The sequence below is a fragment of the Leptolyngbya sp. AS-A5 genome (genome assembly GCF_039962495.1).
Classification (GTDB): Bacteria; Cyanobacteriota; Cyanobacteriia; order Leptolyngbyales; family Leptolyngbyaceae; genus Leptolyngbya.
Genome location: NZ_JAMPLL010000026.1, coordinates 1 through 49288 on the forward strand (window position 1 = coordinate 1; position 49288 = coordinate 49288).

Genomic DNA, 49288 nt, shown 5'->3' on the forward strand with positions numbered 1-49288 from the left:
CGTTCTGTAAATTAATGTAACAGTATCGTTACAAATAGTCAACAAAATCAGATTTTTCTGATATAGAGATTCGTTCTCCCTGTGATAAGCGTTGCTGACCTGTCTTGAGAGAGTATTTTCCTGATTTGTAATCTGTTCCTTGCAATCGCCCTTCACCGCTAGGGCACTTTGACAGCAGTTTTGTACCACTTCATGCTATCGATTTATGAGCAATCCAATCAGGGCGAAAAAACGCGGGCACGTTCCGTGAGTCGGAGGCAACGCGCATTCTGAAAATTCTCACCGAAACCAATGGACTCACTTGCAACGAATTGGTTGAACGCTCCGGTCTCACCTATGAGCAAGTCAGACGACAAACCCGAAACCTCAGCATCTCAGGCGCGATCGAGTCTCGTTTGGTCGATCAAGAGCGGCGTTATTTCATCAAACAAGTGAAGGTGAATTCCTCGACGGCAATTTTCCTATTGGCACTACTCATGGTCTGGATGCCAGTTCTGACTGCTCCAGTTGGTGAGGATGATGTTAGGAATAATCGGCAGAATCTGACAAGTTCTTGATAGATAAGCCGAATTCGGTAGTCCTAAACAGGTAAGGATGCGTTGTAGGGATGAATGAAGTACCAGATCGCTCCAACATGATTGTCCACTTTCTTCGAGAACGACAAGGTTTTTCGCACCAGACGCGAGATTCTTTGGCGCAGGGTGCAGTTGAATCGTTCAATCCGGTTGGTCAAACCACTCTCCTTGCCAACTGCCCGATGCCGTTTACTGGGTAAGACTGCTGCATAAGCTGCCCAGAAGTCGGTATAGCAGATGGCACATTGCCGGTAGACTGGAGGCAAGGATTGCCACAAGGCTTTGGCTCCCGCTTCTGAACGGTTTCCGTTATGCACCCCACAATTTCCCGTGTCTTTGCATCTATCGCTAACCACACCCACTGCTTGTTCCCTTTGTGGTCAACGAACGACCACAACTCATCGCCTGGATCGTTAATCGCCCCTTTTTTTAGCGCTCACGCTCACTCGTCGAGGCACAGCAGCGTATTTGGTGTTCACGTAGCGTTGCAGCCATAGTTCAGAAACCCCGGTGCCTCTCGCAATTCCTGCCAATGACAAACGCTCTAACAGCAGCTTATCAATCAAGTCTTTGGTCGCCTGGTCAATCAGTTTGTTCTGCGGGTCTTGCACAAACTGTCGTCCACAGTTCCGACAGCGATAGTTCTGTTTGCCGGTATGGATTCTGCCATTTTTGACCGTGTGTTTTGACTCGCAAGTGGGACAAGAAAGCATGACTGCGACACCAGGAAACCCTAAACATCGGCTTTCATTCTATCCTTACTTGTTTAGGACTACCCGATCGCAGATGGCACGAATTAAATTAATGGTGCTTGGGGCGAGAGAGGAGTGATGCCGGAAGTAGGGACTATAAGACATATTCAAATTCGCACTCTCAAAAAGTCCACTGCATCGGAATGAGGCTACTTATTGGTGGGTTGCATTGGCTATCTGCATCCGATGAGTGGGCTGATTAGACTACTTTACAAACTTCATCAAAATGGTGTTGGGCAGGAGACTACTACGTCGTCAACCTGAACCCATGAATCTTTTCCATTGCCCCAAAGACCAACATAGAAAAGAACTTTACTGTTTGAACCGGAGTTGAAGTTGAAGGTATAGCGATTGTAGCCTCTGTTTTGAGGATTGGGAGAACCTGCACCAACTAACTTAACCTCATTAATTACAGTGCCTACACTACCATCTCTGTTGAGGCGGCGTACCGACATATAACCATCAGTTAGAGTGTTGGATTTTCTCAACCATGCAGCTACAGTACATTCACTGTTTGGTTCAACGTTGACGCAGTTGTTAACGGCATTCCATCCTGACGTATTACGCACCCATCCGTTACCCTTTCCACTGTGTTCAAGACCCTTACCATAATCAAGTCCAGCACCACCAGCAAACCACCAGCTCTCTCTTGGGCTTTCAAAGTCAAACCCAGTTTGACGAATTCCTGCAAGTGCAACTGTTGGAATAGTAACAGTAACTGCACATAGTAATCCAAGCAGCACCTTTAATGTTATGGATGGTTTCATTATTGGCTCTTCATTATTGGCTCCATGTGAACTAAAGCAATCAAGACCTGAATAGCTCTATTTTGGGAGTTTAAGTCAACTTCTGACATTACCCACACAGGTACTTTCCTTCTAAGTAACACATAAAATAGTACAGAACCAGAAAGTCAAAACCGATTAAGGAGCGATCGCACCATCACCCTCGCAACCTCCCACTTCAACCGATGAATGATCCAACCAAATTGAACCCTCTCCCATCCTCGCAAATTTGGATCACTCCACACCGATCGCCAAAATTGCTATCCCAACGGTAAAAGCTGCGTTCCCAATCATTGCTCGGTGAACGGCTGCAGCTTATGTTGATGAACTGCCTGCAATCTGACTTTCTGAAGCAGCGATCACAAAGTTATCCGCGCCAGATGCAACACGATCACATCAGGACAGTACACCACTCACCCCCCAGCCGCCGTTAACCGTTGCCCCCATTCTCGATCGCCCAACGAAAGCAAATCTTCTCGAAACCCGCCAACAGAATCTAATCGCAGTTATGATTTAAGACACAGGCAATGTAACCAATCGATGTCAGCCAGATCCTACATGATTCGCTCTATGCAGCCCGAAGAAGTCCAGCTTGCGATCAAGTGGGCAGCCGTAGAAGGCTGGAATCCGGGCTTACATGACGCAGACTGCTTTTTTGCTGCGGACTCAACAGGTTTTTTAGTCGGATTACTCGACGATGAGCCGATTGCAACAATCTCGGCAACAAAGTACGGCAATTCTTTTGGGTTTATTGGCTTCTACATTGTGAAACCAGAGTATCGAAATCAAGGCTTCGGGATTCAGATTTGGAATGAAGCCCTAGAGCGATTGCAGGGTCGAACAGTTGGGCTAGATGGTGTCGTAGCACAACAACAGAACTACCAACGCTCAGGGTTCCAGCTTGCACATCGAAATATTCGCTATGGCGGAATCGGTGGAGGCAGCGTTTTACAGGATTCAAACCTAGTTGAATTGTCTCAAGTGCCATTTGATCAGGTCATTGCTTACGATCACGCTTTCTTTCCCGACGATCGCAGCGCTTTCTTACAACGATGGATTACTCAACCGGAAAGCGTTGCTCTTGGATATTGGCGGGATGCACAGCTTGAGGGCTACGGTGTGTTGAGAAAGTGCCGTTCTGGGTACAAGGTTGGTCCATTGTTTGCTGATGACTGCGGGATTGCAGAAATATTGTTCTTAGCATTGAAAGCAAAGACAGCGATCGGTGCACCAATTTACCTGGATGTACCTGAGATCAATCAGGCGGCAGTCAGTTTAGCGGAACAGCAGGGAATGACACCTGTATTCGAGACAGCCCGGATGTATTCGGGTGAGGCTCCTGTATTTCCAAGCGATCGCTGGTTTGGAGTCACGTCATTTGAACTTGGCTGAAGGTTTGAATCATTCCAACAGATAAAAAAGAAGCCAAAGCCCTCATGATACTAACTTTAAAAATTTCCTAGAATTGTCCGTGAACTGTTTGCTATCAATCATTTCTGGGTTATTTCTGCGGATTAATACCTAAGGCTTTACAACTGCGATTACTGATTTCCCCATTTTGGAGTGTTGTTTTGCATAGCCTTGCTTTATCTAGGTCTAATAGCTTGCGTCTTTAAGGTTTGCTCTTACCAAATTAGTGCGGCTCAAATTTGCTCCCGTCAAATCAGCTTCGCTCAAGTCCGCTTTTGCCAGTTTGGCTTCACTCAAGTCTGCTTCTATCAGTTTAGCCTTACTCAAATTTGCTCCTCTCAGATCAGCTTTACCTAGGTGTGCTTCGCCTAGCAGCGATCCACTCAAGGTTGCTCCACGCAGCAAAGCCTTACTTAAGTTTGCTCCACTCAGAGCAACATGGCTCAAATCTACTTCGTTGAGATAAGCATTTTGCAGTATGCCTACTCCCTTTTCAGGAGTTAGAAGATCTAAGGAGCGTAAAGACCCAATGAGCAACTTCTGTCTCTCTGTATCTAATCCTCGTAAGGCAGTGGCGGTTCGGGCTTGAGCAAGGATGATTGCTCAACTGGCTCATTCTGAAAGCAACCCGGCAGCGATTCGCGCGAGGGGCAACGATACAGCGATCTTAACTATCACCCCCGCGATCGCCCACCTCATCCGATGAATTACCGAGACAAGAGCAATTTCCCTGGATCGAATCGCAGTTAGACTCTTTCCCTTGAGCCTCAAAAGTTGATGGCTCTTAGTAAAGATTGAATTCGTTGTTCTAACCTTTAAACGTTTATTGCTAAACTTTCTGCACTGGACAGTGGAGCGTGCCGCTAATGAACATCTCAATTCGGCTCCTTCAAGAAAATGAGCTACCCACAGCAGACCATATTTTCCGACTCGCCTTTGGCACTTTTATCGGATTGCCTCAGCCCACCGATTTTGGGGGTGATGCAAACTATATTCAGCCACGCTGGAGAATTGACTCGACAGCGGCATTTGCGGCCGAAATGGATGGGAAACTGGTCGGTTCCAATATCGCTGCTTGTTGGGGGAGTGTCGGTACATTTGGTCCGCTCAGTGTTCACCCTGACTTTTGGGGCCAAGAGATTGCTCAACGTCTCATCGAACCTGTGATCACTCAATTTGCTGAGTGGGAGACACAACAGGCTAGATTATTTACCTTTCCCAATAGCCCAAAGCATCATGCTCTTTACCAGAAGTTTGGGTTTTACCCCCGCTTTCTGACCTTCATTATGGCAAAACCCATTCAGATCGTTCAGCAAGACTTACCAGGAGTAAAGTACTCTGAACTGGGTTCACAGCAGCAATCTGATTGTCTCAAGGAGTGCGCCAAACTCACGGATGCGATTTATTCAGGGCTAGATTTATCGCGTGAGATTGAAGCGGTTCATACTCAAAATCTAGGTGATACTGTTTTGCTGTGGGATGAAACAGGTCTAACAGGATTCGCGATTTGTCATTGTGGTGCAGGCAGCGAAGCAGGCCGCGATGTCTGCTATGTCAAGTTTGGAGCAGTGCGCCCAGGAGCGAAAGCTGGAGAACAGTTTGAACATTTACTGACGCTATGTGAAGTATACGGAGCGACTCAAAAAATGCTACGTCTCATGGCTGGCGTGAATACGAGCCACGAGGCAGCTTATAGCAGAATGATTGCTCGACAGTTTCGCGCTGAGATCGTCGGAGTTGTAATGCACAAGCCAAACGAACCTGGATACAATCGACCAGATGTTTTTGTACTAGACGATTGGCGCTAATGAAGATGGGTGTAGTGATTAAGCGAAAGTAAGAATTTCTACTTTTTGGATGGTGGCTGAAAGAACATCTTTTAGTGGGCTGATCGACATTTAGATTGATAGCCTATTCCTTTTGTCCGTAGGAGTTGCCATGGCTAGCTTATGCAAACCGAAAGTCGATCAGCTTACGCTTTAATCATCAGTTTATAAGGTAAAAGCTTTTAATATTCTTTGGAGAATTTTCGTTCTGCTCTTCATTTTCTGGATTGCAGGATTCGCGCTTCACATTGCAGGTGGATTGATTGATCTATTGTTAGTTCTAGCGATCTCTATAGCAATCTACAATTTCGCAATGAGTCGTGATGCGCGTCAATAGAACTGCACTACGTCTAGATGCTTCTGTACTTATAGTATTTCAGCACGGACGGAACTGGAAGCATCTTCCTCTTGAAATGAGTAGAAGGACTCGATTCAGCAAAGAGACTCGTCACAATTGAGTTTTGCTGAGATAAACTCCTTGCTTGACCTCACCATTGGGAAGCGATCGCACTTACAAGCAGACCACTGATCAAAATGATACTCAACACCTTGAGAATTTGGCGGCTCCGTTGCTCCTGACTCCAGATCTCCTGATAAGACAATTCCTGATTCTGGAGCAGAAAGAATGCTGGAGGACTCATTCCAGGAAAGAGCCGACTGATCCCAAAGTGGAGAAAAAACCGCAGCATCCACAATCGTCCCCGCAAGCGATTCTGATTATATTGCCAAGGGGCTGCGGTCTGAGCAAGTCGAACCACTGCCTCTACATCCATTGCTCGAATCGCTTCATAATGTGGAAGTGCCTGTAATAAATCATTTTGACTTTGCCACAGACTGTCATTCAAAACAGCCACATCTTCCAACGCAGCGTTCACCCCTTGTCCAATATCTGGGGGAAAACAATGAATTGCATCTCCTAACAGCACAACGCCAGCCCGGATCGCTTCCGATGATTCTTGCCTCAATAGATAGTGCAATCCAGAGCAAAACTGAGGAATTGGAAAAACGCCACCGTCACTTTTAGCAAACCGATCGGCTTCTTCGAGCGAGATGATTTGACGAATGGGCAGTTGTGGGAAGTCTTGCTCTAAAAACTGGAGGACTTGCTCACCCGTTTTCAAGTTCCAAATTTGATGATCTGGATGGGTAATGATATTCACAGTACGCGGCGCGGTTTCATCTTTGAGGGGCAAAAGACCGAGCGTGAGAAACCGAGTGCGACCCTGCCACATTCCACGAATGGCATAAGCCCTTGTAGAAACAGCATGGTCTTGATGTTGAGCATCAAGCGGAAAGTTCGGTGGAAGGCTCAACACTTTGTATCGCAATCTAGAACTAGGAGAAGAAAATTGCTGCATCTCAAATCGGTCAGTACCATCCCACTGCTTCAACGTAGTGCGGACAATCGATCGAATCCCATCACAGCCGACTAAAAGGAATGGTTCAAATCGCTCAACCTCGCCATCCGATTGTTGAGCGACCACTTCCAGCGTTTTGATGCCTTTCTCCGTACTGATTTGATTGATTTCTGTGCATTGAGTGTCGAAGCGAACAGTAATGTGATCTTGCCAGTTGCGTTCGATTTCTTCGTAGAGCAATTGGACAAATACTCTTCGAGGAATCCAATACGCCGTTTTTCGGTTGGAATTAACGATCGGCAATTTTGAGGTTTTGCGCTTACCGTTGGGCTGGATGCGGGTGATGTAGAACGCTGTATTGGGAACACCAAACGGTATTATCAACTTAACCACGTACGTTCAAAACTAAGCACAGTAATCCTTGAACATTCAAGCCTTGCTCAAGGTTACACAGCAGCTTTCACGCAAGCGATTTCTCGCCAATTCGGGTTTGTACACTGTTCTGTGTCAAAGGTTCAAAAGTTTGATCTAATAAACCCTTGAACCAAAACGACAATACTTATGACATTCCAACCTGAATTGCTCGATGAATTGCTGAAGAATTACAAAAACCCTGAAGATTTAGTGGGAGAAGGAGGAATTCTCAAACAATTGACCGCAGCGCTAGTTGAACGGTGTTTGAACGCAGAAATCGACCATCATTTGGAAGAAGAACGGACTGAGCCAGTTGAGGAGAACACACCGCGCAACCGCCGAAATGGCTACAGTCAGAAGACAATTAAGGGCGAATTTGGCGAGACAGAAATTGACATTCCGCGAGACCGCAATGGCGCGTTTGAGCCCATCATCGTGCCGAAAGGACAAACGCGATTTGACGGATTTGATGGCAAGATTTTGTCACTCTACGCACGCGGCATGAGTGTGCGTGACATTCAGGCTCAACTTCAAGATTTGTATGGCATGGAAGTGTCGGCAGGATTGATTTCCAAAGTCACCGATGCCGTCGAAGAAGAACGCAAACTATGGCAGAGTCGCGGACTCGACCGAGTTTACCCAATTGTCTACTTTGATGCGATTGTCGTCAAAGTCCGGCAAGACGGGCGGGTGATCAACAAAGCGATTCACTTATGGCAGTTAATCTGTCGGGCAACAAAGAGCTTTTAGGCATGTGGATGACCCAAAACGAATCTGCAAGTTTTGGTTGTCGATTCTGACTGAGCTTCAGAATCGCGGCTTGAAAGACATCTTCATCGCCTGCTGTGATGGATTGACCGGATTTGCCGATGCCATCGAAGCCGTGTTTCCCAAAACCCAGGTACAACTGTGCATTGTTCACATGGTCAGAAACTCACTCGCCTACGTCTCGTACAAAGACCGCAAAGGTGTGGCTGCCGATTTGCGACTGATTTACACGTCAGCGACTGAAGCTGAAGCCGAACAGCAAATGTTACCAATTGCTGAGAAGTGGGACAAGCAGTATCCAATTATCAGCCGCTCCTGGATGAATCACTGGACGAGAGTGATTCCGTTCTTTGCGTTCCCCAATGAAATTCGCCGCGCCATCTACACCACGAATGCTATCGAGTCGCTCAACATGACGTTAAGAGAAGTGATCAAGAACCATCGAGCCTTTCCGACCGATGAATCCGCGCTCAAAGTTGTTTATCTTGCAATGCACAACATTGCCAAAAAGTGGACAATGCCAATCTCAAATTGGAAACCTGCTCTCAATCGTTTTGCAATTGAATTTGGCGGTGCCTTCGGCTAAGCGAAGCTTCCCGTTTTCCTGCTTAATTTTGATCCTTGACACAATTTAGTTGTCATACCCCGTGCTTAATTTTAACTACTCCCAGTTAAGTTGACAGTATCATCGCATTTGTAAAAGATTGTGGAAACTTTGCTGTCATCAATTTGCAAACTCGTATGTACCCCCGCGTTCTAATGCTCGCTGATAAGCTGGACGACTGTGAATGCGATCGTAAAACTCGATTAACTTCAGGCGGCTTCTGTCCAAACCTGCTCTTGCTACTGCTGCCTCGATCGGAAAACTCATCTGAACATCTGCCCCCGTAAGGTCAGCTCCGGCAAACCATAAGCTTTTTTCAAGTTCTGCTTCCAAGTAGTCAAGGTGCTGCGTTAGTTGAGGTTGAATGAATGCCTGCTTAACGCGACTTGTAATCAAACGTGCAACGGGTTTAATAAAAAACGGCATCGATTGCTGCTCAATGCGGTCGAAAATCAGCTTCAACAATAGTAGTGGCATAGCTGACCCTTCGGCATAATGCAGCCAGTAGGTGTACCGCAAGCGATCGGCTGTATTGGGTGGAGGAATCAATCGTCCTTCACCATATCGATCAATCAAGTATTCAATAATAGCACCCGATTCTGCTAAAATTTGGTCTCCGTCAGTAATCACAGGAGATTTTCCCAGAGGATGTACCTGACGTAGAGAGGCTGGTGCTAACAGAGTTTCAGGGTCTCGTTGGTAGTGCTTGATGTCATACTCTAATCCGAGTTCCTCTAGCAGCCACAACACTCGCTGAGAGCGAGAATTATTTAAGTGATGAACGACCAGCATGAGACAAGTTAAGGTGCTACAGCCTGATTAAATTAGTTTATTCTCTATGCTTACTCCTCTACCTAATGCAGGAGGCATCTCGTTTATGCTTCGTTGCTGCCCCGCCCCTGAATGAACGTGAGTTCGATGAATTCTCTCGCTCCAATTCAGTCCCACCCCAGAATAAAATTAGGGAATAACACAGTGCCTTGTAGTCCCTCTAGAGGGACTACAAGGCAGATCATGACTCATCTTCAGTCCCCAGAGCGCGGACTTTGTTCAATTAGCCCCGAATTCCATTCCGGGGCGGGTAAACAACGAAGCAAGAGAATCTATCGAACTTACGGTTACACAGCAACCTCATGAGACACTGGAGTTTGATTCGGGGATCGAACTTTGCTCAGCAAGTTCTGCAACGTTTCGCCTTCAATCACTTCGGTTTCAAGCAGTTGAGTCGCGATCGTTTCCAGCAAGTCTTGATTTAACCGCAGAATTGCTAGTGCGCTTTCATGTGCCGTTTCTACAATTTCCTTGACTTCGATATCGATCGCTTTCGCCGTATCCTCACTCACCATCCGCCGAGGATTGGACGAGTCACCCAAGAACATTGCTTGTTGTCCTTGCTGATACGCTAATGGTCCTAATACCTTACTCATGCCGTAAGTCGTCACCATCCGTTCGGCAAGGTCGGTTGCACGCTGTAGATCGTTCGATGCACCCGTGGTAATGCTGCCAAAAATCACTTCTTCTGCCGATCGTCCGCCTAACAATGTCGCGATTTGACTTCGCAGCTCAGTTTCATTCAGCAAAAAGCGATCCTCGGTCGGAAGCTGCAACGTATAGCCTAAAGCCGCCATGCCACGAGGCACGATAGAGATTTTTTCAACTCGTCCATTTCCCGTCGTTAAGGCTCCCACTAAAGCATGACCGACTTCGTGATATGCCACAATCTTCTTCTCTGTTTCGTTGAGTACCCGACTCTTCTTCTCAAGTCCGGCAACGACACGCTCGATCGCTTCCGCAAAATCTTCTTGGGCAACTGTCAGACGCTGATTTCGAGCGGCTAATAGTGCGGCTTCATTGACCAAATTAGCAAGATCAGCTCCAGCAAACCCAGGGGTGCGAGTGGCGATCGCCTTCAAATTTACATCCGCACCGAGCTTTACTTTCTGAGCATGAATTCTCAGAATCGCATCGCGACCAGAAAGATCTGGACGATCGACTAAAACTTGTCGATCAAATCGACCCGGACGCAATAGTGCCTGATCTAAAACTTCGGGACGGTTCGTTGCAGCTAATACAATCACGGTTGCATCTGTTGCCGCAAATCCATCCATTTCGGTGAGTAATTGATTCAGCGTCTGTTCACGCTCATCGTTGCCTCCATACATTCCGTTACTGCTGCGAGATCTGCCGATCGCATCGAGTTCATCAATAAACACAATACAAGGAGCCTGCTTTTTCGCTTGATCAAACAAATCCCGAACTCGTGAAGAACCAACACCGACAAATAGTTCAACAAATTCAGATCCCGAAATACTGAAGAATGGAACTCCTGCTTCTCCCGCGACCGCTTTCGCAAGTAATGTCTTTCCAGTTCCAGGGGGACCGACTAACAATACGCCTTTCGGAATCTTTGCGCCAATTGCGGTATAGCGTGCTGGAGTCTTGAGAAAATCTACAATCTCGACTAACTCAGTTTTTGCTTCTTCAACTCCGGCAACATCGGCAAACGTAATTTTCTCAGCCTCTCCTTCGACATAGACCTTCGCTTTACTCTTACCGATCGATAATGCTCCTTGCGGACTATTTGCGCCTCGTGCCAGAAAGAACTGCCAAATCGCCACAAAAATCAGCGGCGGAATCACCCAACCGAGTAGGCTAGTAAACCAACCATTTCTCGAGGGTGGCGTTGCCGCAAACTCGACCCCTTTTGTTTCTAAAAGTTTAGGTAACTCTAAGTCAAAGATCGGAGTCGTAGAAAACACTTGCTCTGGAGTGCCGTCTTCTGTTTTCACTTGATATCGAATCTGATTTTGACCGATTGAAACTTGACTCACCTCTCCTTCTTGCACTTGATGAATAAACAAGCTGTAAGGAACAGCCGGAACCTGAGCGCCAAACAAATTTGGCAGAAACAAATTCACAAGCAAGAACGCGCCCGATACAGCTAATAGAATGTTTGAGATTAAGCGCGATCGAGGCGGTGTTGGTTTTTCTTTAATTGCCATGGAGGAATCACTAGGTTGTTTAACCAACGGTAGAGTTTTAATCTTTAGGTTACAAGTCAACTAAAGAAAGACTCGATCTCACTCATCTGCTAAACCGTCTCTAAATGCATGCATAATCGTAAGACGCTGACGACTCTTTTAAATCTCTTTCTTAATGGCATCGAGATCAATCTATCGATCAACAACATCAATCAAGCGATCTATGACCAATGTTAAAGATCATGTTTGAGTTAATATGTAACTTACGTAGAACTTATAGAACCCATTTGGGATCCCTTCTTGACACATAAGGTAAGCAGGAAGCCCGTTTCGAGAAATTCGTAAATCTAGCAGAAAAATCATAGTTCAAAGACTATCCGAATCATGAAACCGAGAAGTTATCGACCTTGCGAACACAGTAAAAGATCCCAAATGGGTTCTGTAGAACAACTTACATCTACTTCCACACTGCGCTCAAGCATGGGCTCACAATCATTCTGAAATCTAGTCATGGATGCTGCCATCGGGCATTATCGTTCTACTTAACCCCGCTTTGTCCATATTGGCTCCGTCAAGTGTTGCTCCCGTTAGATTTGCTTCGCTTAGATGTGCTCCACTCAGGTCTGCCTCACTCAAATCTGCCTCACTCAAATCTGCTCCCGTCAAATTTGCGCCCCGGAAATCGGCCCCGCTTAGATCTGCCTTACTCAAGTCTGCTTTCCGCAAATTTGATCCACCTAGCTTCGCTTCACTGAGGTCTGCACCACTTAAATCTGCATGGATCAAATTTGCCCCGCTTAGATCTGCCCCGCTCAGGTCTGCGTGCATCAAACAAACTTGAATCATTTCGGCATCGGCTAAATTTGCTTGATTTAGTCTTGCTTGGTTAAGATGAGCCTCAGTTAGGTCAGCCCCGCGTAGATCGGCACCCACTAACTCAGCTCCAATTAGCTTTGCCCCAACCAGCTTTGCCTCTGTCAAGCAGGCTTGAACAAGCTTGACATGGCTAAAATCTCGTTGTCCTGTTGCATAGAGCTCTACAATTTCTTGAGCATTCATATCTTCCGTCCTGGCTTAACCATTAGTGAGAGTTGGCTCCAATTTCCATTCCTGCCTTAGAAGCCCTAAATACATCGTTTTCTGAACTAGCATAAGCCGATACTGCACAATCAGAAATGCTTGAGCTTGCTCACGGGGCATCTGACGAACTTGATCGGTGAAATCCCTGAGACTGAATTCTTGCTCTAGCGTGAGTTCGATCGATGGATTCATACTGACCTCTGATAACCCTAGTTAAGATAAAAACTGTGAGCCAACTGACTAGGCAACGTGAAGTCGTAGTTCTGGAGTGATTGAATGGATAGAAAACTCTCACCTGGTTACGTGAAGACAAAGGTGAGAGCTGAAAGTAATTCAGCTACTATGACTGAATCTCTGGATGTTTACTCCTCAACATTTGCTTACGCAGGGATAAGTACCGTATCGATGATGTGAATGACACCATTGTCTGCCGCCACATCGGGGGCTGTTACCTGAGAGTCATTGATCTTAACTCCGTTCGAGGCATCAATTTTTACGTCTGAACCTTGAACTGTTTTCGCTGACTGCAGCTTAGTCACATCAGCCGCCATGACTTTACCAGAAACGACATGATACGTGAGGATTTTCTTGAGTTGCGGAATGTCTTTTAGCAATCCATCTACAGTACCTTCTGGCAATTTGGCAAACGCCTCATCCGTGGGTGCAAACACTGTGAAGGGACCTTTACCTTTGAGAGTCTCGACTAGATCCGCAGCTTTAAGAGCAGCAGCCAGAGTATTGAAAGAACCAGCTTTAACAGCAGTATCAACAATATCAGCCATGAATTTCACCTTTTATTTGTTACTTGCTAACGCTAATTGCGCCAACAATTACAGTCTGTCAGCCTGGTGTTTGAGTTCGTGTTTGAATTGTTGCTTGAGCTATCTTTCACGACTTATGACTTAGCGCGCAATGGATGAGTCCCTCTAGCGATAGAACTAATTGCTCAATCAATTCAATCAAATAATTCTTCTACTGTTTGACGAAATGCAATCAGAGCATGAGTTGATTGATATTGCTTCAGATCTTCTAGTAATTGGTCAGAAATTTCTGAGGTGACGATCGTTTTGAGTTCAGTGTTGGTGTTGTACCCTGCGATGTCTCCCATTCTTTTACCATGACTTCCGCCACCCTATGCTGATCGTATAACCAGACACTCCTAGTTTTGAAAGCAGACGGATTAGCCTCTCCTGCAAAACAGCTTCACCGATGATTGTGACCAAAACACCTTGAGCTAAAGAAGCAGACATATTATTTTTCTCCAATGTTTTAACTGAGGCAGCCAACTTCGGAAATTCTTGACCCTTGTGTAAGGTTCCACACCTCATTCACAAAATCATCTAACTTCACGGGCTTGAGTAAATACGCTTCAGCCTTGAATCCTGGTTGTTGAGTAAATTCTGCGATCGGACAAGTTGAAGTAATTAAGACTGAGGTGGTGCTGCCACTCTTGAGCGCAAGATATTTAGCGCGTCGAATAAGTGGATAAACACTTTCACCTGGAAACCTCATCTCGCAAATCAAAATTCTAGGGAGTGACTTGTTGAGTAATGCTAATCCGCCTTCGACTGAACCTGTTGTTGCGACTCGTGCACCATAGCTTTCAAGCAAAAAAGCATAAAAATCTCTATTGTCACGATCGTTATCCACAATCAGAATCTGGGCATTTTTGAGAATTTCAGGGTTCAGAAGTTTGTTCGAGTTCAACATCATAAGAGTCTCGCAATAAAAGTCTCGCAAAAACACAACATCGCTTTTCAGAACTTTTCTAAATGGGTGATGCTTGACTTTTCAGTTGAATTGATGGATTACGAAACAAATCGTTATCTGAACCTCTACTAAAGGGTAGATGAAACCCTAAATCACAATAGTCCAGCAATCAAGTAGTCAAAATAAGCACCTACTTCACTTGCTTCTTCTGATGACATGAGGGAAGTCGTCATTGCTTTCATAGCGCGAACGCTCTCAGCAACACCCTCAAGCGGTGTACCGAGGGAATTGTACATCTGGCGTACTCCAATCAATCCAATGTCCTCAAGCGGGGTCGCTTCTCCAGCCGCAACGCTGTAAGTGATTAAGCGCAGGTAGTAATCCATATCTCGCAGACAGGTTGCGGTCATTTCCTCACCATAAGCGTTGCCACCAGGAGAGACTAAATTGGGCCGACGCTGAAACAATTGACTCGCGGCTTGTTTAACAATGCGATCGCGGCTTTCGGTTAAAGTTTTGACCAATCGTAATCGGCGATCGCTGCTCATCATAAAGCCTTTGATCTGCTCCATTTCTCCCGGCGTAAGATAGCGGCACTCTGCATCTGCATTCACGATCAATTTCTGAATCACACTCATGGTTAAATTCCTTTTCTTTTACCCCCACCTTGACACAGTGATGTTTGATTTCATGTATGTATTGTTTGATTTCGGTACAATTTATTCCCCTTGCCATTCTCGATCTTCTAACTCTTTCTGAGGTAAAAGCAACGTTGCCTCAATCTCTTGTCGAATTGCAGTTGTGACTTCACAGTTGCTGTTCAAGCAATCAATCAAGAGTTGGTTGGCATCATAGTACCGTTGTAGGACTTGCTGTTGCTCAGGGCTAAACTGCCAGGGATGCTGAATGTTGCGATAACGCGCGATCGTACTGCGTAGCTGTCCTACCCAAGCTGGATAGTTTGTCTGCCACCAGTCCTGAAGCCGTTCCCGGTTTTGGCTTGGAGCGGGCAACTGATCTCTCAACTGTTGCAGAGATTTATAGAATCCAGCATCCAGAACCATCACTAGAATATTGTTGAGCGCTTCGCTACACGCATTGATGTAGGCAAAATCCTGGCTCTGGTCGGTGGCAAACTCCAGCAGCAAGTTCTCTAATGCCGCATCTAAAAATATTCCCTGATCTAGAGTGCTGGCTAAGGCAAACTGTTCTGACGTATGTGGAGCTTGGGCAAGCGCAAGGTAAAATGCGCGAGTGGTTGCAACTTTCGGTTCGATTGGAATAGTTTGAGATTTTTGGCTGACCCACACTAGAAAATCTTGCAGATAGGGATCTTGAGCCACTAGCGCATCAATTTGTTGTTTCATCAACTGCACGAGTGAATCTGCACTTCGCAACATCGCAGCCGTTAACAAGAACACTTCGCGCCAGTGAGGATCGGTAATGTGACTCACCAATCCTCCTAATGCTTGCTCTAATGCTCGTAGATTATGACTCGCGACAATTTTTCGAGCCGTGAAGTATTCTTGAAACGCCAAGTAGGAGAATGAAAAAATGCCTCGTGCCCGTTCAATTAAGAGTCCATGCTGTGCCTCGATCGCTTTTAGTATCGCTTCGCTTTCAAGTTGCAGTTCTTCAGGTTCTAACGACGCATCCGGTAAGTTTCGTAGATAGTCTCCGATGTACTGTTCAATGATACGTTGTTCAAAAAAATATTGTCCTTGTTCAAAAGTGACGGCAGCTAATTGACTCAGTAATCTGAGCTTCTGAGGTAATAAAAAACCTCGGTAAGCATCATCGCGTTCGACTCCTCTGGCTTCATCCCACTTCCCCAGCAGCAGATCGAGTCCTTGTTTGTAGAAGTCAGTCCGCTTTGTTGGAAATTTTTCTTGACCATGAAACACCCAGCAGGCAAGGTGCAGAAACAAAGGGGTCACAACCAGTTGGCGAAACTGCCAGTTCTCCGGTAAGTCTAGTTTCTGCATAAACTCAACAGACTGATTTTGCTGCGGTTCCTTCGGAGTTGCGCTCTGCGCTAATCGCGGCATTGTTCTGCTGAATACGGCGAACCACTTTTGTGCAAATGTTGTAATTTGCGCTTGGGTGAACGGTGCAATCTCAACATCAGTGAAGCCTCGAAGTTGCAGCCTTTGAACTGCTGTACGACAGGAGACCACAAATTGATTACGATGATACTTGTCTGAGAATTGGCGAATTTCTCGGAGAACTGATGCACTATCCTGATTCAGCAGTTCATCGATACCATCCATTAACAGTAAAACTCGACCCGATTGTAGCAATGTTTCAATCACTGCGGGATCTGAAATGCCAGAAGGAACAAAGCAAGAGCAAATATAATTAAAAAGGCTAAAATTGCCGCTGTTTCTCGATTCTTCTGCAAACTCTCTCATCACAATAAAGAGCGGTACTCGATCGGCAGCAAATTCTCCCCGACTGCATTGAATCGCTAGATGTTGCAGAAAAGTGGTTTTGCCAACTCCCGGTTTTCCCAAAACTCTCAGCTTTGAATAGGTTTCGACTGCCTGCATTCCTGGAATTTGCTTTTGCTCGACAGCTCCTAAGCCCACGCGATCGAACTCAGTCGGTTCTAAGTTCTGGAGTTCAGCGATCTCGAACCATTGTTGGCTTGCAATTTCTTCTAAAATATTGACATCCACATAGATGTCATCAATGCTAACGGGACGATTGATATCAAGTAACTGCAAGATGCCGCACTGATTTTGAATCGTGTCTTGATGCTGCAATCGCACTTCCTGTACCAGACTATCCACATCTACAGGGGCTGCTTTTGTTTGTCCGCCCGGTGCTGGAAAATCTACAGGGGGATCAAGCGCAATCTCGCGCCAATCCAAATCTAAAATCGAACAAACTTCCAGGAAGATCTGGCGATCGACAGGTTGCCCGGTGAAAAAGCGCCAGATGGGTTGACGGGTCTTTAAGTTCACTTCTCCCGCCAAGTTTTCCTGCGTCCAGCCTTTGATTGCAAATGCACGTTTAGCCTGTTGAATGCCAGTTGGCGATGCCTGAAGTGAACGTTTGACCATAAAGCAAAAGAGTTTTATTAAAACTCAAAGCGTACCCTCCTAGAAACATTAGATGTTTGATTTCGTTACTATCTCGTTCGATCGGCTGAATTCTTTAAACAATCTTGAGCTGCCCCTGCTCATCTAAATCAACTTTTGCAGAATCACCAGGCTTGACTCGACCAGAGAGAATTGCCTCAGCCAAACTATCTTCGAGGAGACGAGTGATGGCTCGTCGCAACGGACGTGCGCCTTGCTCCGGATGGTAGCCTGCTTCGACGAGGCGATTTTTAACGCGATCGCTGACTTCCAGTTTGATGCCCTGTTCTAACAAACGGTCTGAGAATTCATTCAGTAAAAGATTCGCAATTTGTTTGATTTCGTCATGTGTCAATTGTCGGAACACAATGATGTCATCTAACCGATTCAAAAATTCTGGACGAAAATACTGCTTCAGTTCTTCATTGACTAGCGTTACAGTGCGTTGATAAGAGGCTTCTAGAACATTCGTCGATAGTTCAAAGCCGAGTCCACTACCTCCTTTCTGAATCACCTTAGAGCCAACATTCGAGGTCATCACGAGCAAAGTATTCTTAAAGTTCACGACCCGCCCTTTTGCATCGGTGAGGCGACCATCTTCTAGAATTTGCAACAGTAAATTAAACACATCAGGATGCGCTTTTTCGATTTCGTCAAATAAGACAACCGTGTAAGGCTTGCGTCGAACGGCTTCGGTTAACTGCCCGCCTTCGCTATAGCCGACATATCCCGGTGGAGAACCAATCAGCTTAGAAACAGTATGGCGCTCCATAAATTCAGACATATCGAGCCGAATCATTGCTGATTCAGAGCCAAAAAAGCAGGCGGCTAATGCTTTGACTAATTCGGTTTTGCCAACTCCTGTGGGACCTGAGAAAATAAACGAGGCGATCGGGCGATTCGGATTGCTCAACCCCACTCTTGCCCGTCGAGTCGCGCGTGCGATCGCATTTACCGCTTCCTCTTGTCCAATCAGTCGTTGATGTAAAACTGCTTCCATCTGCATCAACTGTTCTGACTCTGCTTCGGTGACTTTGTTCACCGGAACACCCGTCCAAGCTGAGACGATCTCAGCAATATCGACCTCATTCACCACAATTGAGGAGCCAAACGCTGGAGTCTCAGTCTGAACTTCTGCTTGCAATGTCAGTTCGCTTGATCGCACCTCGCCAGCACGTCTAAAGTCCTGTTGTGCGATCGCGTTTGCTTTAGTTAGAAATATCTGTTTGAGTCTTGCACTCAAGCTTTTATCGAGTGTGAACTGTTTGCCGTGAAGAATTCGAGCGCGAGATCCCGCTTCATCGATTAAATCGATCGCTTTATCTGGAAGCAATCGATCAGGAATGTATCGATCGGCAAGTTTCGCCGCCGCTTCTAGCGCCAAATCCGAAATTTCTAATCGATGGTGCTGCTCGTAGCGACTGCGTAACCCCTGTAGGATCAGAATTGTCTCTTCAACACTGGGTTCATCAATCATCACAGGTTGAAATCGCCGCTCAAGTGCCGCATCTTGCTCAAAATACTGACGATATTCATCGAGTGTCGTCGCTCCAATACAGCGCAGGTCGCCTCGCGCCAGAGCAGGTTTCAGAATATTCGCAGCATCAAGCGACCCTTGAGTAGAACCCGACCCCAACAAGGTATGAACCTCATCGATCACTAAAATGATGTTTCCCGATGAGCGAACTTCCTTCATGATCGTTTTGAGGCGTTCCTCAAATTCACCTCGATACTTCGTTCCCGCTAGCAATGTCCCGATATTCAATGTTAGAACTTGCTGATCTTGAAGCGATTCGGGCACATCCCGATCGACAATGCGCTGCGCCAGTCCCTCTGCTAAAGCAGTCTTTCCGACACCCGGTTCGCCAATCAAAATCGGATTGTTCTTCGTACGGCGACCCAGAATCTGAATCATCCGTTCTACTTCCTGAGTCCGACCGATCACCGGATCAAGCTTTCCCAACGCCGCTAGTTCAGTCAAGTTCGCGCCGCACTCATTCAAAATCGGCGTAGTCTTGCGACCGGAACTGTTACCTTTTAGAATTGGCTTCGCTTCAGAGATGGCTTGCAGCACATTAATCCGAACCTCAGTCCGCTCCACACCCAATCGTTCTAAAATCTGAGTGGCTAGTCCTGCATCATCTTGCACGATCGCAAGCAACAAGTGTTCTGGCTCTACTCGACCATACCCTAGTCGCTCTGCCTCCTGTAAAGACTGTTCTAAGACACGCCGACTGCGGGGAGTAAAAGGTATCTCAGCACGCGACAATCCAGTCCCTCGACCAATCACTGCCTGCACCTGCTCTTGTGCTTCCTCCAAAGTGACATCTAGATCAGCCAACACTTGTGCAGCAATGCTCGGTCGAGTCGCAATTAAACCGAGTAAAAGCTGCTCTGTGCCAACATAGTTATGTTCAAGACGACGGGCTTCACCTTGCGCCGCATTCACAACTTTGATAGTTCTCTCTGTAAATTTATCAAACACAGGATTAAGTCTCTTGGGTAATGCAGGTTGCTAAGAATGCGCGTTTCTAGACCGTCAGTTTTTGAACCTGTGGCGCTTTAAGACGATTTGAGAGTGTACGAGGATTAGTTCCGGTGGGTAAGATTGCCCCTCTGAGATGGGTTTGGCTCAAATTGGCTTCACCTAAGTTGGTGTCGCTTAAATTAGCCCCCATGAGGTTTGCTCTAGTAAACTTCGTTTCGGTTAACGTCGCCCCAGTCAGAATTGCACCTGTAAGATTGGCGTAACTTAAGTTAGCCTGAGTCAGGTTTGCCTTAGTTAAATTCGCCCCACTGAGATTGATACCTGCAAGATTTACATTTCTGAAATTGACCGCAATTAGGTTCAGATTTCGGAAATCTCGTTGTCCCACCGCATACCGACTCAGAATTTCTTTGGTATTCATTTGTTTTCCAGGATAAGTAGAAACCGACGATCGCTAAATCGCAAAATAGGATCAGCGATCGCGAAAGGTAGACGTTATAGATTTGTCTGTAAGACTTTAGGAATGGTGCTAAATTCTTGCTGAACCCAAATTAGCGTCGGGAATATCCACCCGAAGAACCTTTCTCTTCACGCGGTTTCGCTTTATTGACGGTCAAATCGCGCCCCATCCACTCTGCTCCATTGAGCGCTTCGATCGCAGCTTCCTCTTCTGCCTCAGTCGCCATTTCAACAAACGCAAAGCCTCGAACCCGTCCAGTCTCCCGCTCAGTCGGTAATTGAACTCGCTTGACCGTTCCATGCTCAGCAAAGATTTCGCTGAGATTGTCTTGCACCACTTCGTAAGAAAGATTGCCAACATAGATCGACATAAAAAAGCTCCAGAATCACAACAATGTAGAGAGATTTAGGTTCGGAGCAACACTTACAGAAAAATAAGAAATTACAACAATCAAAAATATCGCTTCAGCCTTCAGCCTAACACAGCTTTAAAGAGTTCAACGATCACGCGGGGCAACAGAGAAACCAGGACTTTATCGGTCTAGTGAGATCGCGACTTCAAGCACAACATTCAGAAATGCCTCTAAAGGTACAGAGCCAATCGGAACACTAGCTGTACTGTGAGAGATAGAAGTTCATTAAGAAGTGTAACAATGCAATCGAACAAAGCGACTAACTTACCTCCTGTTGCCACCGAATACAATGGTGTCGATCGCAATGCTTTTCTTTTCGGCTTCAATCCCCAAGCGGAACTCTGGAATGGACGTTTGGCGATGATTGGATTTGCTGCTTATCTATTGTGGGACTTAGCAGGCTTTAGTGTTCTGCGGAACGTTTTGCATTTGATCAAGTAAACTCGGCATTGTCAAATTAACGAAGCTTTGTTGCATGAATCCAAAAAGGGTAGGAATAGTCCTTACGATCGCCAATCCTAAGCATCAATTTGATGGCGTTGCACAATAGTGGGATGAAAAGGATAATGAGGGAATGAATTGTCCTCATTGTTCTTCTACAACGTTCACAAAAAATGGGCATCGTCGCGGCAAACAGAACAGCAGGTTTCAAGCAAGCGACTTCTCGCCAATCTTGAAATCATTGACAGAGTAGTTCGCGATATCGGGGTGCAGCGAGTTGATGTTGTTTCGGGTGGAAGTGTCCTCGAATCGGTTCAAACGCAGATAGAAATCGTTGCGCTTGCCCTGGGGATTTGAATCGCCTCATTTGCCTTTCTCTGACTCGTGTGGGTTGATGCGAGTTCTCCGCCCGATTATTCAATCCCTTGTGTTGTCGATGCTCCACGCTCGGCATCACTCGTTTCTTTGCGGCTTCGTAACTCTTCAATTTGTCGGTGACCATCACCCGTGGCACAAAGCCTTGTTTCTTCAGCAGTTTACGGAAGAATCGTTTGGCTGCCTCTGTATCCCGATGTCGTTGCAGCAGGACATCTAGCACGTTCCCCTCACTGTCTACTGCCCGCCATAGATAGTATTGCTGTTTCTTGATTGTCACCACCAGCTCGTCGAGATGCCACTTGTCGGTGATGTAGGGACGCTTGCGCCGCACCTGATTGGCGTATTGCTGCCCGAACTTTTGACACCACTCCCGAATCGTTTCCTAAGTTACCTCAATGCCCCGATAGAGCATCATTTTCTCGATGTCCCGGTAGCTCAAAGGAAAAGTGTAATACAGCCACACACAGTAGCTAATAATTTCGCCAGGAAATCGATGACGAGAGTAGACCTCTTGCGTGAATCGGGGAGCGTATCGTAGAAATAGGTCAAGGAGGAGAGACTGATGACCTATGAACAGCTAAAGCACTTGAAGCCGAGCGCCTTTAAGCGCAGATGCGGTGTGCATCCTGAGACTTTCCAGGAGATGGTGGAGGTACTGCGACCCGACCTTGACCGACGCGGCAAACGCGGTGGACAGGCAAAGTTGAGCGTCGAAGATCAGCTTCTCGTTGTCCTAAAATATTGGCGGGAATACCGGACGCAATTCCATATTGGGAGCAGTTGGGGCTTGAGTGAGTCGGCAGTCTGTCGGCTGATTCAACGGGTGGAATCGCTCCTGCTCACATCGGGCAAGTTTCACTTACCTGGCAAGAAACAACTGCATCAGGAAGCCTAGACCTGGCAAGTGCTGGTCGTGGATGTGACCGAAAGCCAGATCGAGCGTCCGAAAAAAAACAAAGAGCTTACTACGATGGCAAAAAGCGACGGCACACGCTGAAAGCGCAAGTCGTGGTCAACCAAACCAGCGGAGAGATTATCTGTACCGCTTTTGGCAAAGGGCGCACCCATGATTTTCGCTTGTTCAAACAGCACCGCATTCCGATGTTACCCGAACAGTTGTGTTTAGCTGACAAAGGCTATCAAGGACTGGCAAAATTGCATTTCTACAGTTGTACACCAACAAAGAAACTGGCAAAAGCAAAGCTTGACCCCAGTGAGCGGCAATACAACCAGATGCTGGCAAGTCTCCGCATTGTGGCAGAACACACCAACCGTCGATTAAAAGTCTGGCGAATCCTAGCAGAGCGATATCGAAATCGCAGGCGACGATTTGGGCTCCGTTTCAACTTGATTGCCGCGATTGTGAATCTTGAACTTACACTAGGTTCATGATTCACGCAAGAGGTCTAGTACATAGGCAGACAACGTTGAATCAGTACGATTATTCTACACTTCGGTTAACCTGACAGTACCTACGGGATATATTGCTTCAACGCAAGACTGTATCTCTACCATTTATGCAGATAGAAGTAAGGCATCCTAAATTGAACAGTGTCAGAATTTACAAGTATTAAGTAACCCGAGTCTCCAATGAAGGCGCATCGATCATTTAAGATAATCGCTAGCGATTATCGATCTCTGGTTAACTATCTCAACGATCGCTTTCACTAAGTTCTCCGGATCTACAGGTTTAGAAATATGCCGCTGAAATCCAGAAGAAAGTGCCTGCTGACGATCGTACTCTCCAGCATAGGCAGTCAGAGCAATTGCTGGTATCCCTCCTCCTGCTTCGGGAGATCGTTCTCGAATCTGTCGCATCAGTGTATAGCCATCCATTTCTGGCATGCCAATATCCGAGAGTAAAACATCAGGAACAGAGTGAGCCAGCGTTAACAATGCGTCTGCTGCGGAACTGGCAACTGTTACCTGGGCACCGTGCTGCTCTAGGATGAATTCTGTCAAATTGCGCATGTCAGCTTCATCGTCCACAACGAGAATGTGCAGCCCGGTTAAATCCTCAATTTGAATTCGCGATTCTCTGGCTGTAGAGCTTTCTGTTGCAACAGTGGCAATGGGTAAGCGAACGGTGAATGTTGCTCCCAATCCTTCTCCTGGACTGTCTGCCTGAATTGTTCCACCATGCAGTTCCACAATTTGACGCGAGATCGCAAGTCCTAATCCCAATCCCCCAAACTGACGAGTCGTGCTGCTATCCGCTTGGCGGAAGTATTCAAACACATGGGGTAGAAAGTCTGGATGGATTCCTCTGCCTGTGTCAATCACCTGAATGTAAACGTGCTGGTCGAACTCCTCCATCTGAATGATGACTTGTCCTTCATTCGGTGTGAATTTGATTGCATTTGAGAGTAGATTCCACAGAACTTGTTGCAATCGATTGGCATCTCCCAATACAGATTTCGGGTATTCTTGCAACCGAGTTTGAATCTGAATAGATTTGGCAGAAGCAGCAAGTTGTACGGTTTCGATCGCGCTGTGAATGACAGTGATTAAGTTGACTGGCACAATGTTGAAACTGAGTTTTCCCCGTAACATCCGAGAGATATCTAGCAAGTCTTCAATTAGCTGTGCCTGAAGCTTGGCGTTACGTTCAATGGTTGCTAATGCTTGATCAACCTTATCAGTTTTTAGCTGTCCGGCTCGTAGAATTCTTGTCCAGCCCAAAATCGGATTAAGGGGCGATCGTAGTTCGTGAGAGAGCACGGCTAAAAACTCATCTTTCACCCGGTTTGCTTGTTCTGCTTCGGCTCTTGAGGTGCGTTCTGCCTCATACAACTGGGCGCGGGAAACGGCTTGGGCACACTGACGACTGAGGGCGAGAATAAACTCACGATCCTCCTGGCTCAGGTGCTTGAACTCGTTAAAGCTTATTAACATTCCGCCGATTGACTTGCCTTCAACCACCAAAGGAAGTGCCATCCAGGATTGAAAATCATACCGACTGTAAATCTCAGCTAGATGGGGATAGCGAGCAATGCGCTCTAACAACGTTTCTACCCAAACTGGCTGCGCGGTTCGGATGGCTTCTGCTAGGGGAACATCTGTGTTGATCGAAAACTTGCGCCAAGACTTTACTAAGTCTGCTTGATAGCCGATCGATTTCACAATCTCAAGTTCTGTCCTATCCTTACTCACTAGAACTACCAGTGCCGCCGCTGCTTTTAGGACTGCCATACTCTGTTCGACGATAACCTCTATCACTTGTTCGGGTATGAGAGATTCTGAAAGTGCGGCTGTCACCCCTTGTAGACGGGCAATACGATCGGCGGCTGAGAGCGCGTCTTGCTTTGCCTGCTGAGCCATGTGATAAAGACGAGCATTATCAATGGCGATCGCTGCACGACGCGCTAAATCTTTAGCTAGATCCAGATCTTCCATGCTGTACTGGCGATTTGATTCGGCAAAAACAAAGGAAAGGCTGCCAAGCACTCGTCCACGAGCTTGCAACGGCGTTATAATGCAAGACTTCAAGCCTAATTCTCGTATGATTTTCAAATAGTCAGGAATTGGGACACTCGCTGCAAGTTGCTCATCCGTAATCTCAATCGCAATTTCACTTTGCCCAGTTTTCATCACTTGAGAGATACCATATCCATCTTCTAAGTGCCTCGGAAAGCGCTGTGCTACCTCCCATGCAAACTTAACCTTATCAGGATCAGCATGAGCAACCGCGACGCGGCTAATAGAACCGTCATGATTTAATAAATCAACACCGCACCAATCTGCGAAACAAGGAACAGCTAGGCGTGCGACACTCTGTAGCGTTTGTTCATAATCTAGCGATGATGCCAGGAGTGTGCTGGCTTCCGCGAGAAAGGTCGATCGCCGCAAATCTGCTTCTGCCTCTAAACGGGCAGTTTGCTCCTGTATCTGCCGCCGCAACAACTGAACTCGTTCGATTTCTATTTGCTTGCGTTCTGTAATGTCCTTATTAATTCCAATGAGAAACAGAGGATTCCCTGCTTTGTCATACACCGTTTTGGCTGTGGTTTCGATCGGGACTTCTGAGCCATCCTTTCGCAAACAGGGAATTTCACCATGAAATTCGCCAGTTTCTTGAATCGACTGAATAATTTGAGCGGTCATCGCCGCTTTAACATCGGGGCGGTGAATGAAATTGACAGGCTGACCAACCGCCTCCGCAGCCGTATAGCCAAAAACCTGCTCCGCATTCCCAAGCCAGCGTTGAATCTTTCCCTCTAAGTCAGTTAATAGAATTGCGTCAGGCATTTGTTGTAGAGCAATCTCCGAAATCAGACGCTCTGCCTCAGCTTCTTTGCGATCGGTGATATCGAAAAAGGAACAAACCACTGCATAAGGAGTTGCATCATTGGCTTGAAATAGCGGACGGGTATTGATCGAAATCCAGGTCAGTGTGCCATCGGGCTTGCGAATTCCCATGATTACGTTAGACTGAGGCTCTCCAGTTCGCAGCGTGATCATCGCTGGATGCAGTTCCCCTGGAAACGGAGAACCATCTTCATAGATCGCACACCAGCGCAGATCAAGGGAGGAACGCCCCATCATTTGATCGGCAGTTAGCCCTAAGATTCTTTCAGCGCTGGCATTGCAGGTCGTGATCCTACCGTCCCTGTGCTGAAACACGATTCCTTCGGCTGCTGTTTCAATCACCGAACGATAGCGTTCTTCTGATTCTCGCAGAATCGCATCTGCTTGCTTACGCTCTGTAATGTCGCTGATGGCAGCAATTACATTGGTTATGCTTCCGTCTGCATTGAGTAATGGAGAAGCGTTGATCGATAAGATAATTTTCGTGCCATCGGAATGAGCGACCGCGTGTTCAACTTGATAAATCGGCTTCCCGGTTTGCATCACCTGCACAAACGGCAAATCTTCTTCGGGAAAGGGTTGTCCATCTACCGTTGTAATTGACCAAGACGGGTCATTGTACGTCCGTTCAGTCAGGTTACTACGAGTGAGTCTTAAAATCTGTTCTGCGGTGGGATTGGCACTAACAATCTGTCCCAGCTGGTCAAGAATGACAATTCCATCTGGAATCGTCTGAAAAATGCTAGTTAATTGAGCTTCCCTTTCCCGTAAAGCCTCTTCAATCTGTTCCTTTCGCAAGGTCACTTCGATTTCCTTGCGTTCAGTAATGTCCTGGAAATAAGCAAAAACATTTCCCGTAGCAGGCAGGAGACGTACTGCAAACCAACGATTCAACACCGCATAAAATGCTTCAAATTCAACAGCCTGTTGCTCGACCATCGCCTGGTGGAAGTGCTGATAGAGTGGAGAAAGGGCATCAACTCGAAAAACATCCCACACCGCTTTACCGAGCAGGTGGGAGCGTTCAACTCCCAATATCTGTTCTGCTTTGCGGTTGAGATAGGTGCAGCACCCCATTGAGTCCAGCACAAAAAATGCCTCTATCATGTTCTCCACAACAACAGCAAATTGTGCCTCAGCCATCTGAAATGGCATCTGTGCTAATGATGCCAGAGGCTGGGGAAGATCACCGTTTAGATTAGCCAAGTTGAGTTCCATGAGTGCTTCTATCGATTCAATACAAGAAATTATTTAACAAACGCCTAATCAACGAACGACTAAGCTAGCGATCGCTGAAATGAGATGATCCGGTTCAACTGGTTTTGAGAGATGTTTTTGAAACCCGGCGGCTAGAGCTTGTTGCTGATTCATTTCTCCGGCAAAAGCAGTGAGCGCGATCGCTGGGATAGATCCGCCCTGCTCTGGCGACAAGGCTCGAATCTGACGAATCAGCATATACCCATCGGTGTCTGGCATTCCAATATCACTGAGTAAGAGATTGGGTTGAGACTGCATTAATGTTGCCAATGCTGCAGTTGCTGAAGCGGTTATTATAACCCTCGCGCCTGCTTGCTCTAGGACAAAGGCAACAAACTCACGAGTATCCACGTCGTCATCCACAACCAGAATCTGAAGCCCGTTAAGGTTGTTAGATTCCAAGGGTTGAATCTCTTCATCCACTATGGATTGAGTAGACATCAGCGGGAGTCTCACCGTAAAAGTTGCACCTAGCCCTTCCCCTGGACTTTCTGCTTGGACTGTACCCCCATGTAATTCAACAAGGTGACGGACGATCGCAAGTCCTAATCCTAATCCGCCAAATCGGCGAGTCGTGCTGCTATCCGCCTGACGAAAATACTCAAACACATGAGGCAAGAAATCTGGGCGAATCCCCTGCCCGTTGTCGCTAACCTGAATCTGAGCGTAGGCTTCGACCCGCGTGAGTCGAACTTCGATACGACCACCAGACGGTGTGAACTTGATCGCATTCGAGAGCAAATTCCACACGACTTGTTGTAGACGATTGGCATCGCCGTTAACTTGCCCAACCTTCGAGTTCAAAATTGTCTGAATTTGAATGCCTTTTGCTTCAGCGGATAATTGCACTGTTTCGAGGGCGGCTTCGATCGTAGTCACTAAGTTCCCAGGAAAAGAATTCAATCTCAGTTTGCCTTGCAGAATCCGAGAGACATCGAGCAAGTCTTCAATTAGTTGAGCCTGAAGTTTGGCATTGCGCTCGATTGTTTCTAGAGCGCGATCGGCAGCTTGTGGCTCAAAGGGGCGGGTACGTAAAAGCCGTGTCCAACCTAAAATCGGATTGAGGGGGGTTCTTAATTCATGAGACAGCACTGCGAGGAATTCATCTTTAATGCGGTTCGCGGCTTCTGCCTGCTCACGGGCAATCTGTTCTCGCCTCAGTAGTTGTTCACGTTCTACCTCTATGGCTTTGCGCTCTGTCACATCAATGGTCGCGCCTAGCATTCGCACTGGACTGCCTTGTTGGTCAAAAATCACGCCTCCTTTAGTAGAGAGCCAGCGAATTTCACCAGTGGGATGGACAGCCCGAAGTTCAATTTCATAGCCTGATCGATCCTTTAGAGCCTGCTGGATAGCTTCTGACACTTTTGCCTGATCCTCAGGATGAATTAGTTCAGCAAAATCCTCGACTTTGCCGCTAAAGGTTTCGGGCGCTAAGCCATGAAAGTGATAAATTTGTTCCGACCACGTGATGTGATTATTCGCAATATCCCAATCCCAAATCCCTGATTGACCCACTAATAACGCTAAACGTAGCCGTTCTTCGCTCTGGCGTAAGGATTCTTCTGCCCGTTTGTACTCCGTTACGTCAGTAGCTACGGCAAGCACTGTTGTGATCTGTTCTTCTTGTACTAATTCAGGCACAAAGCGAGCTTGATACAACCGCATTTCGCCATTGGGATTGGGAAACTCATATTTAATCGAGGAACTCTGTCCCGTTTCAAAGACCTGCTGTAGAGTGGCGTACCAGAATTGCGATCGCTCGTCTGTAAATCCCAGTTCAACGCCTGTTTTGCCAATAAACTGTTCTGGTGGGATACCCAATGCCCGATCAATGCTGGGGTTGATATAGAGATAGCGGAGGTCACGATCGTAGCGAACGATGATATCCGGTGTATTCTCAACGACCGCACGGAACATCTGTTCACTCTCTCGTAATTCGTCTTCAACCTGTTTGCGATCGGTAATATCGTGAACTGTACCTACAACCTGATAGGCTCGTCCATCTGGCAACCGAGACGAAACCGTGTTACGGCTCCATAGGCAACGCCACTCACCGTTAGCATGACGCATCCGGTACTCATGATCAAAAACCTCACCATCTTGTGCCCGATTCAGCCGTTCGATCTGAGTTCCAAGGTTTGCAAAATCTTCAGGATGCATCAGTTGGGGAAAGAGCTGATCGCCGAATATCTGAATTTGTTCGGGTGTATAGCCTAGCAGTTCCCCAATTTGGCGATTGACATAGACATTGCGCTGCTCCAGCATGTCATAGACATAGAGCGTTCCCGGTATTGCATCGGCAATCTGCTGAATGAACCGTTGGCTTTCTTGAAGTTGTAACTCAGCGCGTTTACGTTCGTCTTCGACGCGCACGCGTTCGCTAATGTCAGTTGTGCTACCGATAAGGCGCGTGGGGTTGCCGTCAGCATCTCGCTCTACAACTAAGCACTGATCCAGAACATAAACATACTGATTCGACTTATTGAGGACTCGATATTCAGCAGTAAAGTAATCATCCTTCGTCACCGCAACGGAGGCTCGCTCCTGAATGGATAGTAAATCATCCGGATGAACGCGATCGCGCCACCAAGCTCCAGTTGGCTCCGCTTCTTCTAGGGAATGACCTAAAATTCGGGTTAATCCATCTGTTCGCTCGACTCGATCCAGTTCAATATCCCAGTCATAAATCAAGCAATTGACTGCCTTTGCTGCGAGTTGAAAGCGTTCATTAGCCGCTCTTAAATGTTCTTCACTCCCCCGGAGTGCCGCTTCAGTTTGCTTTCGCTCTATTCTTTCTTGGCTAAGTTGCTGCTGGAGTTGCTGAAGTTCCTGCTGACATTGGCTGTGAGACTGCTCCAGATCTAATAGGCGTTGGCGAAGTGCGTTTACCTCGTCGAGATACGGATTCGTATGGGTGCCAGGGTTGTTCATTGTATCTGGGAGTTTCAGGAGATTGAGTAATAGAGCAGAAAAGCGTAAAAAATATCTGAATTCACTAGGTCTGATGCAGTAACTCAGCGATCGCTTGCACTAACGCCTCTGGATTAACTGGCTTGGAAAGATGCCACTGAAACCCAGCCGCTAAGGCTTGCCGTTGATTCACATCACCGGCATAAGCCGTTAGTGCAATCGCTGGAATTTCTCCACCCTGTTCAGGGGGCAATTCTCGAACGCACTGTATCAGAGTATAACCATCTACTTCAGGCATCCCAATATCGGCAACAATCAAGTGTGGGTTTGATTGCTGGACCCTCTCTAGCGCCTCGGTTGCCCGAGATACAGAAATTACCGTCGCTCCTGCCTCCTCTAAGATAAATTGAACGAGTTCAAGATTATCCACTTCATCATCAACCACTAGAACTTGGACACCTTGCAAATCCGTATCGCTCATCGGTACGGTCTCCTCTGAGGTTGAAGGGAATGTTGGCATCAGGGGAAGCGTCACGGTAAACGTTGCCCCTTGTCCTTCGCCGGGGCTTTCTGCTTTGACTTGACCGCCATGTAACTCCACGAGATGACGCACGATCGCCAGTCCCAAGCCCAAGCCGCCAAATTTCCGGGTGCTTGCACCATCCCCCTGTCGAAAATAATCAAATACGTAGGGTAGGAAATGAGCAGGAATACCTTTACCGTTATCGCGAACGGTAATTTCAGCATGATTGTTTGCCGCTGCTAGTATCACCTCGACTCGACCGCCTGTGGGCGTGAACTTCACTGCGTTGGACAGCAAATTCCAAACAACTTGCTGGAGGCGAGTTGAATCGCCCAAAACGTGCCCAACTTCAGTCTCTAGATTCGCCTCGATCGTGATCGATTTCGCTTCTGCGGCGAGTTGCACCGTCTCGATCGCGGCTCGGATCGTCGATGCTAAGGGAATTGGATGCACGCTCAGACTCAGTTTTCCTTGCAGAATTCGGGAAACATCCAGTAAATCTTCAATGAGTTCCGATTGCAGCTTGGCATTGCGCTCGATCGTCGTAATCGCCTGGACGGTTCTAGTTGCATCCAGATTGCCAGTTTTCAATAGCTTTGCCCAACCGAGAATGGGATTCAAGGGCGATCTCAGCTCGTGGGACAAGACGGCGAGAAATTCATCTTTCAGGCGATTCGCTGTTTCCGCTTGTTCTCGTGCTATTTTTTCGCGTCCCAGTAATCGTTCTCGCTCTTGTTCCGCTTGTTTTCGCTCTGTAATATTTTCAGCAAAAATGATGATGCCACCAATCTCGTTTTCACGGACGTACCAGGGCAGAATTTCCCAATGCAACCAAATGCCAGAGTTATCGTGACGGGGATAGTAATCTTCTTCACACCGTTCGGCTGCTCCAGCAAGACAGCGTAGATGCACCTGCCGCCACTGATCGGGAATATCAGGTATCACTTCATAGTGAGAAAGCCCTTCTAAATTCGTGTAGTCTGGGGCGTATTCTTGCATCCAGCAGCGGCTTGCAGAGATATAATGCATCTGTCGATCGAGCATGGCAACCGCAGCTGGAGTGTGTTCAATAAACATCTGCAGCGTTTGATTCGTTGCCTGTTCGCGAGCTAAGAATTGTTCACGTTCTTGTTCTGCCCGTTTACGCTCAGTAATATCCTGCACAACGCCCAGCATTCCAAGAAGCCCTGAAGTATCATATTGAGCACGTCCTTTGGCAGCGATCCATCGCTGTGTTCCATCAGCAATAATTACTCGGTACTCAATGTCATAGTCAATGCGTTCGCTGATTGCCTGTTCGACAGCAATCCTTGCTTTTTCCTGGTCTTCTTCGTGCAGCCGTTGTCGCAACTGTGTCCAAGTTAAATTTGCGCCAGGTTGAACGTCGAAGATTTCGCACGCCTGTTGGGAGAAAGTAACGCGATCGGTTGACGCATCCCAACTCCAGTCCCCCATCTTAGCGGCAGTCAGAGCAAGACTAAGCCGCTCTGCACTGGCTCGGAGTGATTCTTCAAACTGCTTGCGTTCCGTAATATCGAGCGTGACCCCAACCAGGCGAATTGGATTGCCGTTGTCATCGTAAATTAAACCGCCTCGTGCAATGAGCCAATGTAAACTCCCGTCTGGGTAGAAACATCGTTCTTCAACTTCATAATCCGTGCGCTCCTCGATTGATCTCTGGATTGCGGCTTGAACACGATCGCGATCCTCTGGGTGCAGTGCAGCAAATAAGGTTTCATGAGTAAATTCAGCATCAGCAGGTAGTCCAAAGTTCGCTTTGCACTGATCAGAACAGGTAAGGACATGGGTCATCAAGTCATGCTGCCAGGAGCCGAGCTTTGCCGTACGAAGGGCAATCTTCAGATGTTGCTCACGCTCTTGAAGGGTAGCTTCAATGCGTTTCTGCTCAGAAATATCGACAGCAACCCCACCCAGTAGTTTTCCTTCAATCTGATGATTGATCGGAAACTTGTATACCAGATAGTCTCCAGTACTTCCGTCAAGGCGAGGAGCACGCTCAATCGTCTCAATCGCCGCTCCAGTTTCAAACACGCGCTGATTATTCTGTAAGAATTGTTCGGCTATTTCCGCCGGAAAGATTTCCGAGATGTGTTTTCCGACTGCATCTTCAGGGCAAGAAAAGAGTTTGAAGTAGGTGGGATTTAAGTAGAGCAATCGTCCTGATTGATCAGCAATCCAGGATGCTGCAGGATTGTGGTTCATAAATGCTTGAAACCGCAATTCACTCTCTCGCAGGGCGGCTTCTTTTTGCTTTCGTTGAGTAATGTCGATCGTCAGAATCGTAATATTTGTGTCACACGGGCAAACTCGCAACTCAAACCAGCGTTGCCACTTCGAGCAAAAATACTCTAGTTGAACAGGTGTTTGCTCTGTCCTCGATCGCTGAAATTGTTGCTGAATTTCAAGGGTTGCCCATTCAGGACAAATATCCCAAATAATTTTGCCGACTGTATCTTCTTTTCGAACTCCAAACCATTCGGTTTGTTGGCGATTCAGGTTGGTTAAACACCACTCCTGATCAAGAACAGCGATGCCATCAGAAAGGCATTCCCAAATGCTTTTCTCACCCATTGCCAGACTTGTTGCCTCTAAACTGCTCATCGCTGTTCTCACCCCCGGTTTACTAATGCTGCGGTTTCTTCAGAGTTGTAAAAAGTGCTAACTGCCCTCACAAGTTCTTCTTGCTCAACTGGCTTAGTCATATGCCGTTGAAATCCTGCTTGTAGGGCTTGTTGCTGATCAATTTCTCCCGCATAAGCGGTCAAGGCGATCCACGACTGACACAATTTAGAGATTCGCTATGTAATTTGCACCATCATTAGAGTCCAGGGGCAAAGTAATGGTCTAAAAGCTGCTGACTCCGTTCACGTATCTCCCCAGTTTCAGATTGGTTGATCTCACTGAGAACGGCGTAGATTTGTTTGAGAGCTAGGGTAGACGGCTGCATTCGTCCGTTTTCCCATCGATTAATCGTGCCGTAGGCAACGCCCAAGACTCTACCAAGCTCTTCCTGTGTTAGCGCGGTTAGTTGTCGCAATTCTCGAATCAAGCGACTAACGTCAGGCTGCTCCAGCCTGGGAGTCTTTGGTAGCAGAACCGTGTGAACAGTGGCTTTCATATCTATAAACGGGTTTAACGGAAAATCGGTATAACGAACGTTACAGGCAGATTATCTACCGATTTAGTAGGACTCGTTTTCTACCTTAAGGTGGAAGAGGTTACCGATTGACTAAACTGAGCTCTGGGTAATTTCTGTTTTTATTCATACTTTCGATTTAATCTACCTGTAGATTGATGATTTGATATCGCTTTTAAGTTTTCCAAACTATGCTTCTGCGCTTCCGCATATTAGGAGGATGTCAGCTAAGCACGAGCAATCCTAATAGGAGGCTGCTCAGAGAGCAGTCAGCTTCAAGCTGCACAGATGCAAGAGCAACTACTGTGCTTTGATCAGCACTAGAGTTGTTGGGGAATAACTTAATTTCAAAGTAGAATTCCGACGGTTGCTGTGTTTTGCTATCTGCTCGGGCTGCTTTCAAACGGAAGGTACGCACAGAGCAGCTTTAAGCAGTGATGAATTCAGGAAGAAAATCATGATGTAAAAATTACAAGGAACATAGAATTCAGGGAATACCAGCCTTGAGAACACAGCAAATGATTTCAAATGGGTTCTATAGACGCCTTGATGCCGGGAAGCGCCTTTAATTCTTAAATCCATCTTAACAATAGTCTGGACAGAATTTTGACAAGAAAGCTACCCATCGCTTAGGGTGCGAATAATCACAAACCCACCGATGGATAGCTATGGAAGCCATTGTACAAAGCCTGCTTGTCAAAGCGGGCAATTTCGCAAACCGCAAACGAAATTCTTAGTAGACTTTATTCACAACGATGTTGCTGGTGTGTGGCAAAGCCAACTTCACGAACCTGAGCCGCTACAGCCGTTTGAGCGAGCGGACTTACCGCCAACAGTACAGACAGGACTTCGAGTTTTCTCGATTCAATCAGGCGTTGATTGCTTAGACAAGTCGAGCAGGCGCGGCAATGGTCGCGGTGATGGACTGTTCGTTTGTGACTAAAAGTGGCAAGCTGACCTTTGGACTCGATGCGTTTTGGAATGGGTGTGCCAGTCGAGTGGAAACGGGATTGGAGGTGTCAGTCGTGGGAGCCGTCGATGTCGAAACCGAGCAGGGGTATGCGTTGTCCGCCGAGCAAGCTTATGCTCAATCAAGCTTGCCAGAGTTCAGTCGCATGGATCAATATCTCTATCATCTCGACTGTGTACGACCTCACTTGCCACCGGAAGTCGAATATCTCGCAGTCGATGGTGCTTATGCCAAAGAAGGCTTTGTCACGGGAGCGGTGGATTTGAAGTTGCACGTTATCAGCAAATTGCGATGTGATGCGAATCTTCAGTTTCTCTACACAGGTGTACAGAAGCGACGTGGTAGACCGCGCAAGTATGCAGGCAAAGTGGACCTGAGCGATTTGAGCCACTTCACTTTTGTCAAAACCGTGCAACCGGACGTTGACCTGTACACGGCAGTTGTCTGGCACGTCTCGCTCAAACGCACGATTCGAGTCGCTTATCTCGTAGATTGTCGCCATTCGACTCGTGTTCGCACTTGTCTGTTATTTTCCACCAACATCGAGCAAGATCCGATGCAGATTGTCCAGTATTACAAGCTGCGTTTCCAGATTGAATTTCTATTTCGCGATGCCAAGCAATTCACCGGGCTGGAGGATTGCCAAGCCAGGGATGCTCAAAAGTTAGCGTTTCATTTCAATGCCAGTCTCACCGCGCTCAATCTCGCCAAGTTAGACGCACTCCAGCAGCACTCAGATCCAGCCTCATCTGTCTTCTCGATAACCAGTGTGAAGCGGCGAATGTTCAATCAGCACCTCCTCGACCGATTTATTTGCAGCTTAGACCTGGAGCCAAGCCAAATTAAATCTCATCCCAACTACTCAAGCCTTTGCAATTACAGCATTATCGTCGCATAATTCTGTCCAAAGCATTGATCTTAAGAGGAATGTTAAAAAAAATCTTCCCCCGTATGGTAGTTTGAAAAACACAATGTTCCGCCAATCGTCATAAGTCATGGGGCTAAGAAACTCTCTCTGGCTAAGAAATTATACTGCGCCATTTCTTGCAGCTGGGTTAGCGCTCCTGCTCACCTTGCTGCTACGATCGCTGCTCTATCCGACGTTGCTTCCCTTTTTCTATGCAGCAGTAGCGATTAGTGCTTGGTCAGGTGGAATGATGGCGGGGCTGATCGCGATCGGCTTATCGGTGTTAGCCATTCAAGTCTTTTTGCTTGCCCCAATTGACGCACTGCCGACTGCCCTGAGCAGCGTTACACAACTTGGAGCTTTTGTACTCGTCACAGGGTTGATTAGCTCTCTCGCTGCCGAGTCTCGTACTAAACGGCAGATAGAAATCCTGTATCAACAAGTGCAAAAACAGTTTGATGTCTTGAATCGCATTCTAGCGGCATCGACCGATCATATTTATGTGTTCGATCGCTTAGGTCGCTATTCCTATGTGAGCCAGGGAGGCGCTCAGATTTTGGGATTTCAACCGGATGAAATCGTGGGGAAAACTTGGCGTGAGTTAGGATTGCCAGCCGAACTCATGGAGCGAGTAGATGCCCAGCGAGAGCAAGTGATACAAACCGGGAAGCCCCTCAAGGAAGAAACTAATTTTGCGACTCCTGATGGCATTCGATATTACGAGTATATTTTCACACCTTTGCGAACCTCAGGAAGCATGGTTGAGGCAGTTGTGGGGGTTTCGCGTGACATCACTGAACGCAAGCAAGCAGAAGCTGCCTTGCGAGAAAGCCAAGCGCTATTTCAGAATTTTATGCAGCATAGCCCAGCTACAGCCTACATCAAGGATGAAGCAGGACGTTATCTTTACGTCAATCCGTTAATTGAACGAACTTTTGGGCGATCGCTCGATGAATGGGTGGAAAAAACCGATTTTGATTTATTTCCGGCTGAAGCAGTACAGCAGTGGCGGCAGAATGATTTGCAGGTGTTGACTGAAGGCAAAACGCTGCAAGTCACCGAAATTGCTCCACAAGCAGATGGAGACCATTACTATCTTTCGTTTAAGTTTCCATTACAAAATGCTGCCGGACAACAGCTAATGGCGGGAATGTCGATCGATGTGACCGAACAAAAGCGGGCTGAACAAGCGCTAGCAGAAAGCGAACACCGCTACGCCCAAATTCTCAACTCAGTTCAAGATATGGTATTTTGCAAGGCTCCCGGTTCCGTAGTGGTCTACGCAAACAAAGCAGCCTGTGATTACTACAAAATGACGGTTGAGGAACTGCGCGGTGTTACCGATGTCCCCTTTAACGAACTGGATTTCACTCAACAATATTTGCAAGATGACCTGAAAGTGTTTACAACCGGAGAACCCGTCGAAGTTCTAGAAGAGCCAAACCGAAGAGCAGACGGAGAAATCTACTACTTCCATACGATCAAAACTCCGGTTTTTGACACTCAGGGGAATGTGACTGAGTTAGTAGGGGTATCGCGTGACATCACAGAACGGATTCGAGCAGAGGCGGCTTTGCGAGAAAGCGAGGCTCGGTTTCGAGCCGTTTTTGAGTCGAATATGATGGGCATTCTGTTCTGGAGTGTCGATGGGTTATTTACCGATGCCAACGATGTCTTTCTTCAGATGGTCGGCTACACTCGCGACGATTTAGCACGGGGAGCCGTGCGTTGGGATGAAATGACTCCATCGGAATACCGTTCTTTAGACCAGCACGCTTTGGCAGAGATTCTCGATCGTGGTGTCTGTGTTCCCTATGAGAAAGAATATCTCTGTAAAGATGGGAGCCGTTTGCCCGTTTTGATTGGGGGTGCGTTGCTGCAAGGGTTTACCGATCGTGGTGTTTGCTTTGTGCTTGATATTACCGATCGTAAGCAAAAAGAGATCGAACGGGCGCAACTGCTGGAGCGGGAACAGAAAGCCAGAGCCGAGGCAGAGCTTCAGCGCAGTTATTTATATTCCCTATTGATGCAAGCTCCTGCCCATATCTGTATCCAGCGCGGAGCAGACCATGTGTTTGAGTTTGCCAATCCGCTCTATAGCCAGTTAGTGGGTGGACGAGAGTTAATGGGTCATCCGGTGCGCGAAGCCTTTCCTGACCTGGAAAGACAGGGCTTTTTTGAATTGCTTGATCAGGTGTTGGAGACGGGGGAACCCTTTATCGGTAAAGAAGCGGCAGCCGAATGGGATCGACTGGGTAACGGCACCTTAGAGGAAGGATTTTTCAATTTTGTGTACCAACCGATGCGAGGGATTGACGGCAAGCCTGAGGGCATCATGACCTTTGCATTTGAAGTCACCGATCAGGTACTGGCACGGCGGCAGGCAGAAACCCTGGCAGAAAATTTACAAATTCAGCAACAGGCGTTGCAAGAGAGCGAAGCCCGCTTTCGTCACTTGGCAGATACCGCTCCTGTCTTAATCTGGATGTCGGGTACTGATAAGCTCTGCACCTACTTCAATAAACCTTGGCTAGATTTTACGGGACGGACGATCGAGCAAGAGTTGGGTAACGGTTGGGCAGAGGGAGTACATCCTGACGATTTTCAATATTGCCTAGAAATTTACACAGGTTCGTTTGATGCGCGTCGGGAATTCAAAATGGAGTACCGTTTGCGACGGTTTGACAGTGAGTATCGTTGGGTGCTTGATCATGGTGTCCCACGCTTTACACCGGATGGGGAATTTTTGGGCTACATCGGTTCTTGTATTGATATTCACGATCGTAAACAGGCAGAAGAACAAATCCGCCGCCTGAACGAGGAACTAGAGTATCGCGTCAAGAAACGCACCCAACAATTACAAGCAACGAATAAAGAACTGGAAGCGTTTTCTTATTCGGTTTCCCACGATTTACGCGCACCCCTGCGGCATATCAATGGCTTTATCGATCTGCTGCAACGACGGCTAGGAACTTCCACTGCTTTAGATGAAACCAGCCAGCGTTATTTAAGAACCATTACTGACACCACTAAAGAAGCTGGCAGGATGGTGGATGATTTGCTGGCATTCTCCCGGATGGGACGAACCGAAATGCGACTGACAACACTAGATCTCAATCAGTTGTTGCAGGAAGTGCGGCGAGAGATGGAGCAAGATTTGGAGGATAGAACCATTGATTGGCACGTTGAATCCTTGCCTGTTGTTCAGGCTGATCCTTCAATGATGCGCTTAGTGTTACGCAACCTATTAGAAAATGCTGTGAAATATACCCGTACTCGGACTGAAGCAATCATTCAAATCAGGAGTACCAGCACTGAGAATGAGACCATCGTCTCTGTGCATGATAATGGGGTAGGCTTTGATATGCAGTATGTACATAAACTTTTTGGCGTGTTTCAACGGCTGCATACTAATGAACAATTTGAAGGAACAGGCATTGGGCTAGCCAATGTGCAGCGCATTATTCACCGTCATGGTGGAAAGGTTTGGGCAGAAGGAGAACTCGATCGCGGTGCTGCCTTTTACTTATCCTTGCCCAACACCCCGCCGAAGGAGGCGACATGGAACTAAAGCGAATTTTATTGGTAGAAGATAGTGCTAGAGATATTGAATTAATTCTGGCAGCCCTTGCAGAACATTGTTTAGCGAACGAAGTCATCGTTACACGAGATGGAGAAGAGGCTCTAGATTATTTGTATCGGCGTGGGATTTATCGCTTACGCAGTGAAGGGCTTCCGGGCGTAGTGCTCCTGGATTTGAAATTGCCTAAAGTCGATGGACTAGAAGTGCTGAGCAAGTTAAAAGCTGACCCAGAGTTGAAAGCTGTGCCTGTGGTCATTTTGACTTCTTCACGAGAAGAAAAAGATTTGGTTAGTAGCTATAACCTCGGTAGCAATGCTTATGTCGTTAAACCTGTAGACTTCCATGAATTTGTCGAAGCGATTAAGGAACTAGGGTTGTTTTGGGCAGTGGTGAATCAACCGCCGCCTGGATCCCTTCCCCCTGCCCGCGCTGCATCTTGACGTTAGGATTACATATATTTATGCTCCGTTTTTTATTACTTGAAGATAGCGCGATCGATGCCGATCTCATTCAAGCAGTTTTGCTAGAAGGGGGATTGGAAGTTGACCTTAAATTAGCTCAAACTCGCAACGATTTTATAACAGCCCTTGACTACCAGGCGTTCGATCTGATTCTGGCAGACTATTCACTCCCTGGCTTCGATGGATCGTCTGCTCTTGAAATTGTTCAGGAACAGTGTCCGGCTATACCCTTCATTTTTGTTTCCGGGACGCTCGGAGAAGAAGTGGCAGTAGAAATGCTGAAAAGCGGTGCAACCGATTACGTCCTGAAACAACGACTAGAACGGTTGATTCCTTCGGTAAAGCGTGCTTTGAAAGAAGCGGAGGAACGGGCTGCTCGCAAAGATGCAGAAGAAAGACTGATCAATTATGCAAATCGCTTACAGACGCTATCAGAAACTTCTCGCAGCTTTTCCGAAGCGATTTTGGATTTTCAAACTCTACTCAATACAGTGTGCTGCACCATTGGAGAGTTACTTGGGGATGCTTGCATTCTGCAACTTGTTTCTGATGATGAACAGTGGCTTCAGATTCCGGCAGTCTATCATCGTAATCCTGAAGTGGTGACGCGAGTACAGCAGGCTGCCAACGCTTTCCCACAACGGATTTACGAAGGGCTGTCAGCTCAGGTACTTCAAACTCAGCAGCCTTTGTTTCTGTCCACGACGACTAATGCAGAACTACAGGTTTCGACACAAACGGAAGCCTCCTACCTAGAGCAATTTACAATCCATAGCCTCATGATTGTGCCACTCCGAGTCCGAAACCGGAGCATCGGCAGCCTCAGTTTGATTCGAGAGACACCTGATAAATCCTATACGATCGATGATCAAACGTTTTTGCAAGATTTAGCCAATCGCGCTGCGCTTGCGATCGACAATGCTCACCTTTATCAAAGATCCCAAGAAGCCAATCGAATTAAGGATGAATTTCTGGCGATGCTCTCCCACGAGTTGAGATCGCCCCTGAACGCTATTATCGGTTGGTTGAGTTTGCTGCGGAGTCGCCAGTTTGATGGAGCTACAACGACTCGCGCTCTAGAAACCGTGGAGCGGAATGCCAAAGCCCAAGCAAGACTGGTTGAAGATTTGCTTGATGTATCCCGTGTTCTTCAAGGCAAACTTCGTCTCACCCTTCGTCCTCTGGAACTATTACCTGTTGTTGAAGCTGCGATCGACACCGTGCGCCCAACGGCTGAGGCAAAAAACATCCAATTGCACCTAGCTCTAGATCCTCAAATCGGGAAAGTTTCGGGCGATGCAGAACGTTTGCAGCAAGTCATATGGAATCTCATGAGCAATGCTGTGAAATTCACACCAAAGGGAGGACGGGTTGAGGTCAAGCTAGAAAAAGCTGGCACAGACGCGGATGGGCAATCTGCTCTCGCTTTCGATGCCCAAATTACAGTATCCGACACCGGACAGGGGATAAAATCTGAATTTCTTCCCTATGTCTTCGATCGCTTTCGCCAAGCAGATAGTTCAATTACCCGGACTCATGGCGGTTTGGGCTTAGGTCTAGCCATTGTCCGCCATCTCGTCGATTTGCATGGAGGACAGGTTTTTGCTGATAGTGCAGGTGAAGGCAGAGGCGCAACCTTCACCGTAAGGCTGCCACTGCTGGCTCCAAAACCGGATTTCAGACGAACCCAGTTTAACTCTCTTGAAATTGCCACGATTGATCCATTTCACTGTGCAGCTCGCTTAAACGGGCGACGGATTTTGATCATTGATGATGATTTGGATGCTCGCTTCTTATTGCTCTCGGTCTTAGAAGAATGTGGTGCGGAAGTTGTCACTGCAACATCAGCGAGTGAAGGGCTCTCAGCCTTAACCAGTTCTGGGAACTCATTTGACTTGCTAATTAGTGATATTGGGATGCCCGGTGAGGATGGATATACTCTCTTACGACGGGTACGCTCGCTGCACGTAGAGCAAGGGGGGCAGATGTCCGCAATTCTGAAGAACGCTTGTCGTATTCCTGCGATCGCGGTGACTGCATATGCCAGAGAAGAGGATCGTCAGGCTGCGCTCTTGGCAGGTTTTCAAGCTCATCTTGCGAAACCAATTGATCCAACTCAGCTTATTCTGTTAGTTGCAGATTTGGTCAGTCAAACAGCAAGCGAAGTATTGTTCTAAAGCAAAAGAATTTGAACCTTTCCATCTCTAAATAATCACCAGTTGATAGGATGACAGGTTGCTAGGAGTCTTTCTTTTTGCTCTCGGGCAGGACTTGTGCAATTTCTCCCATTAATTCCTCTGAACCAACTGGCTTGGCAAGATGTCGCTGAAACCCAGCCACTAAAGCTTGTTGTTGATTCAGCTCACTCGCATAAGCCGTCAGCGCAATAGCTGGAATTTGTCCGCCCTGTTTGGGAGAGGGTTCCCGGACTCACTGCATCAGGGCATAACCATCCATTTCAGGCATCCCAATATCGGCAACAATCAGGTGTGGCTTTAATTGAAGGAGCTTCTCGAGTGCTTCCGTTGCCAGGGATACAGAAATCACCGTTGCTCCTGCTTGCTAAGATAAATTGAACGAGTTCAAGATTATCCGCTTCATCATCAATCACTAGAACATAAACGCCTTGTAGATTAAAGATTGCTCAACCTCTATCCTGCACAAATTCTCATCATTTTTGTGCTCTTAAATATGGGCTCGCTGTCACCCCTCTAAACTTCGCCATTCAATTCTCACCTATCTTCATGCTCGTAATAGGAGGCAATAGTGTACAACTTTATTTTCAGGAGCTTCTACAACTAATCTAAAGCTGTGCGCAACTTCATTTTCTAACGGATCAGAAGAATGAATCTAACTATTAGCCTTTTGGGATAATTCGGTGTACAGCTTTATTTTCAACTTACAGCCGCGCTTACCCTGAAATACGAACGCCTCGGAAGGGAAGAGCCCGCAAGATATTGTGAGATTGCCTTGACCACTGCCCCATTCACCGTCACACTCCGAAACTTCCCGGTCTTGCTTTGCTTGACCCGCAGCACATCACCGGGTTGAAGTAGGCGCACCTGACCCATCGTGAGCGAAAGCAGTTCATTGGCACGGAAGGCAGTATTGATACCAGCACAAACAGACAAAGATCCCGTGGCTGGTCACGCAACAGTTTCTTGATCCGGTCGATCGCCTTCTTATCCCGGATCGGTTCAACTGTGAGAAGAGATCCCGGAAGCGGATGATGAGGATTTTCGCCTTTTTGGAACGCGATGCCATCCTGCAGCAATTGATAGAAGGGGTTATCGTGACCGATGTGAAGGGGCGAATTACGTTTGTCAATGATGCCGCCTCACGGTTGCACGGAGTTGCCAAGCTCGATGTTCTACCGGAAGACTATAGCGAGATGTATCATCTCTACACTGAAGAAGGACATCCTTATCCTGCAGCAGAGCTACCTTTAAGTCGAGCTGTGCTCAAAGATGAGGTCGTGAAAGAGGCACGCTGGCGGATTCGGCGATCAGATGGGACAGAGATTCTAGTGGAGGGCAATGCTCGCCCCGTCTACGATGAGCAGGGCAGAAAAATTGCTGCGGTACTTACCCTGCGAGCATTATGAAGTGAACAATGGGGAACTCATCGCCTGTTCCGATTGAACACGAGTATGTCAACTAATTTGTGTCAAAGATCAAAATCAAGGGGCATGTCGATAGTTACGGCAGTGCTTCTCCAAGCTGACCCACATCATCCAGAGTCAGGTCTCCTTTTTCTCCAAGAAGAGCAGCGACAGCCGCATGATTGAGGGGTCGGGAGAAAATGTAGCCTTGCCCATTCTCACATCTCAACACCTTCAGTTGAGCTAACTGTTTCTTCGTCTCTACACCCTCGGCGACCACATCCATCCCCAGATTCCAGGCTAAGGTAACCACAGTGCGAATAATTTCCATTTTTTCTAAATCGTCTTCTACATGGGTGATGAAGGAGCGATCAATCTTCAACGTATCCACTGGAAAGCGGTGTAAATAGCCCAAGGAGGAATATCCTGTTCCGAAATCATCGATCGAGAGATGCAGTCCTAAGTCTCTTAGTTTTTGAAGCATTTCAACCGCTGCATCCGCATTTTCCATCACCGTGCTCTCTGTAATTTCTAGCTTTAAGCACTGAGCACTGAGTCCTGTTTCTTGCAAAATTCTCTGAACTTGATCCACTAAATCTGATTGAGCGAACTGTTTGCTGGAAACATTAACACTGATAGTAAGGGGTGGATTTGTCGGAAACTGAATCTGCCATTCCCGCATTTGACGGCAGGCTTCTCGCATAACCCACCAGCCGAGTGGAATAATCAATCCAGTCTCTTCGGCGATTGGAATAAACTCGGATGGCATAATCAAGCCGCGCTTCGGATGCTGCCATCGAATCAACGCTTCCAACCCGTTGATTCTGTCATTTCTGATGGACACAATAGGCTGATAATAAAGCTGAAATTCCTGATTCTGCAGCGCTCGCCGCATATCATTTTCCATATGCAACAGCGCTACTGCAGAATCGTGCATTGAGGGGTCGAACACTTGATGGCGACCTCGACCCAGCGCCTTTGCACGATACATCGCCGTGTCCGCATCTCTCAACAGGTCTTCCGGTCGCTCATAACTCGCTGTACCGAGAATGATACCAATACTAGCGGTTGCGAAAATCTCCTGCCCATCTAAGTGAAAAGGATGCCTGAGTGCCTGTTGTACACCCTCAGCAATCTCAGTAGCGTCTTCATCCTCTTGAATATCATCTAGCAAAATCACAAACTCATCTCCACCGAGACGGGCAAAGGTATCACCCGGTCGTAAGCGCTCACCCAAGCGTTCAGCGATTGCCATTAAAAGCTGATCGCCAACCATATGCCCCAAACTATCGTTAATCACCTTAAAGCGATCGAGATCGATAAACAGGACGGCAAAACAGTAATCCGCATGGCGTTTAGATAACTGAATTGCATGTCCTAAGCGATCCATAAACAAGATGCGATTGGCTAGACCGGTTAGAGAATCGTGTAAAGCATCATGTAAGAGCTGTTCTTCTGCTTGCTTCCGCTCGGTAATATCGGTCTGAGAGCCGACCATCCGATATGCCTTGCCGTTCTTATCCCGGACGACAAAGCCGCGGCTGAGCATCCAAAGATACCGCCCATCCTTGTGCAGCAGGCGATGTTCGCTTTCAAACTGCGTTGTGATTCCCTCAATACAAGCTGCAATCTCTTGATGCACTTTCACCGTCTCTTCAGGATGAATCCGATTCAGCCATTCATCAGGATGATTCGCAATTTCGCTGTCCTCATACCCCAGCATCGATTTCCAGCGCGATGAGAAAAAAACTTGGTTCAGAACTAGATTCCAATCCCACAATCCATCATGCGTGCCCTGAATTGCTAAAGCATAGCGCTCTTCACTTTCGCGCAATGCCGCTTCGACCAGCTTATTCTCTGTAATATCTGAAACGGAGCCCTCATAGTAAAGCACCTGATTGTTAGCATCCCGCACGACTCGGGCAGCTTCCGAAATCCAAATCACGCGACCATCCTTGCGATAGACTTGGGACTCAAATTTTGTGATTACATCCTGCTGCTGCAATAAGGTGATAAATTCTTTGCGACGATTCCGATCTATGTATAACTGATGCTCGATGTTGGTCAAAGCCCTGAGCAGTTCTTTAGGTGAGCCATAACCATAAATTTGGGCTAGAGCGGGATTCGCGCTGAGGTAGTGTCCATCTGGAGTGGTTTGAAACAGTCCAGTGATCGCATTCTCAAAAATGCTGTGGTATTTTTCCTCAACTTGTCGCAAGGCTGCCTCAGCGCGTTGACGTTCTATGAGAAATAAGGCTAACCGTTGCACTAAGAAAAGCATGATGCCACCACCAATGATCCCAATAACGAATAGGGATATTGTGAGATAGCTCAGGCTTTTCCTGCCTTGGTGGTAAATCTCGCGAGGAGTATCGACTCGTAATAGCAGCGCTGGTTGATGGTAGAGATCACTCAGCAGGACGTGTCCCTCAATGATCTGTTCGCTCACGGGGCGGACTAGCATTGGGGAGCGAGTTGTCAAAGCAGGACGTACTGCTTCAAAATCTTTGGGAAGATTGCCTTGAAGCTGCTGGACGGTAAGCTGCGATCTCGTCACCTCAGAGAGCCGTTGAATCGCATTGGCATCTAAATAACGACCAAAAATTAGCACCCCTCGAATCGGTCCTTTACTCTCACTCGTCAGAATGGGTCTAGATGCGATTAACATTGGACCGGATGGCAATAATATGATTCCTGCCAAGTTAGTGCCAAGAAGGGGTTGCTGAAGCAGTGGATCTTCAGCTGAAAGGTGTTCTAAAACTTTGGGTGGAATGGGCAGTTTGCGTTTGTGTTGTTGATCGAATCCCGTTCCGAAAACGACTCGCCCTGAGGGTTGAACAAACAGCACTAAATCCACCTTCAAATTTGCCAGTGCTTCTGGAACCAGGTTGGATTTGATGTAGTTGAGGTTGCCATCCTGAACGAAGGTGTAGGTATCATTCCAGGAAGACCAGTCTGCAAAACGGCTGCTGAAGTTCTCTTGAGTTTGAGTAAAGACACTTAGAACTCCCTGGATAGACTGACGCGTACTCCGGGTTTCTGCATCGCGAACATGACGCATTAAAATGGTTGATGAGACAGTGTACACGGTACTTAGTAACCCGAGAAAGGTAATGCCCACGACGAGTAACGTCTTCTTAGGAGTGATCATATCTTTGCTTTCATCTCGGTGTTAACCCGTTTCACAGGAGTGCTCAGGGATTTTCTACTTGCAATACATTAAGATTTCCCAAGCATGCTGGCTCGCAACCACAATGAGTTCACTCAAGTTAAGCAGGGGCTAAGATGTACAGTGACTTTTTATTTGTCGTGGAGATACATTAGTGTCGTTCAAGAAACAGAGCTAGACCTGGCTTACTTTTCTGCCTAATGCCAACTTGGCAATCCTGGTGATCTAAGGCTAGGCTGTTGAACGAACATGTTCTGCAATCCTTGAATAGAGAGGATTTGCTCAGCGACATAAATTTGTCTTGATGCCATCTAATTTGGCACTGTACAAATCTCACTGGGGTCTGCTGGCGGTTTCTTCGGCGGTTGTTCAGAGGCTGAGGTTTCTTCTGTCATAACGCAGTACCTTCTAATGTCCCACTGTAGAGAACTTGAAATTTCTCTGTTCAGAAGATGAACAAGCCACAGCTCCCGCTTGATCCGGACCAACTGTCATCCTCTGAACTTGATGCTCAGAGTGAAGAGAAGCTGCGTCAGAATGCGTCCAACAGCAGAGATCGCCACATTTCAGTAGGTGGAAATGTGGAAAGGAGTGCAGTTATCTCAGGTGATAGCAACACCGTAGTGATACACAACTGCAATCAAGCTCCATCAATTCCGCGATCGTCTACCGAGCAAAAGTTGCTCAACCAGGTCAAAGCAGAGGTAGCTTCTCGTCTGCAACAGTCGTTGCACAATGCCATCTTCATTAATCTCATCAAAGATGCCCAGCCCACTCAAGTTGCCCGACTTTGGGATACTGATGTCAAGATCGGGTCTACTCCACCCCAAGCTTTGCCAGAAAACACTACGATTTTGCAGGTGTTTGATCGGGCTGACATTGCGGGTAGGCTACTCATTCTAGGGAAACCCGGAGCAGGTAAGACGACAACTCAACTAGAACTGGCAAAAGACCTTTGCGAACGCTATGAGCAGCAGTCGAATTACCCGATTCCAGTGCTGTTTAATCTTTCAACCTGGAAGACAACGACCCGATCGATACCGAGTTGGCTAGTTGCAGAACTGAACTCGAAGTACGGTCTTGGGCGAGATATTGGGGTTCAATGGCTCAAAGAGTTTAAGCTGTTGCCTTTGCTTGATGGACTAGACGAACTTGACTCGCAACGACAACTGCCCTGCATTCATGCCATTAATGAATTCATCAGTGGAGAAAGCGCACCCTCCTATCTAGTTGTAGGAAGCCGCTTTGAGGAGTATGAACGACTGAACGCACCGCTTCAGCTCAATGGGGCGATTTGTTTGCGGGAACTGATCGATCGTCAGATTCAGAACTACCTTGCAAGTGCTAATCGATCTGTGCTCTGGAATACCATTGCTGGAGATGAGTCCTTGCTGGAGTTCGTGCGTCCACCGTTGCTTTTGAGCATGGCGGTTCTGGCTTATCAGGGAGAGGCAGAATTAGAATAGCAGCGCTTACAGTCATCTAAAGCGCGATTGAACCATCTGCTGGGTGGCTACGTCAGGCGGATGATAGAGCAGAGTGCCTTGACTCAGAAGGGCAAGAAAAAACGCAAGCCGCAGAAAAGCTACAGCGCCAGACAAACTCGGCTATGGCTCACCTGGCTAGCTCAACAGATGGAGCGCGAGTCTCAAACCGAGTTTCTGATTGAACGAATGCAGCCTTTCCGGTTGCTGAGTTAGCCGCTGCAAACAAACTATAAAAGCACAGCAACATGGATTAGTGCGCTGATTGTTGGGCTGATTATTGGGCTGGTTTTTAAGCTATTCCTTATGGGTAGTATGTCGGTTTCATTATTTGGGGGGCTAACTGCGCTATCTTTTGCATCGGCGCTGCTAGGTAGGCCGGATAATTTTCTCACTGCAGAAACGGTCAAATCATCGATTTTAGAATTCCTGGAGTGGTCTTTAGACGCTAAAAAAGGGCTAATTTGGCTACGTTGGGGGCTAAGAAGCCCGCTAATCTGGCAAAAATGGGGTCCGCAGGATAACACGATATTGTCCATATCGATTTCTGAATCTCTAGGCTGGTCTAGGACAAGATTTAAAGCAGGGCTGATGAATGGGTTGAGTAATGGGCTACTGGTTGGACAGGTGTTAGGCATAATGGTTGGACTACTTGCTGCACTAAAATCCGGATTAGGTTTTTGGCTATTTTTTTTGGTGATTTATGGGCTGAATTTTGGGTTAATTATTGGGCTAATTTTCGGATCGATTAGCGGGCTAATCGGTGGACTAATATTTGGGCCGATTTATGGGCTATTTGCTGGACTGGTTGGTTCAGAAGTAGACCAGAAGGCTTTTCCAAATCAGGGAATCTGGAAAACACTATGGAATGGTTTGGGACGAATGCTAGCGGGTGGGCTGTTTATTGGGCTATTGATTGGGTTGGCTTCGGGACCGATTTTTAGTGTACCTGTTCTAGTCAGTGTCCAGTTTTGGGCAGTGTTTGCTGGGTTATACGGTGGATTGTTTGCTGGATTTAGGGGTGGGTTAGGCGATTGCATTAAGCATCTCTCCACATTGTTTTATGTCGCCAAGGCTGTATTCCCTGGAATTACGCTCATCTCCTTAACTACAGCATCGATCGCCTACTCCTTCAACGAGTCGGGGGGCGATATCGTTTCATACACAAGTTGCTACAAGAGCATTCTGCAGCGATGCCTTTTGAGAAACCTTAGTCGCAATGCACCACCATTGCCTGCCTTGTGAACTGAGGGAGCAGCACCAAGGTACATTCAGCAGGATAATCTTCGACAGCAAATGCTGCCATTTAAACAACACTAGAGTTGTTGGGAAATAAGTTGTAGAGTTATGAGATTCCTGCTTTTTGCCATCAGCTTAAGCAGCGAGCAAGTAAAAGTTCCATAGTCCAGCAGCAGTCAGCATGAGAGGGT

34 protein-coding genes and 5 pseudogenes are annotated in these 49288 nt (G+C 47.1%); 16 read left to right on the top strand and 23 right to left on the bottom strand.

Annotation, left to right across the window (positions count from 1 at the left end; genetic code table 11):
- Positions 1 to 311 precede the first annotated feature (311 nt).
- Positions 312 to 557 carry a hypothetical protein gene (locus tag NC980_RS20855; protein ID WP_190377400.1) on the top strand — a complete coding sequence of 82 codons (246 nt, stop codon included), beginning with the start codon at positions 312 to 314 and terminating at the stop codon, positions 555 to 557.
- A 23-nt stretch (positions 558 to 580) separates the two neighbouring features.
- Here the strand turns inward: NC980_RS20855 and NC980_RS20860 are convergent.
- Positions 581 to 1288 (bottom strand): annotated as a pseudogene (locus tag NC980_RS20860) (IS1 family transposase).
- 260 nt (positions 1289 to 1548) lie between these two features.
- Positions 1549 to 2094 carry a hypothetical protein gene (locus NC980_RS20865; RefSeq protein ID WP_190377401.1) on the bottom strand — a complete coding sequence of 182 codons (546 nt, stop codon included), beginning with the start codon at positions 2092 to 2094 and terminating at the stop codon, positions 1549 to 1551.
- A 558-nt stretch (positions 2095 to 2652) separates the two neighbouring features.
- Between NC980_RS20865 and NC980_RS20870 the strand changes: the two genes are divergently transcribed.
- Positions 2653 to 3504, top strand: a complete 852-nt coding sequence (locus NC980_RS20870; protein WP_190377402.1) for a GNAT family N-acetyltransferase — start codon at positions 2653 to 2655, stop codon at positions 3502 to 3504.
- 204 nt (positions 3505 to 3708) lie between these two features.
- Here NC980_RS20870 and NC980_RS20875 read toward each other — a convergent pair whose 3' ends face one another.
- Entirely contained in the window at positions 3709 to 4059 is a 351-nt protein-coding gene (locus NC980_RS20875) for a pentapeptide repeat-containing protein (RefSeq protein WP_199298577.1), read from the bottom strand.
- A 329-nt stretch (positions 4060 to 4388) separates the two neighbouring features.
- On the opposite strand from NC980_RS20875, the gene NC980_RS20880 reads away from it, so the two are divergent.
- Together NC980_RS20880 and NC980_RS20885 are read left to right on the top strand one after the other, a co-directional pair.
- Positions 4389 to 5330 carry a GNAT family N-acetyltransferase gene (locus NC980_RS20880; protein WP_190377403.1) on the top strand — a complete coding sequence of 314 codons (942 nt, stop codon included), beginning with the start codon at positions 4389 to 4391 and terminating at the stop codon, positions 5328 to 5330.
- Between the two features lie 217 nt (positions 5331 to 5547).
- Positions 5548 to 5685 (top strand): lmo0937 family membrane protein, encoded by a 138-nt coding sequence (locus tag NC980_RS20885; protein WP_347272619.1) that lies wholly within the window; start codon positions 5548 to 5550, stop codon positions 5683 to 5685.
- Between the two features lie 151 nt (positions 5686 to 5836).
- Here the strand turns inward: NC980_RS20885 and NC980_RS20890 are convergent, their stop codons facing one another.
- Positions 5837 to 7099, bottom strand: coding sequence for an NAD(P)/FAD-dependent oxidoreductase (locus NC980_RS20890; RefSeq protein ID WP_347272618.1), 1263 nt, complete (start codon positions 7097 to 7099; stop codon positions 5837 to 5839).
- A 168-nt stretch (positions 7100 to 7267) separates the two neighbouring features.
- Between NC980_RS20890 and NC980_RS20895 the strand changes: the two are divergent.
- Positions 7268 to 8474: pseudogene (locus tag NC980_RS20895) on the top strand (IS256 family transposase).
- 138 nt (positions 8475 to 8612) lie between these two features.
- Here NC980_RS20895 and NC980_RS20900 read toward each other — a convergent pair.
- The 12 genes and pseudogenes from NC980_RS20900 to NC980_RS20955 form a co-directional block, all read right to left on the bottom strand.
- Positions 8613 to 9284, bottom strand: coding sequence for a glutathione S-transferase (locus tag NC980_RS20900; protein ID WP_190377404.1), 672 nt, complete (start codon positions 9282 to 9284; stop codon positions 8613 to 8615).
- A gap of 326 nt (positions 9285 to 9610) precedes the next feature.
- Positions 9611 to 11494, bottom strand: a complete 1884-nt coding sequence (gene ftsH4, locus NC980_RS20905; protein ID WP_190377405.1) for an ATP-dependent zinc metalloprotease FtsH4 — start codon at positions 11492 to 11494, stop codon at positions 9611 to 9613.
- Between the two features lie 483 nt (positions 11495 to 11977).
- Positions 11978 to 12532, bottom strand: a complete 555-nt coding sequence (locus NC980_RS20910) for a pentapeptide repeat-containing protein (protein ID WP_190377406.1) — start codon at positions 12530 to 12532, stop codon at positions 11978 to 11980.
- 15 nt (positions 12533 to 12547) lie between these two features.
- Positions 12548 to 12745 carry an NblA/ycf18 family protein gene (locus tag NC980_RS20915; RefSeq protein ID WP_190377407.1) on the bottom strand — a complete coding sequence of 66 codons (198 nt, stop codon included), beginning with the start codon at positions 12743 to 12745 and terminating at the stop codon, positions 12548 to 12550.
- A gap of 188 nt (positions 12746 to 12933) precedes the next feature.
- Positions 12934 to 13335: a fasciclin domain-containing protein gene (locus NC980_RS20920; RefSeq protein WP_190377408.1), complete on the bottom strand. Its 402-nt coding sequence runs from the start codon at positions 13333 to 13335 to the stop codon at positions 12934 to 12936.
- A gap of 173 nt (positions 13336 to 13508) precedes the next feature.
- Positions 13509 to 13803: pseudogene (locus NC980_RS20925) on the bottom strand (hypothetical protein).
- 19 nt (positions 13804 to 13822) lie between these two features.
- A complete protein-coding gene (locus NC980_RS20930) occupies positions 13823 to 14266 on the bottom strand; it encodes a response regulator (protein ID WP_190377409.1) in 444 nt (147 codons plus the stop codon).
- Positions 14267 to 14415: 149 nt separating this feature from the next.
- On the bottom strand, positions 14416 to 14901 hold the full coding sequence (locus NC980_RS20935) for an allophycocyanin (protein WP_190377410.1): 486 nt from the start codon (positions 14899 to 14901) through the stop codon (positions 14416 to 14418).
- A gap of 81 nt (positions 14902 to 14982) precedes the next feature.
- Complete coding sequence (locus NC980_RS20940) at positions 14983 to 17328, bottom strand: NACHT domain-containing NTPase (protein WP_190377411.1); 2346 nt, start codon at positions 17326 to 17328, stop codon at positions 14983 to 14985.
- 94 nt (positions 17329 to 17422) lie between these two features.
- The gene (locus NC980_RS20945) at positions 17423 to 19831 is read right to left on the bottom strand and encodes an AAA family ATPase (RefSeq protein ID WP_190377412.1); all 2409 of its coding nucleotides are present in this window, start codon (positions 19829 to 19831) and stop codon (positions 17423 to 17425) included.
- Positions 19832 to 19877: 46 nt separating this feature from the next.
- Positions 19878 to 20255: a pentapeptide repeat-containing protein gene (locus NC980_RS20950; RefSeq protein WP_190377413.1), complete on the bottom strand. Its 378-nt coding sequence runs from the start codon at positions 20253 to 20255 to the stop codon at positions 19878 to 19880.
- A gap of 130 nt (positions 20256 to 20385) precedes the next feature.
- Complete coding sequence (locus NC980_RS20955; protein WP_190377414.1) at positions 20386 to 20664, bottom strand: RNA-binding protein; 279 nt, start codon at positions 20662 to 20664, stop codon at positions 20386 to 20388.
- 282 nt (positions 20665 to 20946) lie between these two features.
- On the opposite strand from NC980_RS20955, the gene NC980_RS20960 reads away from it, so the two are divergent.
- On the top strand, positions 20947 to 21147 hold the full coding sequence (locus NC980_RS20960; protein WP_058994885.1) for a chlorophyll a/b-binding protein: 201 nt from the start codon (positions 20947 to 20949) through the stop codon (positions 21145 to 21147).
- Between the two features lie 238 nt (positions 21148 to 21385).
- Here the strand turns inward: NC980_RS20960 and NC980_RS20965 are convergent.
- Positions 21386 to 22003: pseudogene (locus tag NC980_RS20965) on the bottom strand (IS6 family transposase).
- 84 nt (positions 22004 to 22087) lie between these two features.
- Between NC980_RS20965 and NC980_RS20970 the strand changes: the two are divergent.
- Positions 22088 to 22917, top strand: a pseudogene (locus NC980_RS20970) (IS5 family transposase).
- Positions 22918 to 23130: 213 nt separating this feature from the next.
- On the opposite strand, the gene NC980_RS20975 reads toward NC980_RS20970, so the two are convergent.
- From NC980_RS20975 to NC980_RS20995, 5 genes are all read right to left on the bottom strand, one after another.
- Positions 23131 to 27051 carry a PAS domain S-box protein gene (locus NC980_RS20975; RefSeq protein WP_190377415.1) on the bottom strand — a complete coding sequence of 1307 codons (3921 nt, stop codon included), beginning with the start codon at positions 27049 to 27051 and terminating at the stop codon, positions 23131 to 23133.
- A gap of 48 nt (positions 27052 to 27099) precedes the next feature.
- Positions 27100 to 30024 (bottom strand): PAS domain-containing protein, encoded by a 2925-nt coding sequence (locus tag NC980_RS20980; protein ID WP_190377416.1) that lies wholly within the window; start codon positions 30022 to 30024, stop codon positions 27100 to 27102.
- 64 nt (positions 30025 to 30088) lie between these two features.
- Complete coding sequence (locus tag NC980_RS20985; RefSeq protein ID WP_190377417.1) at positions 30089 to 33148, bottom strand: PAS domain S-box protein; 3060 nt, start codon at positions 33146 to 33148, stop codon at positions 30089 to 30091.
- Between the two features lie 8 nt (positions 33149 to 33156).
- Positions 33157 to 33333 (bottom strand): hypothetical protein, encoded by a 177-nt coding sequence (locus NC980_RS20990; protein WP_190377418.1) that lies wholly within the window; start codon positions 33331 to 33333, stop codon positions 33157 to 33159.
- A gap of 32 nt (positions 33334 to 33365) precedes the next feature.
- A complete protein-coding gene (locus NC980_RS20995; RefSeq protein ID WP_190377419.1) occupies positions 33366 to 33665 on the bottom strand; it encodes a helix-turn-helix transcriptional regulator in 300 nt (99 codons plus the stop codon).
- Positions 33666 to 34341: 676 nt separating this feature from the next.
- Between NC980_RS20995 and NC980_RS21000 the strand changes: the two genes are divergently transcribed.
- The 6 genes from NC980_RS21000 to NC980_RS21025 all read left to right on the top strand — a co-directional run bounded on the left by NC980_RS21000 (position 34342) and on the right by NC980_RS21025 (position 43208).
- Entirely contained in the window at positions 34342 to 34626 is a 285-nt protein-coding gene (locus NC980_RS21000) for a hypothetical protein (protein WP_206753831.1), read from the top strand.
- The gene (locus NC980_RS21005; RefSeq protein WP_190377429.1) at positions 34619 to 35551 is read left to right on the top strand and encodes a transposase; all 933 of its coding nucleotides are present in this window, start codon (positions 34619 to 34621) and stop codon (positions 35549 to 35551) included. The genes NC980_RS21000 and NC980_RS21005 overlap by 8 nt, the downstream gene beginning before the upstream one ends.
- A 97-nt stretch (positions 35552 to 35648) precedes the next feature.
- Complete coding sequence (locus NC980_RS21010) at positions 35649 to 39131, top strand: PAS domain S-box protein (protein WP_190377421.1); 3483 nt, start codon at positions 35649 to 35651, stop codon at positions 39129 to 39131.
- Positions 39122 to 39583 carry a response regulator gene (locus tag NC980_RS21015; protein WP_190377422.1) on the top strand — a complete coding sequence of 154 codons (462 nt, stop codon included), beginning with the start codon at positions 39122 to 39124 and terminating at the stop codon, positions 39581 to 39583. The genes NC980_RS21010 and NC980_RS21015 overlap by 10 nt, the downstream gene beginning before the upstream one ends.
- A 20-nt stretch (positions 39584 to 39603) precedes the next feature.
- Complete coding sequence (locus tag NC980_RS21020; RefSeq protein ID WP_199298579.1) at positions 39604 to 41781, top strand: response regulator; 2178 nt, start codon at positions 39604 to 39606, stop codon at positions 41779 to 41781.
- Positions 41782 to 42830: 1049 nt separating this feature from the next.
- Positions 42831 to 43208 carry a PAS domain-containing protein gene (locus tag NC980_RS21025; protein ID WP_348254065.1) on the top strand — a complete coding sequence of 126 codons (378 nt, stop codon included), beginning with the start codon at positions 42831 to 42833 and terminating at the stop codon, positions 43206 to 43208.
- A gap of 94 nt (positions 43209 to 43302) precedes the next feature.
- On the opposite strand, the gene NC980_RS21030 is transcribed toward NC980_RS21025, so the two are convergent.
- Complete coding sequence (locus NC980_RS21030; RefSeq protein WP_190377423.1) at positions 43303 to 46356, bottom strand: EAL domain-containing protein; 3054 nt, start codon at positions 46354 to 46356, stop codon at positions 43303 to 43305.
- A 470-nt stretch (positions 46357 to 46826) separates the two neighbouring features.
- Here NC980_RS21030 and NC980_RS21035 point away from each other — a divergent pair, with 470 nt between their 5' ends.
- The 3 genes from NC980_RS21035 (at position 46827) to NC980_RS21045 (ending at position 49103) form a co-directional block, all read left to right on the top strand.
- Positions 46827 to 47840 (top strand): NACHT domain-containing protein, encoded by a 1014-nt coding sequence (locus NC980_RS21035; protein ID WP_190377424.1) that lies wholly within the window; start codon positions 46827 to 46829, stop codon positions 47838 to 47840.
- Positions 47841 to 47867: 27 nt separating this feature from the next.
- The gene (locus NC980_RS21040; protein ID WP_190377425.1) at positions 47868 to 48074 is read left to right on the top strand and encodes a hypothetical protein; all 207 of its coding nucleotides are present in this window, start codon (positions 47868 to 47870) and stop codon (positions 48072 to 48074) included.
- Between the two features lie 375 nt (positions 48075 to 48449).
- Entirely contained in the window at positions 48450 to 49103 is a 654-nt protein-coding gene (locus tag NC980_RS21045; RefSeq protein ID WP_190377426.1) for a hypothetical protein, read from the top strand.
- The last annotated feature ends 185 nt before the right edge of the window (positions 49104 to 49288 follow it).

Bases quoted from the DNA above. Each gene is read 5' to 3' on its own strand.
- NC980_RS20880 (WP_190377403.1), top strand. From the start codon at position 4,389: ATGAACATCTCAATTCGGCTCCTTCAAGAAAATGAGCTACCCACAGCA.
- NC980_RS21030 (WP_190377423.1), bottom strand. From the start codon at position 46,356: ATGATCACTCCTAAGAAGACGTTACTCGTCGTGGGCATTACCTTTCTC.
- NC980_RS20870 (WP_190377402.1), top strand. From the start codon at position 2,653: ATGTCAGCCAGATCCTACATGATTCGCTCTATGCAGCCCGAAGAAGTC.
- NC980_RS21045 (WP_190377426.1), top strand. From the start codon at position 48,450: ATGAATGGGTTGAGTAATGGGCTACTGGTTGGACAGGTGTTAGGCATA.
- NC980_RS21010 (WP_190377421.1), top strand. From the start codon at position 35,649: ATGGGGCTAAGAAACTCTCTCTGGCTAAGAAATTATACTGCGCCATTT.
- NC980_RS21020 (WP_199298579.1), top strand. From the start codon at position 39,604: ATGCTCCGTTTTTTATTACTTGAAGATAGCGCGATCGATGCCGATCTC.
- NC980_RS20900 (WP_190377404.1), bottom strand. From the start codon at position 9,284: ATGCTGGTCGTTCATCACTTAAATAATTCTCGCTCTCAGCGAGTGTTG.
- NC980_RS20985 (WP_190377417.1), bottom strand. From the start codon at position 33,148: ATGAGCAGTTTAGAGGCAACAAGTCTGGCAATGGGTGAGAAAAGCATT.
- NC980_RS20935 (WP_190377410.1), bottom strand. From the start codon at position 14,901: ATGAGTGTGATTCAGAAATTGATCGTGAATGCAGATGCAGAGTGCCGC.
- NC980_RS20910 (WP_190377406.1), bottom strand. From the start codon at position 12,532: ATGAATGCTCAAGAAATTGTAGAGCTCTATGCAACAGGACAACGAGAT.
- ftsH4 (WP_190377405.1), bottom strand. From the start codon at position 11,494: ATGGCAATTAAAGAAAAACCAACACCGCCTCGATCGCGCTTAATCTCA.
- NC980_RS21015 (WP_190377422.1), top strand. From the start codon at position 39,122: ATGGAACTAAAGCGAATTTTATTGGTAGAAGATAGTGCTAGAGATATT.
- NC980_RS21000 (WP_206753831.1), top strand. From the start codon at position 34,342: ATGGATAGCTATGGAAGCCATTGTACAAAGCCTGCTTGTCAAAGCGGG.
- NC980_RS20960 (WP_058994885.1), top strand. From the start codon at position 20,947: ATGCAATCGAACAAAGCGACTAACTTACCTCCTGTTGCCACCGAATAC.
- NC980_RS20955 (WP_190377414.1), bottom strand. From the start codon at position 20,664: ATGTCGATCTATGTTGGCAATCTTTCTTACGAAGTGGTGCAAGACAAT.
- NC980_RS20980 (WP_190377416.1), bottom strand. From the start codon at position 30,024: ATGAACAACCCTGGCACCCATACGAATCCGTATCTCGACGAGGTAAAC.
- NC980_RS20975 (WP_190377415.1), bottom strand. From the start codon at position 27,051: ATGGAACTCAACTTGGCTAATCTAAACGGTGATCTTCCCCAGCCTCTG.
- NC980_RS20940 (WP_190377411.1), bottom strand. From the start codon at position 17,328: ATGGTCAAACGTTCACTTCAGGCATCGCCAACTGGCATTCAACAGGCT.
- NC980_RS21025 (WP_348254065.1), top strand. From the start codon at position 42,831: ATGATGAGGATTTTCGCCTTTTTGGAACGCGATGCCATCCTGCAGCAA.
- NC980_RS20920 (WP_190377408.1), bottom strand. From the start codon at position 13,335: ATGGCTGATATTGTTGATACTGCTGTTAAAGCTGGTTCTTTCAATACT.
- NC980_RS20995 (WP_190377419.1), bottom strand. From the start codon at position 33,665: ATGAAAGCCACTGTTCACACGGTTCTGCTACCAAAGACTCCCAGGCTG.
- NC980_RS21035 (WP_190377424.1), top strand. From the start codon at position 46,827: ATGAACAAGCCACAGCTCCCGCTTGATCCGGACCAACTGTCATCCTCT.
- NC980_RS20915 (WP_190377407.1), bottom strand. From the start codon at position 12,745: ATGAATCCATCGATCGAACTCACGCTAGAGCAAGAATTCAGTCTCAGG.
- NC980_RS20865 (WP_190377401.1), bottom strand. From the start codon at position 2,094: ATGAAACCATCCATAACATTAAAGGTGCTGCTTGGATTACTATGTGCA.
- NC980_RS20930 (WP_190377409.1), bottom strand. From the start codon at position 14,266: ATGATGTTGAACTCGAACAAACTTCTGAACCCTGAAATTCTCAAAAAT.
- NC980_RS20950 (WP_190377413.1), bottom strand. From the start codon at position 20,255: ATGAATACCAAAGAAATTCTGAGTCGGTATGCGGTGGGACAACGAGAT.